Here is a 57,671-nt window from a genome sequence, read left to right as displayed (position 1 = left end):
ACCTTCCCCTTCAGAGGATGGACCGCCTTCCAAAGTACCTGTCTCAACCAAACGTTTGATTTGCTCCATTTCAAGCGTTTCTACACTAAGCAGCGTCTGAGCAATCAAATGCATTTCCTTGCTCTTCTCTGACAATAGCTTCTTCGCCCGGTCATAACAACCCGTAATAATGGATTGCATTTCTTGATCGATTTCGTAGGCAATCGCATCGGAATAGTTCTGTTCGTGACCGATATCACGGCCAAGGAATACTTGACCTTGCGAGCTGCCGAACTGCATTGGCCCGAGCTTATCACTCATACCGTATTCCATAATCATGGCACGCACAATGCTAGTTGCTTGTTTAAAGTCGCTGTATGCGCCTGTACCGATCTCGCCGATAAATAATTCTTCCGCAACGCGTCCCGCAAGCAAGCCTGTAATTTTGTCGAGAAGCTCTTGCTTAGTTACTAGCATCCGGTCTTCCTTCGGCAGCATAATGACATAACCGCCAGCACGGCCCCGAGGAATAATCGTAACCTTATGCACCATATCCGCATGTTCGAGGAAGAAGCCAGCAATGGTATGTCCTGCTTCGTGATAAGCGACAATCCGTTTCTCACGATCACTGACTACGCGGCTCTTCTTCTCCGTGCCCACAATAATCCGGTCAATCGCATCATCAACCTCAACCATAGCGATATCCTTCTTATTGCGCCGAGCAGCAAGAAGTGCTGCTTCATTCAACAAATTCTCAAGATCAGCACCGCTGAATCCTGTCGTACGCTTTGCAATAACCTCAAGCTTAACGTCCTTGGCAAGCGGCTTATTGCGCGCATGCACTTTAAGCACAGCTTCACGGCCTTTCACATCTGGACGGTCAACCGTAATTTGACGGTCGAAACGACCTGGACGAAGAAGCGCCGGATCCAGAATATCAGGACGGTTCGTAGCAGCAATAATGATAATGCCTTCGTTAGCGCCAAAGCCGTCCATTTCAACAAGCAATTGGTTGAGCGTTTGCTCACGCTCATCATGACCGCCGCCTAGACCAGCGCCACGTTGACGACCTACAGCATCAATTTCATCGATAAAAATGATACATGGTGCGTTTTTCTTGGCATTCTCGAACAAATCACGGACACGGGATGCGCCGACACCGACGAACATCTCAACGAAATCAGAACCGGAAATGCTGAAGAACGGCACGCCAGCTTCCCCTGCTACTGCACGGGCAAGCAAGGTTTTACCTGTACCTGGAGGACCAACAAGCAATACGCCCTTCGGTATGCGAGCGCCTACCAGGTTAAACTTGCGCGGATCTTTCAAGAAGTCAACGACCTCAACGAGCTCTTGCTTCTCCTCGTCTGCTCCGGCAACATCCTCAAACGTAATCCGTTTCTTCTCATTATCGTAAAGCCGCGCCTTGCTCTTGCCAAAGTTCATCACTTTGCCGCCGCCGCCCTGTGCTTGATTCATCAAGAAGAAGAACAAGACAAAGATAATAATGAACGGGATAATGGAAGTAAGGAATGTAAGCCAAATGCTTGGCTGATCCATTTCCTTGCTTTCAAGCTGGAACCCAAACTGCTCCTGCCAAGCGAGAATTTTCTCCTCCGCTTTGACGCTGACTCTGGACACGAACTGGTCGCTCTCCGAGCCTGCGGGCTTTGTATTATATTTACCAGACACAAAATAAGTTTGATTCTCGTACTTGACACTCAGTTCCTTGACATTGCCTGATTCAACTGCTGCACGAAGCTCGTCATATCGCAATCCCACTGTTGTGTCATTTTGGCTGCTGATAAATTGAAAGATCCCAACGGTCACCAAAAATATAATTAAATAAAAACCAGTATTACGGATGATCCGATTCATCCCCAACCTCCTCTCAGGCACTTAAAATATTTTACCATAGCATGACTTTCCATAACAATAGAGGTATACGGAGAAGGGCATGTACGGGTGAATCGCTATTATTTTTCATAGACCTGCGGTTTCAAAATACCGATATAAGGCAAATTCCGATATTTTTCCGCAAAATCCAGTCCATAACCTACAACAAACTCATCCGGCAGCGTGAAACCTGTGTAATCTGCCTCCAACTCAACCGTGCGGCGAGCGGGCTTATCAAACAAAGTCACGACAGTGACAGATTTGGAATTACGACGCTCCAGAACATCAATCAAGTAGCTAAGTGTTAGCCCGCTGTCGATAATATCCTCCACAATCAGAACGTCACGGCCTTCAACCGAAACATCAAGGTCTTTGATGATTTTGACAACGCCAGAGGATTTCGTGGATTGCCCATAACTAGACACAGCCATAAAATCAAGCTCAAGCGGTACCGTTATTTCCTTCACAAGGTCTGCCATAAAAATAAACGCGCCTTTGAGAACGCAAATAACAAGCGGATTACGTCCGCTAAAATCCTTGCTCAGCGTTGCGCCAAGCTCCTTTACCTTCTCGCTGATCTGCTGTGCGTCATACAATACTTCTTGAATATCGTTTTGCAAAGTAAAAATCCCCCTAGGCCTTAACTATGTTTATGAGTGTACCAGTGCCTCTTATTCGTTCTCCACCCTTATGAACAGCACGTCATTTGTGTTCAATTCCGTTAGCGCATGATTTGATCTGCGAATACCTGGAATCCAAAGCAAATTTCCCGCTGCATCGAACAGTAATGGATATAGCTCGCGTTTTAGCGGAGCGATTTTCTCATCAACGAACATATCTTGCACTTTTTTTGAGCCATTTAATCCTAAAACCTGAATTCTGTCACCCGGCCTGCGATTTCGCACGACGAGCGGATAGGTTAACTTCGAAGCATCAAAGCAGGCTTCATAGCGTGAAGCAGGCTTACGACTGTTAGGAGATGCTGAATAATCGAAGGTAAATGACCACCTACTTTGCTCCACATCCAAGCTTGCCGTATCCTCTCCAACCTCGTACGCGTAATCGTGCCCATGATCCGGTGAAAGGTTCGCTGTTTGAACCCACCTCATCACCTCATACTCACGCGCACAGCGTATTCCCGCACCGGCATCCATCCGCCATGTTGCTGGCGCAAGGGAGGAAGCGGCGAGCCGCATCGTCTCAATCTGCTCGAAGGATATCTTTTCCGTTTCTTTAGAAAGATAACTTAATATTAGTTTAATCAATCTCCTTTGTAAAGCGACGTGGAGACCATGCAAATCGATGCAGTTAATCGCGCATTCATTGGGGGATAACGTAACGAGCTGCACAAATAACGCTTCGGTTTGTTTCTCCATCCACTCGTCCTCCGCCCCCGCAACTTCAGCTAAGCGCTGAAGGGATTGTGACAACTGCGGATTATGACGGGATAAATACGGTAAAATATCTAGCCGAATGATATTTCGGAAATAATGGCGTTCCTTGTTGCTGCTATCCGTACAGTATGGAACTTGGTGCTCTTCGCAGTAACGCAGAAGGTCTGACTTGTTCATACGAAGCAGCGGCCGGATAAGTTCCACGTTTTTTTCAGATCTTTTGCTAAGCATTCCGGCAAGCCCGGTTAAGCCCGTTCCGCGGATCACGCGCATCAGAACGGTTTCCGCCTGATCATCCGCGTGATGAGCTAGCGCTATCTTAGTGGCACGATATTTAGCAGCTATTTCGTGCAAAAAAGCATACCTTTTCTCGCGAGAGGCAGCTTGACTATTCATACGCGTTTCTTCTATATAAGAGGGCATGTCCAAAGATATACTCTCAAAAACAACCCCTAGCCGCTCCGAAAAAGCCCGTACCACGGCCAGCTCATGCGCTGACTCTTCTACTCGAAAGCCATGATTCACATGAGCTGCTATAATTGATAGTTCGCCTTCCTTGGCAACAGAAGACAGCATATGCAGCAGTGCCATCGAATCCGGCCCACCGGATACTGCAATGACAATACAATCGCCAGCGAACCACAGCCTGCGCTCCTCTGCCGTTTTCTCTAGCTCGTATCGCAGATTCATATGTAGATCCTCACTTTCATTTCCTGCTTATGGCTGCTGCCTACAGCCCATTGCGCAGCAGCCAGTAAACCGATGTTCCAAGCAGCACCGCCGATGCTGCTGCCAGCCCTTTTAACCACCCAGGCGTCTTTGCAGTTCTTCGCGTATCACGCCTATGCATCAATAAGCGCCATGCAGACGATGCTTCTTCCGCATTCCTATATTGACCTGCAAATGCTTTGCTCAGCCAGCTGGCAATCGGTTTAAGAGCTTGACTGGATTCGGCGATTTGAATCAGCTCTCCTGTTGACCGATTCAAAGGAAGCAGCTCCATGGTCAGCTGATGCAGTCGTTTGGGCTCATGAAGCTGTATGCAAAGCACCCCAAACGAGAATAAATCATATTCCGGATCCGCAGACCGCGAGCCTCCGTTCCAGTAACCGCGATCATAAATTTCTGTAAATTGCCGTATTCCCTTACCGGATGCCGTCACTCCGCCGTAATCCACAAGCTCGACATGTCCGTAATCGGCGACAAGCACATTTTCTACTTTGAGATCACCGAATACCCAGCCCGCCTGATGCAGCTTGGCCAGCTTGCCGAGCAGGTTAAGACCTACGAGCGGAAACCATTCCATGCCCTGCTGCTTCAGGAAATCGCCAAGCGTTGTCCCGAGCACATAGCGCATAATATAAAAAGGATACTCCTTTCCATCGGGTCCATACAAGTCGTCCACGTCAAAGAGGAATGTTTCCTGCCCGTGCTGCTTCTGTTTCGCAAGCGACTGCAAGACGTTAATCTCCGATTGCAAATCTATAGCATCAACGCCAAGCTTCAGGGCATACCAGCTGCGATCGCGCTGTACGAGATATACTTTACCGTTTGCGCCCTCTCCAAGCAACCTGTCTACTTTATAGCGCCCTTGCTTCCATTTGCCGGTTACCACCATGCCGCGGCGAAGTTCAACCTTAAACGACGTAGTCACTCATCATCCCATCCGTTTCATCTCTGCTTTGTCTACCATAATCACCTTGGCGGTAAAATTCAATGACCTGCATGATCGCCGGACCTGTAGGTGTCGTACCCCCCATTTGCAGCCTCGGAAAAATTCCGTTAACACCATTCAAATGGCTGGTCCAACCTAAATCCATTACGCAATCATCGCCATGTCTTGAGCCCGGAAAATGAAAAACGGAAATCTCGCTTTTTCCCTGTCTAGCCTGCAGGCTAAGCATTAGATCGCGTATCGCCTCTTCTACTGCCGCGAGCTTCGGCTTCATACTGGCGCTCGCATCGATAAGAAGGGCGACCTGGAGGCTTGACGTCTCTCCAAGCTCATCAATTACACGAACGACATCCCCCCGCTTCTCTGGCGGCAGCGCCTCAATAGAACCGTTGCCAAGCACATGCTTCAGCTCCTTCTGGACTGCCAGCTGAATCGTTTGAACCACCGTCTTGCGCGTCATCATCTGCACCGTCTGCGAGAGCTGGCGTGTATTTACCATTCGGCTCAAACCACCGCCCGCACGCGCAATCTCGTCAATCTCTGCCGCACCAAGCTCACCTACATCACCGTGATCAAGCACGCCCACCACATTTACCGAAATACCGTCCGAATAAGCATGCGCGGCCGCCACCACCGGGCTAAGCCCCACATTCGAGCAGCCATCCGTAATCAATAAAATCTGTTTCATAATGATTTACCCTCCTTTAGTGTTTGTGTAACAAACACAGCTTCGTAAGCATAGGCTTTAGTGTTTGTGTAACAAACACAGCTTCGTAAGCATAGGCTTAGTGTTTGTGTAACAAACAGCTTTTCGAAAGCTATGGTCAGATTTGACCTTTCTATTAGCTTTGCCTTTTTTGAGAGGGTTAAACCGCTAGACTATTAAAAGATTGCTAACCGCGCGTCAAAATTTCGCGCATCGGCTGCAATGGTCATCAAAGTTGATAGCTTTATATCATTTATCGGTCTTTGTTTCAGTTAAATAAATGGATATCGAATGCACTCAACAAGCTAAGAAAGCAGCTCTAACGATTTAGCTGCCCTTTTCACTCGCTTTGAGCTTCTCTCCATTTGGATTAGCTGAAATTTCCACCGCTATTATCGACAATTAAGTATAATTCTGGAATTTAGATGGAATTCCTCCTTCTAATTCCGTAAATCCACTAGAAATCAACGGAAACCGTTAAATTAAAGGATCAAATTCCACCTAATTCATCATTTTCAAATGTTGTTTCAAATAGCAGACAATAGGGTATAAAAACTTTAACTAAAGTAATCTCACACATCATAACCGCATTCTGCAATCTAACTTAGGCTGCCTGACAGACAACACAGATAACACAAAAAGCCCCTTGTCCACCAACTCCGGCAAGCCGGCAGACAATAAGGGCATTAGCATATAGATCGGGAATCGAGTCCGCACCTGCTCACCGTTCAGATGCATCTCTCCCACAACCTGATCGACACTGCTCTTTAGCTCACCGTCCTTGGCCGCTCCATACGCGTTACGCCAGGGAAGCGGAAGGAGGCCCACTCCGGCAGATGCTTATCGATGCGTGCAACAAGCACGGTCATATCATCCACAATTTCACCATTATGATGGCGCACGACCTTATCCAGCAGCGCATCGGCCATCTCCTGCGGATCTTCCGTATCCAGTTCGCCAATAATCCGTTTCATCCATAATTCTTTATTTACTGCCAGTCCCGGAGCATCATAAATCCCGTCGCTCATCATGACGAGCGTATCCCCAGACTGCATTTGCATAGACACAAAATCAATATCAATATCTTGAATGATGCCGATGGGCAGGTTGTTCGCTGTAATCGGAATAACCTCATTTCCTCGTTTAATAAAGCTTGGGGTCGATCCTATCTTCATAAACGTCGTCTGCGCGGTATATAAATCCACAATCGCCAGATCCACAGTTGCAAATACTTCATCGGAGGATCGCAGCAAAAGCACCGAATTCACAGACTTCACAGCTAGCCTCTCATCCATGCCAGACTGCAGCAGCTGCTGCAAGATCGACAAAGCCGCACTGCTCTCCTGTCGCGCCCGTTCACCATTGCCCATACCATCGCTTATCGCAACAGCAAATTTCCCGTTGCCCAGCTCTACCATGCTAAAGCTGTCCCCTGACAGCAAATCGCCTCCTTTAGCCGCACCGGCTATCCCTGTCTCTACTTCATACTGCTTGGCCGAGCCAAAGGCCACAAGCGTCGGCTCACCGCTCCTTGTCGGAGGACGCTCGGACTTGACTGCAATATGCTCCCCCAAAATATCACTGAGGAGCGGAGCAATAATTTTACGGCACTCATCATATCCCTGCCCAAAGGCATGATAGACCTCGATATCAACGTTCCCCTCCTCCAAACTTACAATGTCTATGCCCTGAACGGACAAGCCGAGCCCCTCCACCGCCTCCCGAATTTGTTCTTCCTGCAAGTGCAGCGTCTGCCCTTCCCGTTTAATTTCCTTAGCCAAATCCTCCATTACCTGTGACACGCCTTGCAATTGATCAGCAACAAGTCCGCGAGAGTCGAATATTTGCTTCTTCCAGTGCATATTATTTTGGTAAAGCTCGTACTGCTGCGTCATGTCATTTAGTACCTGAGACGATTTTACGCAATGGGCCGACCACGCACGCGGGATTTCCTTTGCTGAAGGCACCCGCTGCTCTTCTACTACGGTTATCATATCCGTCATCATTTTGTATGTATGAAAAAACTTGTCCTCCCAGCAAGCATTCTGACGATGACAGCTCGCACAACTGCGCTCAGCAACCGCATTCATGAAATGACCGATCTCTTCCTCCTTATTAAGTGTAGTTACATTGTTGTTGAGTTGACCAAAGCTTCGGGATAGCTGGCGGAACACCTCCGAGTATTGGGATACACGATCTGCCGTCACCTCACGCACCCGCTTCGCGTATTCATGCTGCGATTTGGCATGCTCGTTCGTTCCCGGAACATACCGCGAAATCGTACGAATCATACTGCGCGGCGTAAGCATTAGCAGCATGGCTGCAGCTACGGATTCCCAGGTTGAGCTCATCACATCAGCCTGGCTTCCTACATATATGGATAAAATCGATGTTCCAAGCAACATCCCGAACGCCGCCGCCATTTTGCCGCCATCACGCAGCAAGCCAGCCAGCAACCCCGCAAACGCGAGTAAGCTCATTTGTACGACTGCCCCAAAGTCAGCCAAGCTTAGGATGAGTCCTGCAACAACACCGACCGAAGCGCCTAGCGGTGCGCCGCCTGCAAGAGCAAATAACAGCAGCATATAACGAGACATGACATGCTCTGCTGACATGCCGTAAAATACCCAGCCTACGGCGCCCGTCATGACAGATGCAAGAAGAATCATCAAACAAATAATTTCTTCGTTTTTGAGTGTAGCCGATTTCTTAGTCATCGTGAGCACCGGAATAGCCTGAATGAATACAAGCGTAAGCACAAAACCAAGTGCCGCCTCTACAACAACAAGCATAAAGTTATACCAGCTCAGCTCATCCCCTATAAACACGCTGAACATCTGAACTAATAAAGTGGAGGCAAACACCAGAATTGGGGCCGAGGAAAGCTCAGCCTTCTCATACGCCTCGAGCCCCTTCAGAAATAAGAACAACACCGCAATCTCCATAGCAATCCACATGGGCGCCGGATCGGCAGCCAGCCAACTGCCAACAACCAAGGATATCGCCACCCACGGATAAATATCCCTTCTCATGAAATAAATAACGGCGAAATAAGCAATCGCAAAAGGCATAAGTGATTCAAGTATGACTGCCCTGCCAAGTAAGAAAGCCACACCTACCAGCAGAAATGTCCACTTTTTGGCTAAAAGAACCTGAATGAAACGGCGTGCCACCACCCACTCCCGTCCTTTCTGCATCATCGCCTGAGCCAGACCTGTCCGTTTCATACCGGGAAGCACAACCACGTTTTCCTTTTCCATGACCAGACACCACCATTTCCGAATGTAATGTGTTTCCCATTATAGGAGGTTGTCCGTATGAAGTTTGTCAGTTAACGTAACACGTTTGTAAATTTTTTCCGACAAAAAGAAATCGCTCCGCGTGCATTGTCAGCGTCTTGTCAAAGGTATGCCCCGTAACGGTTTCCCCCCGTTTCACCGAATCAATAACCAAAACTCCGACAACAAAATATGTACTGTTTATTTTTGGAATGTTGGCGAAACAACGTGATAACCTGTCGGGAATGATGGAGGATCAGAGAAAAGTATTTTTTCGAGGCAGTCCTGCGACATTCAAACGACACTGACCGTGCCCCGATGCCTTCTGTCCTTTCATTCATCAGCATTTACGCAGGTTTATCAGCCTACTTCGACAGCATGTAGTATGCTTATACGATTAATTTGTATGGGCAGCCATAGGTGAAATGCAAAAAGAGCAGAACCGGATAGGTTCTGCTCCATGTATAATGTTATGACGATTCAGCTTATACTCGCTTGGCACCGCGTCCGCCGCGTTTGCCCTCCGTATTCTTCTTCAAAGAGGAGATGCGTTCTTCGCTGTCTTTCAGGAAACGTGACACTTTATCCTCGAATGACGGTTTTCCGTATGCCGGTCTGCCAGACGATTGCTTGTTGAAGGGACGACCACCGCCGCCACCACCACCGCCGCCACCGCGGTTGAAACGTTCGCCACCACCACCACTACCGCCAGTGCTTCCACCGCCGCCTCCGCTGTGACGCTCGCGTTGTTGTGGCGCTGGTTGGCCCTCTGGCCGGTCAATGGCTTGCTTAATGGAAAGTCCGATCTTTCCGTCTTTGTCCACGTTGATCACTTTAACTTTCACGACATCGTCGATTTTCAGGTGATCCTTCACGTCTTTGACGTAATTATCAGCAATTTCCGAAATGTGAACAAGACCCGTGACACCTCCCGACAAGTCGACAAATGCCCCAAAATGCGTAATGCCTGTCACTTTTCCTTCTAACTTAGCGCCCACTTCAATTGCCATAAAATAAAATGTTCCTCCCTAAAAGTTATGCGAAGCAAAACTGAATTCATAAGCATATGCTAAAAGTTTTGCGAAAACGCTATTAACGTGATTATAACCGAACCGTTCAAGTAAGGTCAACAGACGTTCACCCGATTTACAGCCCTATTTAGTCACTGAATATTTGCTGCTCGCCCTCTTTTACCATGCCCTGCTCTTTTGTTGCCAGTTGTTCGATATATTCCGGATCATTTAAACGTTCAATTTGACGTTTGAGCGCTTCTGTTTCTTTGGTTGAGGCATCCAGCTGCCCTTGGATCGTGGTGAGCTTAACGCCAGTGGCCGTTTTCTGCTGCATTTGGCCGAAGATCGTATACCCCGCCCAACCCATAAATAGCACGATGAACATCATCCATAGTTTAAACCGGCGTTTAGTGCCAGCATTCCCTGGCGTTTTATTTATAGCTGCTGTTGCCATGAGCGGTGTTACCTCCTAAACCATTTACTCCACATTCGAGCAATTAGTAGTCCAAATCTTTTCAACTTATTGATTAATTGCCATTTGGCCATGTAGGACGAGATCCAGCGCCAAAGGGGCCGGGTGACTGGTCGAACCATCCAAACAAGCAATTTCCAAAATGGACGAACCAATTGTAACACAATTTTCAAAACGAAAATAGTGAGTGCAGACCCAAATGCAAAGATAACCAAAACGAGCTTATAAAGCAATAAAATCGGCTTTACGACAAGGATTTCCAAGCATTTCAGCAAAATGGAGATCAGCTTGCGCACAGCTCCAATGAGCCATTTTACGATGACGATCACGATTCTGCTTAATAATAAATAATAGATTACGATACCGATAGCAAGTCCAATAAAAACGTACGCCCGCACCTCGCCATTATTGCTAGCGTACAGTACCCGAAAGACGACTAGTGCCGCCGCCATCCAGTAGATGACGTCAAGCACCGGCAGCCACCAGCGCGGAAACTTCAGCTCGTTCGAAACGACCCGATAGCCGTCGAATACGGTTCCCATGCCGAGTCCGGATAACAGCATGGCTGCCATCGTCATCCATTGCATGCTAAGCGTCACTTAAATAGCTTCCCGAACAGCCCTTTTGATTTTGAAGCAGCATTGTTCCCATCCACATAGGCGAGCGAATGGACGAGCCCTTCAATAGCTACCAATCCCTGTTCAAGGCTAAGATGCTTCATATGCAAATTTTGGCCCTTAACCGCCAAGAAGCCAAGCTCCGTCTCTAGTAAAAACTCCTCGCTGTCGAAGCTTTCCACGTTCACTACACCGGTAAGCTCAAGCAGCTTGCGATTCAGCATTTTGACTTCCTGATGCTTCTGCCCCTTGCCTTGGTCAACCATAGACTCGTCCTCCGCTTCATTTGCTTGTCTTTGACGCAAACGGCTAGCAGTCCAATGACGGCATCGCATACGTTTCACGTTCAAATATAAGAAGTGGGCAAGCGCAAGGCTTATCCTGTCTTATATGTTAAGACTAGCTTATGGGTGGTAGGCAAGAATTAGAACCTATTCTACTTGATTCTCAGACTTTAGCGCATCGTCATTCCACTCGGTGTTTACCTGCAGGAAGACGAACAGCAATATCTTATCGACTGCTTAAGTCCCACATTGCCACCAGTAAGCCGCCCCAGTATGTATTAAACCACCATAAGCGTTACGACGCTTAAAAAGATCAGCTGAATAATAGCATCCATTCCAGTGGTAGACGAAATAAAGCTTCTTGCATTCCAGCATGGCCTAACAAAGGAAATCCCTTTCGACGATACTCAGGAACGAGCAGTTGTAATTGATTCATAGAGTTGTCCTCCGAGTATATAAACCTTCTTTATAAAGTTGAAACAGGTAATATAGCGCAATTTAGAGGCTGCCTATTAAGCACAAAAAAAGACTGCCTGCAAGTGTTAAGCTTGTAGACAGTCTTGATGTTATTGCTGTTGTTCCCAGTCGAGCGTGTTCTCGCGCTGGCGTTGTTCTTCTTTCACCAAGGTATACAGCTCTCCGGCTTCATCCTTACGGGTCGTCTCCGCAATTCGCTCAACGCGTACGGTTACGATCTTCTGACCGTATTGGATTTGGAGCTCATCACCGACCTTTACGGCGCTGCTAGCTTTCGCTTCGCGGCCATTGATCCATACGCGCCCTTGCTCGGATACATCCTTCGCAACGGTACGGCGTTTAATCAGGCGGGATACCTTAAGAAATTTATCCAATCGCATATACTATTGGATAGCTTCTTTCAATTTGTTGCCTGCTTTGAATGCAGGAACTTTTGCTTCCGAAATTTCGATTGGAGCGCCTGTTTGCGGGTTGCGTCCAGTGCGTCCAGCACGTTTACGAGTTTCGAAAGTACCGAAGCCGATCAATTGTACTTTATCGCCACCAGCAAGCGCATCCGTTACTTCGCCCAAGAAGCCATTAAGTACTGCTTCTACGTCGCGTTTAGTCAAACCGCTTTTTTCTGCAATGTTGTTGATCAAGTCTGTTTTGTTCATTATAAAATCCTCCTAATTCGTTACCGTTATTTTTTGTGGTCGACGCTTAAAGCGCCGCCGTTGCTTTCAATGCTTACTCTCACGAAGAATACTTATTCTGCCTTCTAGCAAATAAATCCTGCCGCTTTTTTAAATTTTTTTGCGGTTGGTGTGGAATTAAGGCGATCCCTGACGAAATGGAAGCTACAATTGACGTTTAGCCTCTTCCCACCAGCGATCCATTTCTGTTAAATCAGTCTGGTCAAATTGCTTGCCGCTTATACGAAGCTGTTCCTCAATATACGCAAATCTACTGCGGAATTTTTTGTTCGTACGCGAGAGCGCCTCCTCGGGATCGGCATGTATGAACCGAGAGGCATTCACAACGGCAAACAACAAATCGCCAAGCTCCGAGGCCTGCTCTTCTTCGGATTGCGAGGCAATCGCCTCACGCAGCTCCGCAAGCTCCTCTTCGATCTTGTCCAGCACTGGTCCAAGCTCATCCCAGTCAAAGCCGACTTTAGCCGCTTTTTTCTGAAGCTTGAACGCCTTCATGAGAGCCGGCAGATCCGGAGGGATACCGTCAAGCACCGATTTGCGGCCCGCATCGGTTCCTTTCAGACGTTTCTCCTCTGCCTTCATCTGCTCCCAGTTGCCAAGCGCCTCCTCGGAATTGCTGGCATTCAGCTCCCCAAATACATGCGGATGGCGGAAGATAAGTTTCTCGTTTAGTGATTGTATCACATCATAGACCGAAAATGCGCCTGTCTCTTCTTCCATTTGGCTATGGAGCATCACTTGCAGGATAACATCCCCAAATTCTTCCTGCATGCCATCAGGATCATCATTATCGATCGCCTCAAGCGCTTCGTACAGCTCTTCGATGAAATTCTTGCGGATGGATTGATGCGTTTGCTCACGGTCCCACGGACAGCCCTCGGCACTGCGCAGGATAGAAACAATCTCATGCAGCCGCTCAAAAGAGCGATTGCGAAGCACCGCATCGTCTGAGCGAGGCACCCAAATCAGCGATAAGTTACCGTAGCCTGGCGTGCGGTCTAACTCATACAGCGGGACGCGAATAATCTGCTGCTCCGAAGCAACCCCTAGCGCATGGCCGACTACAACCTCATAATCGTCGGGATATCGCTCCATCAGCGCAAGCTTTACATCAGATGCCGTGAAAGCATCATACACTTGACCGATCAATGTATGCAACTGCGGCTGCAGGAGAGAAGGCTGCAATTCCGCTGCATCAAGCAGCGCAAAGCCTTCAATCGGGTCGATACCAAGACTGACGAACGCTTGGTCCAGAAAGCTTTCTCCGCCGATGATTTGAAGCTCAATTCCCGCTTCCAAGCATTGCTCACGAAGCAATTGGACGGTACGCTCAGCCACCATCGGGTGACCCGGTACCGCATAAATAAGCGAGCTAGAGCCAGCGTTTCCGGCAGAGCCCTGAGCTTCGGCGATTAGGGTTTCGGCAATCGCTTTGTAGACGTCAGGAAAGGAATCATGCTGCTCATAAAGAGTATCGAACGATGTAAAAGCAATGCCATTTTCCGCCAGCATCGACATCGCAGGATGCTGCGCGGTGCGTACAAAAACACGCTCCGACGCCTGCAATCTGCGCCAAACGCCAAGCGTCAATTGATCCGGATCGCCCGAGCCGAGCCCGACGACCGTAAGTTGTGGTGTGGACATATTACGAATCCTCCTTAGAGATGATTTGATATGCTGCTTCCAGCATTATGGAAAGGGCACAGCGCCAGGCGCAAGTCTCGAATGAAACAAATACGTTGACATAACAGACATTAATCAGCAAACAGCCAACTGAAGCCAAGGATATGTATTTGAGCTCAGCGCAATCAAAAATATTGGTCAATTTTGGGCTGTAAAAAGTAATCATGAACCAATTTAATCAAAACTTCAATAACGCAGATTAAATTTTTTTCATGAAGGATTAGTACCAGATAAGCTTAACTTAAGGATTAAAAACGATGATCAGAAAAAATAGAAATATTGTTGATCAACTTGATCGAAATAACGGAAACGAAATGGGTAGAGTAAACTGTGAAAACAGATCTTATATGGATCGGTCATTCAACGAAATCATGAGTTTTAATTTTTACTGATGTATAGTCGCATTACATAGTCATTCATCCTGTTAGAGCAGGCTTGAAAGGCTCCCTGTCTCAAAACATTTTTTTAAAGGCATCTAAAGCTTGAGCCAAGATGCTGCATTTGTAGGAGCTAACCGCTATTTCGCCGATTAGCTCTCATCTTTCGCTGGCGGAATAAGCCGCCAGCGCCGCAAGCGGGCGGCCAATACGCCGCCGCCCGGCAGCGCGCGCAATTCGCGCGCGCTCACAGCGCCACCGCGCAATGCCGCGGCGCCAAAGGCGCAAGCGCCGACGGCCACGCACGTCAGCGCAAGCGCAGCTGCTGCCGCCCTAGGCGGCAGCCCGCCGAGCGCGGCGTTCAGCGCTCGCTCGGCGACAAGAAGCGCCGCGGCCATGACCGCGAGCGCAAAGCCCGTGCCTGCGGCCGCGCGTCCAGGCGCCGGCCAACGTCCCCGCTTCGCCGCTCCACTCGCACCTTCCGCTCCACCGCTCGCCCCATCGCTCCCGCGTTCCGCCGCTCCACTCGCACCTTCGGCTCCACCTTCCGCTCCACTCACGCCTTCGGCTCCACCGCTCGCCCCATCGCTCCCGCTTTCCGCCGCTCCGCTCACGCCTTCCGCTCCACCGCTCGCCCCATCGCTCCCGCTTTCCGCCGCTCCGCTCACGCCTTCCGCTCCACCGCTCGCCCCATCGCTCCCGCGTTCCGCCGCATTCACACGCTCACTGATGTAAGACTCGCCGCGCATGGTTCCCCAAGTACCCGTCAATGACGCTCCCGCTGCTGCGGCATGATAGCGAACAGCAATCGTGCCAAGCAGCGCAGCAACACTTAAGGCAACGACCCCGCCAATCGCCGCGCCTTCAATGCCGTATGCAGGAACAAGCACAGCGTTAAGCACGCCTTTCAGCACAGCCGCCAATAGCAGCAGAAAAGCCGGAATTCGCACTGCGCCAAGGCTTTGCAGCACCGGTGCTGTTACCGCGTTCACGCTGCCAGCAAGCGCAGTGCAGCCAATTAATGCAAACGCTATGGTTCCTTTCGCGTCCTCATACAGCATAATATTGAGCGGCTCCGCAAGTAGTACAAGTCCCACGGCTGCTGCCGCTCCAATCCCCCATGCCGCCCGTTCGACAAGCGAGAGCTGCATACGCAACTGCCCGTAGGCACCCCGCATCCGCGCAAGCGCAAGCCCTGGTACCATCGCAGCCGCGGCAGCTCCAGCGACCATAACAACTAACTGGACTAGCGGCTGTGCCCTACTGTAAATGCCGAACATTCCCATCGCATGCGCCTCAGAGGCTCCGCTTACTTGCAGCAATCGCGGTACAGTAAAGGCATCCACAACGCCAAGTACCGGAACGACAACGGCCCCGAGCGCAACAGGCAGGGCTATGACAGCAAGCTTTTTAATTTCCTCTTTTAAAGCACCAACTTTGCGACTGAAACGCTCGCCCGTACGTTTGCTCCATGAATATACAACTAGGATCAGCAAAGCTGCTGCTCCTCCGAAAGCAGAACCGCTCATTACGCCCGAGGCTACAGATGCCTCCCCCCAGCCCGCTGACCAGCTTAATCCCAGCACAAGAAGCATTACACCAACCCGTATCATTTGCTCGGCAACCTGCGACGCAGCAGACAATCCCATCTTTCCAAGACCCTGCATATAACCACGCAATGCGGCGACGAAAGGAGCCAACAGCAGAGCAAAGGATACCGATCGTATCGCTCCCGCCGTTTCCGCATCACCAATCCATCGCGCCACTTGCTCCGATCCCGCCCACATGAAGCCAAAGGACACAATGCCTGTCATACCAAGTAGCAGCAACGCCGCATATAACGTTCTCCTTACGCCCTCCGTGTCATTTCCTCTGCGCAGCCTCTCCGCAATGAGCAATGAGACCGCCGTAGGCAACCCGGCTGTTGCCAGAGAAGCCGCCAGTTGGTAAAACGGATAAACCGCGTTATAGATACCAAATACCCGGTCTCCCGCCAAATTTTGCAGCGGTATTTTCTGAAAAACGCCGATTAGCTTAGACAGCAAAGCCGCGCCTGCCATCAGCACGACGCCATTCACAAGAAGCCGTTTAGAGCCGCGCCCCACTTGAACTCTACCTTCTTCGGACGGTTGATCCCCCACCTCAGCAGATGCTTCACCTTCCAAAGAAGGAAGCAATGCTCCAGCTCCGCTCTTGTCTCCCGCCCCTTTAACGGCGGCATCCCCCGTCTTCCGACCACTCGCCAGCTCCAGCTCATCCGCTGCAAGTCCACTTTTCCCCGGCTTGCGGTTCATCTGCCACACTCCTGCCTATCCCTCGATTGATATTGGTCTTTATTATACCTCACAATCGCAAACCTTGAAAAAGCTTCCCCAATCAAGATTTCTCTTGATCAAAGAAGCTGTCTCCACACTCTTTTATTCCCTTTTTCAAACATTTCGCAATTTATTGCTCCATTTGCTTGGCTAGAAAACCCGCCGCCGTCTCTGCCATCTTGGTTTCCATATTAGCCATTTTCACCGATTCATCCTTGCTTAACAGCACAACGGTACCAATTGGATCACCGCCCGCAATGATCGGAGCAATGACGAAGGAGCTGTAATTCTCCTGCGTATCCTTAATGATTTCGAATGCGCCGCCGTTAGCCTCTGCCATCGTTTTGCGGTTTTCCATACAGCTCTCCAGAGCAGCCCCGACTTGCTTGTCCAACAGCTCTTTCTTGGATGCTCCAGCGACAGCAATGATGTTGTCCCGGTCCGTAATTAAGGTTACATGGTTCGTGCCCTCAAATAACGACTCCGCATATTCCTTAGCGAAATCGCCCAGTTCACCGATAGGAGAATATTTTTTCAAAATAACTTCGCCATCGCGATCTACAAATATTTCTAGAGGGTCACCCTCGCGAATACGCAGTGTACGGCGGATCTCCTTCGGAATCACCACACGCCCGAGATCATCGATGCGACGTACAATTCCAGTTGCTTTCATTTCTTGTTGCCCCGCTTTCCTAGAGGATTTTGAATCGACTGGACTTTTGCTGCTCGTTTATAACGAAGAAGAAACATCCTTCAAAGATTTTGAATCTGACCATAGTATTCATCCGCTCCCAATATCTTATACACGGATGACATTTCCGACCAAACGTTCCATCTCCTTGTACAAAAACGGCCAATTGCACGGCTCGTTTTCGTGCTTCCACTTCCTTATCATCCCTTTTCAGCATGCCCCGTTTCCTGCTTTTGCTTGCATCCTAATCAGAATATTTTGGTTGAGTGGCCAGATGGCTTATTCGATCTATTTAAATCAACTTCCATCCTCATGCGTCACACATTTTCAGATTACCCTTTTACTTTTTTCGTGAAAATTCATTTTTTTATGGGGGTCATGCAGCAAAAATCATCCACATTTGAAAGGAAAAAGTGAAGAAAGCTTAAATAAATGGCAAAGCTAGTCCTGAGGGGATTATCTAAGTGACGCACACGCGAATGCACAACTGTTGGGATGAGTGGTTAAACGGCGACGACAGCTTTTATCATAGTCAGTGGTAGTTATAGACTTGATAAGCTGTCGAATGCCGGAGGAGTTGAAGAATTGAACACGGATGTGATAGAGGAACATATACGCTTTTTTATCCTGCCGTTGCCGTTTTGGAAAAAGCCTCCGGATGTCGGAAAAACAGAACGGTAGCGATCACGCCAAACACCGCAAGGACAGTACTACTCTTCTTTGATGTCACCAGGGGTATTAATTTCTGCCCCTTAGAAGCTTCTATTTCCTTCGCTCGCTCAATTGCCATCATTCTTATTTCCTCCCTTATGGTTTGGATAAGAACCATTTTAGTTGCTCTAACACTCTCCCACAGCAGCCTGCATACCGCTAAAAACCTTGATTTAATGCTTAAGAAGCTGACTCAATTCCCGCTTAAGCGCCAAAAAATCGGGATGCTCACGCACCTCAGGCGTTCTCCCCTCAGGCAGTTCGACGCAATATTCCTTCAAAATCCGGCCCGGTCCGGCTCCCATAACCACGATGCGTTGCGACAGAAATATCGCCTCATCAATATCATGAGTAATAAAGAGAACGGTCGTCTTCTCCCTCTCCCATACCTCAAGGAGCATCTCCTGCATCTCCAGCTTCGTCTGCGCATCCAGTGCCCCAAAAGGTTCATCCATCAGCAGCACCTTCGGCCGATTGGCAAGTGCCCGCGCAATGGCCACCCGCTGCTTCATGCCACCGGACAATTGCTTCGGGTAGGACTTGGCAAACGATTCAAGGCGAATGACCTTTAGAAAATAATTAGACAGCTTGCGGCGGTCCAAAATTGAAATTCCTTTCAGCTTCATGCCGTATTCAATGTTTTCCCGGACGGTTAACCAAGGAAACAACGTATAGCCTTGAAAAACCATGCCCCGATCAGCGCCCGGTCCGATAATTTCCTCACCATCCACGCGAAGCGACCCGCCGCTTGGCTCGTCCAAGCCTGCCACCATGCGAAGTAGCGTTGATTTGCCGCAGCCTGAAGGTCCTACAATCGTGAGAAACTCGTTTTCACCAATGGTCAGGTCGATGTCGCGAAGAGCCTCGAAACGGCTTTTCTTTGACTCATATACCTTTTGCAATCCGTGAATCTCAATGGTCCCGTTAGTCGATTTAGCTGTCAGCATAAGATCACTCCCCAGTAGATTTCATTAAATAAATGGCTTATTCAAACAATATTAATTAAAAAAAGCCCAGGAGAGTGTCTCCCATGCTTTTATCCTTCCGTGTTATACAGCCTCAGGTTAGAGCTAGTCATGGCCACCTGTTCGCTATACGCTATCTCTCGGACCAGAACTCAAACGTTTGCCACTTCTGCATGAAATATACAGAGGCTGCATGTCGTTTGAACGGAACCCTAGACAGCTTTTTTTGTTCCCACCCACATTACGGAGGAGAACCTATATTTAATTGTCATGAAACCTAACCTTAGTTTCAATTATAGCGTCTAGAATACACTTTCGTCAATAATTATGTAACGTTATCTAACATTATATACCCATAGATATTCAAGCTCTTATCCACCCTATCCATTTCCGATTAACCATCGATCGTCGATAAAGCCGTACCCATATTCAACGCAAAAATAGGCCGTGCAGAATGATTTCCGCACAGCCATTTCCTCTAACTCCTTTAACTACTTTCTTTCGGAACTCCACTTTTCCCCTTAACAGGATTAGTTTTCTTCCTTGGGCGGCTTCTTCAGCCGCCCTGCCTTGCCCAGCGCTTCTCTCAGCAAAAATTCAATGTGCCCATTGACGCTCCGGAATTCATCCGCCGCCCACTGCTCCAACGCGCGGTGAAGTTCAGGATCCAATCGAAGCGGAAATGCTTTCTTTTCTTTTGCCATTTCAATCAGCCTCTAGCCGTACAGCGTTCCTGTATTAATCACAGGAGTAGCGGCACGATCGGACACAATCGAAACCATTAAGTTGTTCACCATAGCAGCCCGACGCTCATCATCCAGAGTGATACCGTTTGCTTCAAGCTGCCGAAGCGCCATATCCACCATGCCGACGGCTCCTTCAACGATTTTGGAGCGTGCTGCCACAATCGCGATCGCTTGCTGCCGCTGGAGCATTGCACTTGCAATCTCCTGCGCATAAGCCAAATGCGTAAGACGAGTCTCAATCACCTTAACGCCAGCGACCGAAAGGCGATTTTGCAATTCCCGATTAAGCTCTGCCGCCACTTCGTCCGCATTGCCTCTTAAGGACAAAGCCACGTCTTCGGAGAACACATCATAAGGATATTGCGCCGCAATATGCCTGACCGCCGTTTCGCTTTGAATTTCAACAAAACGTTCGTAATTATCGACATCAAAGCTTGCTCTTGCGGTATCCATGACTTTAAATACGACTACTGCCCCAATCTCAACCGGATTCCCCTCGGCATCGTTTACCTTGAGCGTCTGGCTATTAAAGTTACGCACCTTTAGCGAGATTTTAGCTTTGCTCGTCAGCGGCAGCACCATCCATAGGCCACTCTCCAGAACGGAACCCATATAGGTACCAAACAACGTTACAACCTTCGCCTCGTTCGGCTGTACGATCATAAGCGAGGATAGGCATAAGGCTGATAGCAACACCAAAAATATGCCAACTCCTATCATTAAGCCGGAAGGTTGATTCTGCGACGTTTGAGATATGAATAGATATATCCCCCCTGCTCCAGCGACAATGGCAAATAACAGAGCCATATAACCACTCACATACCAAGCCTTTTTCTCCTTCATGACACCCACTCCTTCAACGGAATATATATATTGTTTTGATATAAAAATGATATCACTTTTTACAAATATAAGCAATCGATATAGCCGCCCTTTTCTAAAAAAAGATTTGACCCTTACACTGATGTCAGGGTTTATACTACAATTAAACCATTTCATAACCCCGGGGGTACCACATGAAAATCGGTGAATTGTCACAACAAACAGGCGTCAGTGTTCGCTCACTTCGCCATTATGAACATTGCGGATTACTCACATCCGTCCGCCAAGCGAACGGTTATCGAGAATACTCACCTCTTGCAGTTGAGACGGTAGAGAGCATCAAGCTGTATTTGAATCTGGGCTTAACAACGGAGCAAATTGCCGGTTTTCTTACCTGCGTGCTTCAAAATAAAGAAGCATTTTGCTCCGAGGTGCTGCCGGTGTACCACAAAAAGCTGGCGGATATCGATCGGCAAATCATAGAACTTAGCCAGATCAGAATCAATTTGCTCGATCGAATCGCTTCGCTTACGAAGACGGAACCTGAACCTAATATATAGGAGGAGAAATAAAAATGGCTATGATTAATGCAGATTCAGAGCACACACTCGACTCAGCCCTAAGCCAAGGAGTCGTTCTTGTCGATTACGCTGCGCCTTATTGCCCGCCCTGCAAAACCTTGCTAGGCGTCTTGGAGGAATTAGAGGAAGAAATGAACGGTGCGGCCCGTTTCGTTAAAGTGAACTGCGAGGACTTGCCAGCAGCCGCTTCCAAAGCTGGCATTCTCGGCACACCTACCGTGATTGTGTATAAAGATGGCGTACCGATGGATAAGCTCGTAGGTCTTCGTCCAAAATCAAACTATCAAGCAGTCCTCCAAAAATATTTATAAATCTAACTGCAATCGGTGGCTATGAAATGATTATGTTTGGACTGGAATTTCTCCCGTTATTCTAACGGTTTCAAGCCATTTTCGGCATTTAATCCGGAATTAGAGGGAGAAATCCCATCTAACTCAAGTGAGAAGAAAACATCTATAATTTTAAACTTCAACAAAAAAAGCGCCTCCTCCTAAATCAGGAGGGGGCGTACTTTCTTGCTGTTTCCTCAAACAGTTAAATACTTGCGAATAACCTCGTCGTCCAGCGACTCCAATCCGCCCTCCCAAGCAATCGCACCTTTCTCCAGCACATAGAAATAGTCACCGACGCTCTTCACGAATTCCAGGCTCTGCTCCACCAGCAGGATGGCCGTCTTGCCATCCGCCTTTATTGAGCGGATAACGTCCCTGATGTCGTCTACAATCGAAGGCTGAATCCCCTCACATGGCTCATCTAGCAGCAGTACCTCCGGTTTAGAAGCAAGCGCCCTTGCGAACGCAAGCTGCTGCTGCTGTCCGCCGCTCAGATCACCCCCGCGGCGCGTATACATCGTCGGCAGAACAGGAAACTTTGCTATCGCTTCATCCGGGACAGCTGTCAGCTTCGTCCGCGAAGCCTCCAAGCCCAGCAGTAAATTCTCATAAACCGACAGCTGCGCAAATATTTCACGCCCCTGCGGCACATAGCCAATGCCGCTTTTTGCCCTTATTCCTGGCGCTTTCTTCGTAAGGTCAGAGCCATTGTAGGAAACCGTCCCCACGCGGGCCTTCAACAGCCCCATAATGCTCTTCATTAGCGTCGTCTTCCCAACGCCGTTACGTCCCAGTAAACAGACGACCTGCCCCTGCTTTACCTTTAGCGACACCTCGCGCAATATTACACTCTCGCCATACCCGGCCTCAAGCTGTTGAACGGCTAACATCGGCATCCCGCCTTTTCCCCAGATACACTTCCGCTACGCGATCATCCCGTTGAACCTCATCCATCGAGCCTTCCTTAAGGAGCCTTCCTTCATGCATGACCGTTACCTTGCTCGCAAAATTTCGGACAAATTCCATATCATGCTCCACGACAACAACCGAACGCTTGCGCGCAATCTGATGGAGCAGCTCGCCCGTCTTATCCGTTTCCTTATCCGTCATTCCCGCAACCGGCTCATCCAGCAGCAAAATTTCCGGTTCCTGCAGCAGCATCATCCCAATTTCAAGCCACTGCTTCTCCCCATGCGACAGCCCTCCGGCGCGCCATTCCGCTTTTTGCTGCAGACCAATCATCGCCAGCTGTCCATCAATGCGCGAGCGTTCCTCCTCGGCCATCTTTGCGAACAGCGTCGCAAACACCGACCGTTTCTGACGCATCGCGATCTCCAAATTTTCAATGACCGTCATGGAAGGAAAGATCGAAGGCGCCTGGAACTTCCGGCCGATGCCAAGCTCGGCAATCTGATGCTCTTTCTTTTTCGTAATATCCACCTTGCCATGAAAGGTAACCCTCCCCATCGATGGCCGCACTTTGCCGCAAATCACATCCAGCATCGTTGTCTTTCCCGCACCATTGGGACCGATAAGAAAACGAAGCTCGCCTTTCTCCAGCTTTAAATTCATCCCTTGAACCGCCTTAAACCCGTCAAATTCAACCGTTACATCATCACACAGCAGGATTGCGGACTCCTTCATGCTTCGGTTCCCTCCTCTTTTTGCGGAACTTGATTTGACTGACCAGACCAGCTACGCCCTTAGGCATAAAGACGACAACGACAACAAACAACAGCCCCATAAAGAAAAGCCAGCCTTGCGGATACGCCGTGCTGAATTCACTTTTGGCCCAGTTCATGAGAATCGCACCCAGCGCCGCGCCAACGAGCGTTCCTCGCCCTCCAATGGCTACCCATAGCACCATTTCAATCGACGGCACAATGCCCAGCATGGACGGCGATATAATGCCGACATGCAGCACGAACAGCATACCTGCTATACCCGCGATAGCAGCAGAGATCGTAAAAACAACCATTTGATAAATTGCTGGATTGTATCCGATAAAACGAACACGGTTCTCGCCATCCCGAATAGCCCGAAGCACCTTGCCGAAGCGACTGCCGATGATATAACGACAGAACACGAATATGCCGATTAGAGCTACAACCGTTATATAATAGAGCACCCGCTTCGTTTCTGGTGAACCAATTGAGAACCCTAGAACAGTAGAATAACCGGTTAACCCGTTCGTTCCGCCCGTAAATGCCTGCTGACCTATAAGAAGCGTCGTAGTAATGATAACCAGAGCCTGCGTCAAAATGGTGAAGTAAACGCCGCGTATCCGGTTGCGGAACGTCACGTAACCAAGAATTAAAGCAAGCAGCGCAGGAATGGCTATTCCCATGGCGACGGCAAACCAGAAGCTTTGGAATGGCTGCCAAAACAAAGGAAGCTCCTTCAAGCCGCTCCAGCCCATGAAATCCGGTGGCTTCCCTCCACTCGCCTCCAGCTTCAAATACATGGCCATCGCATAAGCGCCTAGCCCGAAGAAAATACCGTGACCGAGACTCAGAATACCGGTATAACCCCATATCAGATCAAGCCCGAGCGCCACAATGGCAAAGGCCAGAAATTTCGCCAGCAAGTTAAGCCTGAAATCACTCACAAAGAGCGGTGCCGAGAAAAGCGCCGCGGCCGTGGCCGCATATCCAATCAGTATCCATATTCGCTGCGGAGTAAACTTTTGCAATCGCATGAGCCTCACACCTTTCTTATCCTAATCAAGCGACCGCGAGCGCATGGCTACAAGTCCCATTGGCCTCCATTGAAGGAATGCAACGATACAAACGAACACGAGCACCTTGCCAAGCGATGCATTCGTCCAATATTCGAATAAGGTATTAAACATACCGATCCCCATCGCTCCAAGCACCGTTCCAACCAGCTTGCCTACACCGCCAAGGACGACGACCATGAACGCATCAACGATATAATAGGTGCCAAGCGAAGGTCCGATCGGTCCGAGCAGTGTCAGTGCGCACCCGGCAATTCCCGCAATACCAGAGCCAATGGCAAAGGTCATGGCATCAACACGTCTCGTCGATACCCCAAGACAAGCTGCCATATCGCGATTTTGCATAACTGCGCGCATCCTCCGTCCCTCATGGCTTCTGTAAATATAGAAGTACATCGCTACTAGACAGGCAATAACGAGCGCGATAATAAAAATCCGTTTATAAGGAAGCAAAGTACCATCCATAATCTTCAGCCCGCCATTGAGCCAAGCTGGACTTGTAACCGCCACGTTCGGAGCGCCGAAGATTGATCTTGCCAGCTGCTGGAGAACCAGCCCGACTCCCCAGGTTGCCAGCAAGCTATCGAGCGGACGGCCATATAAGAAACGGATCAAGGACATTTCAAGAATAAGGCCAAATACGAAAGCAATAGCGAAGCTCACAGGAACCGCCAATACGAAATACCAATCGAACATTGATTTGGGTAAATAATCATGGAACAGGTTTTGCGTTAAATAGGTTGAATAAGCGCCAATCATAATGAGCTCGCCATGTGCCATGTTGATGACCTTCATTAATCCAAACGTGATCGCAAGCCCCAAGGCAACTAGTAGGAGAATAGAGCTGATACTTAAACCGTTGAACAGCTGCAGCAGAAATAATTCCATGTGACCGCTCCTTTCATGCGTAAATGGCTTACGCCTATCTCTGTCGCAAAAAAACAGAAGGGAAGCATTCGAAGCGATCGAATACTCCCCCATGTATTGCTGCGTATTAGACCATAGCTTGCTTATGAATTATTCCGTCGGCTGAATGCTAGCTGCCCATTCATAGCCTTTCAAGTAGGGATCCGGCTTCACTGCTTCACCCGAATTCCACAATTCCTTGAATTGGCCATTGGCCTGCACTTCGCCAATACGTACGGTTTTGTAAATGTGCTGCGTTGCTCCATCAATTTTCACTTTTCCTTCTGGAGCATCCCACTCCAGCTCTTTTGCCGCTTCTTTCACCTTATCCACTTCCGTCGAGCCTGCTTTCTCTACAGCTGCTGCCCATAAGTACACTGCTGTGTAACCAGCCTCGATTGGATCAGCCGTAACACGTTCATCGCCGTATTTCTTTTTGTAATTTTCAACGAAAGTTTTGTTAGCCGGCGTATCCGTCGTTTGGTAGTAATTCCATGCCGCCAAATGACCTTCCAGCACATCAACGCCAATACCGCGAATCTCTTCCTCTGCAACAGAAACTGATAATGTCGTTAGATCCTTTGCCGTAATACCCGCATCCTTCAATTGCTTGAAGAAGGCTACGTTGCTGTCGCCGTTTAAGGTGTTGTATACCACATCCGGTTTAGCCGCCTTAATCTTGCTGATCAGCGTACTATAATCGGTATGGCCGAGCGGAGTATACTCTTCGCCCACCAGTTCGCCGCCTTCCGCTTTCAACTGTTCTTTAATGACGAGGTTTGCCGTGCGGGGGAAGACATAATCCGATCCGAGCAAATAAAATTTCTTGCCGCGGTTTTCGAGCAGCCAGGAGACCGAAGGTACGATCTGTTGATTGGTCGTTGCACCTGTGTAGAAAATATTAGGGGATGATTCCAAGCCTTCATACTGGACGGGATACCAGAGCAAGCCGTTCAGCTCCTCGAATACCGGCTTCATCGCCTTCCGGCTTGCGGAAGTCCAGCCGCCGAATACCGTAGCTACCTTATCTTCGGAGATCAGCTTGCGCGCTTTCTCTGCAAAGGTCGGCCAATCCGACGCTCCATCCTCAAGCACAGGTACGATTTTTTTGCCTAACACACCGCCAGCTGCATTAATCTCGTCGATAGCCATCATTTCCGCATCGATAACCGACACCTCGCTAATGGCCATCGTGCCGCTCTGCGAGTGAAGAATGCCGACTTTAATTTCCCCCTCCGCGCTTCCACCTGTATTTGCTGCATTGGTCGGTTTATCCGTTTCTGAGTTCGTAGATGCCGGTTTGTTGTTTCCTCCGCAGCCTGCCAATACAATCGTTAAAGCCACAAGCAACAAGCCGCATTGATAAAACATTCTCTTTTTCATCTTCCCACTCCCCAATTCTATGTATTTATCTGTTTTTTCCGAACGATCAAGCCTTTTGCAACTCCATCGTTCGTGCTTTCATTATAGATTGACCATTATATGGATGTCAATATACTTTACACCAAAATTTTCAGGGGGTAGATTTTTTATAAAAAATAGGAATTTAGGGGTATTTTTATTCGATTTACGTTAGGTATTTTGACCTTACTGACGTATGGATCTCTTCTTATATGTTCGATTTAGATTATTTATGACAGATATCATTACATATATAAAAGAAATAAAAAACCCATCTCAAGGCATGTGCCTTAAGATGGGTTTACTTGTTACATATCCGTATTATTTCTTATTCTCGTCCGCTCTTGCGATAAGCATATCTACGATTAGATCGACCTGTCCGCTTATAGCGAGTGGGTCATAACGATAGAAGGTATCAAAATCGTTTTCAAAATACTGATTGTTTTTTACTGCGTCCAAACCTTTCCATACGGCCAGGTCTGTCAATTGTTTTATCGCCTCGCCCTTTTTCTCCGGATCATAAACGGTCATGAACATGTAGTCCGCCGCATATTCAGGCAATGCTTCTTTGGACAGCTGGAAGAATCCGCCGTTTGCATCTACTTGTTTTTTGATGGAATCGGGAATTTTTAATCCCAATGCGTTATATACCGCTTGACCCGAGCGCCCCGAATTTTCTCCGAACATCCAGATTTCGCCTTTGTCGGTCAACTCAAAAATACCAACCGTCGTATTCTCATCTACGATACCTTTCAGCTTCTCGCGGCCTTCCTTGGCCTTTTGGTCATAGGCTGTGATGAATTGTTCTGCCTTCTCTTTGTCTCCGACAATATCGCCAAACAACCGTACGCTCTCATAGATATCCGATGCCGTGCCGTAAGGCAGATATAGTGTAGGAGCGATTTTGGACAAGGATTCATAGCTCTCGTCATACATCACCACGATTAAATCAGGCTTTAGTTCCAATACTTTCTCCACATTAATTGGAGCTCCTACATCCGCAACGTCCTTCAACTGCTCAGCAATAAACGGATTGTCGAAAGCGCTTGGCTCCACGCCAACCACATTTGCCCCTACCGACAACAGTTCCCCGCCGTAATAGTCGGTAACAACACGGAGTGGTTTAACCGGAATCTGAACAGCGCCCTTCGTTGTATCGAAGCTGCGGTACTCAGCCACAGGTGCTTCCGTTGGCGCTGGCGCTTCCGTTTCTGCCGGTGTATTCGTCGAAGTTTTGCTATTTGTTGTATTATTCGCTCCCCCGCAGGCAGATACGAGTACAGACAGCATAAGAATTAACGCACTAATGAATAACAACGATTTTCTCTTTAACATGATGAGCCTCCCTAGTTACGTTCAACAACAATTTCGCATTTGTGATAATGCGAATCATTATCGTTAGAAGCATATCAGATGGCTTCATTCATCGTCCATAGATAAAAGTCACCATGTCATATGGATTATTGTCACCTGCTTATTGGGACAAAAACAACTGGGCCAACAGTACTGTAAGCTTCTGCAAGGAAACGCCATCGTTAGAGAACCATTTATTTACCGGAATGGAATACATTCGATTCTTCCTAACAGCGGGTAGCTGCTGCCACATTTCGCTCGCCAATAAACGGTTCGTATTTTCCATTCCAGCCTCGTCATATATACTAACCACCATATGATCAGCCGCGTAGCCAGGAAGCTCCTCCAGCGATATAATTTTGCTTTTCCCCACATCCAGCACATTTTGCTTGAGCGCAGCAGGCGGCGTACATCCTAGTGCGTCATATAAAGCATAAGCCCCACGGTCCTGCCTGCTAAGCGCATACACATTACCGTCTGCAATTTCATAGGCAGCAACCGTTTCTCCCGCTTCAATCACATGCTCAAGCTTGCGTCTTAACTGGCCAGCCATATGGTTAAACTGATAAATCCAATTTTCCGCCTCACGCTGCTTTCCAACAATTTGCCCAATCATTCGCATTCGTTCCAGCGGGCTTATTTCTTCCCACGATTGTGTAATAACTGGCGCGATTTCACGAAGTTGGCGAAGCTGGTCTGCTCTGAAATAATTAGGCGCAACGATAATATCCGGCTGCAGCATGCGCACCTTATGACTCTCCCATTCTTCGAAAGACGGGATGTCGGCCAACTCGCTCCTCAGCAGCTGTGAGTGTCGAACCAAACGTGCATCTACGCCAACCGGCGTAATGCCTAAGGCCAACAAAGTGCCGATATATTGAAAAGCCACGATGCGCTTAGGACTTTGACGAAATTCAGTTGGATAACCGCCCGTCGCTTGCTTGAATTTCCGGCTAAAATACAAGGCATCCGCATATCCCACTTCCGATGCGATCTCATTAATATGGCTGCTGGTAATCGACAGGAGCTCTTTTGCCTTATCTATACGAATTTGCAAAATATAATCCGACAAGCTTTTTCCCGTCTCCTTATGAAATTGCTTAGATAAATAATGCGGATGGTAGCCGGTTAAATGCGCCAGAAAGGGGCGTTCCAGCTTCGTATTGTAATTTTCCTTTATGTAGTGAATGGCCTTTTGTATCGGTGTTGCGTGATTATATTGAGGGATTTGCCGATTTGTAATCAGTACCTCTTGCAGCAGCTCAAGCAGCAATCTCTGACCCTCCAAAGGGTTTTCGGTGGCCTCAGATTCATAATCTTCAATAATGGCCTTGAATAGGCCAATCAAAACGCCAAAGCGGTTAGTCGCAATCAAACCGTTGCTTGGGAGCCCTTCGCCATCCTGTTGATAAAAAAGCCGATCTTGCGTATCTTCCATCAGCTTGTAAGGCGTGAATTGAATCATATAAAGATGCAGATCAGACTGGCCAGAGCTGGATATAACAACATTGGCTCCCCCGTGAGCAAACAGGAGACAGCCAAAACTTAGCTCATATTGTTGGTCATTCATCTCCATTACGCCGTGGCCCTCGCCAAGGAGAAATAGGGCAGGAGCCTGTATCACCATTTCCTTGGATGGATCAGGGAACTTCAAAACAACGCTTCTCGCTTCTCGCAGCACATATTGATTCGTCTTCACCCGTCAATCAGCCCTTGCTTCGCATATTTTTCAGAAAAAGACCCCTTAACCAGCTTGCGGTTAAAGGGTCTGAATCGAGTATCTTCAAGCTTATTTTGTCGCAGGTGCATCCGTTGCTGGTGTTTCCTCACCAGCTGGAGCATCGCTTGCCGGTGTGTCGCCAGCAGGGGCGTCACTCGCAGGAGCCTCTTCTTCCGCTTTAGGAAGCTTAATGACGATCTCTTGCTTCGGAAGCTCGTCCGTCATGAATTTACTCATTTTCTCGTTAGCAAGCACGCTTCTTACCGGCTCTTTTCCTTCATCAGTAAGATCAGCGTAAGCTGGCGTATCACGTTTCTCAACAAGAATAACATGGTAGCCAAACTCTGTTTCCACAGGGTCGCCAACAACGCCTATCTCTTGTTTAAATGCCGCCTGTTTGAACTCTTCTACCCAATTGCCGTTTTGTTGGTCAACGTATTGTCCACCTTTGTCTTTCGAGCCTGTGTCATCGGAGTATTCTTTAGACAATTCTGCCCAGTCTCCGCCAGCCACAAGCTTTTCTTTCACTTCTTTGGCACGAGCCAAAGCTTCTGCATCCGTACGAAGCTCTTTTTTCTCCTGCGTTGTTGGGTCGGTTGTTGATGTAGCAACCAAGATATGACGAACGGTAACCTTCGCATAATTGACTAGGTTTTTCTCGTATTCTGCTTTCATTTCATCGTCTGTTACTTGAGCATTCATATGTGCGGACACTTTAGAAGTCAGCAGCAGAAAGTTTTCCATATCTTTGTTTTTCAATTTCTTCTCGTCTACCGATGCTTTTAGATCAGCGTTTTGCTTCAGAGCGTCTTTATATTGTGTCATTTGCTCTTTGACATCCGCTTCAGCTTTCTTCACGGACTCGTCAGAAGCTTGGCTTCCCAGAATTTTGTACGAGATATACTGCTGGAGCAACTGCTCCTTAAATTGCGGAATTTCAATAATTTGCGCATAAGTTGGCTGCATGATCGTGAATACGTCCAGATACTTGTTGAACTCCTTATCGGTTACGCTGCCGCCCTTATAAGTTGCAACCTCTGTCTCTTTCGCGCCGCATGCCGCCATCGTCAAGACCAGCACGACTGCCACGATAAGCAGCGCGCCTTTGCGCCATGCCGATTTGCGTGAACTGTGTAACATGTTGAATCCCCTTTCATCTTATGAACTTGTTAGTATTGTATCAGAAAAGGGACGCAGAAAGCGAATATTGTCTATGGCGACACATTTTGCAATTTGTCCGTTTGGACAAGAACATCTTTATAGCCTTGCAAAAATTGTTCGATCATATGAATCTTTTGCTCCATATTCAATCCCTTGCCCCGCAGCAATATACTAGGGTTTGGCTCCTGATCGCTGCTCTGTTTAAATCGGTTCTCATGCTTCAAGCAAAGCTGGTCCACTTTCTTCCGGTCAATTCTTCGCTTCTCGTTGACCGCGAAGCGAAGAAGCAAGTCATCGCCTTTCCCGCCAAACTGCTCGATGCCATACAAGGTGCCGTACACTTTAAGTCTGGCTACAGCAAGCAAATTGCTAACCGCCTGCGGCAAATCTCCAAAGCGGTCAACCAGCTCGTCGATCACGTCATCCGATTCTTCAAACGTACGAATAGCGGCGACTTTTTTGTAGATTTCGATTTTTTGAATGCTGTCGTAAATATAATCCGATGGCAAATATGCGTCTATGCTCACGTCGATAAGTGTGCTCACCGGCTTCTCTTCCTTAACTTCTTCCCCACTCATCTCGGCTTTGCGCTTAGCGATCTCGTCAGCCAGCATTTGGGAGTACATATCAAAGCCGACAGAGGCGATGAAGCCATGCTGCTCTGCCCCAAGCAAATTGCCCGCTCCGCGAATCGATAAATCACGCATTGCTATTTTGAAGCCGGACCCGAGCTCCGTAAATTCCTTAATGGATTGCAGACGCTTCTCCGCAACCTCCGTCAGCACCTTATCCCGCTGGTACGTAAAATACGCATAGGCAATCCGGTTTGACCGGCCTACGCGCCCACGCAGCTGATAGAGCTGCGAGAGGCCCATCTTGTCCGCGTCATGCACAATCAACGTGTTGACGTTCGGAATATCGACGCCTGTCTCAATGATGCTCGTGCTGACAAGCACATCGGACTCCCCGTCCAGAAAGTCGAGAATCGTCTTCTCAAGCTCCTGTTCCGACATCTGTCCGTGCCCGACAGCGACTCTAGCACCGGGGACGAGCGCGTTAATCTGCTCGGCCATTTGATAGATGCCCTGTACACGATTATAGAGATAATAGACTTGGCCGCCGCGGGCAAGCTCGCGCTCAATCGCTTCACGCACCAAGGATGGACTGTACTCCACCACGTACGTTTGTACAGGAAAGCGATTTTCCGGCGGTGTCTCAATAACCGACAAATCACGCACGCCGAGCATCGACATATGCAAGGTCCGCGGAATCGGAGTCGCTGTAAGCGTAAGCACATCGACATTGGTTTTCAGCTTCTTCAGCTTCTCCTTGTGGGATACGCCAAAGCGCTGCTCCTCGTCGACAATCAGCAGACCTAATGATTTGAAAATAATATCCTGGGACAGCAGACGATGAGTGCCAATGACTACATCAACAGTTCCCGCCTTCAGCCCCTTCATTGTCTCATTCTGCTCCTTGCGGGAGCGGAACCGGCTAAGCACCTGCACGTTGATCGGATATCCCGCGAAGCGCTCGCGGAATGTCTCATAATGCTGCTGCGCCAAAATCGTCGTCGGCACCAGCACCGCTACCTGCTTGCTGTCCATAGCCGACTTAAAGGCTGCGCGGATCGCGACCTCCGTCTTGCCGTAACCTACGTCACCGCAGAGCAAACGGTCCATCGGCTGGGTTTTCTCCATGTCCTTCTTGATCTCTTCGATCGCACGGAGCTGGTCACGCGTCTCGTCATAAGGGAACATAGCCTCGAATTCATTCTGATACGAGGTGTCTTGTCCAAAGGCATAGCCCGGTGCCGTCTGGCGCTCGGCATACAGCTTGATCAAGTCGTCTGCAATATCCTGTACAGATGCTTTTACTTTGCTCTTCGCACGCGTCCATTCACTGCCGCCAAGCTTGTTGACCTTCGGCTCCTTCTCCTCGTTGCCGACATATTTCTGAATCATATCTACTTGCTCTATCGGAACCGACAGCTTATCGCCGCCAGCGTAGAGGATATGGAGGTAATCTTTATGGATACCGGCAATTTCAAGCGTACCGATACCTACATACTTGCCGATTCCGTGATTATGGTGAACGACGTAATCGCCAACCTTAAGCTCGGTATAGCTTTTGATTCTCTCGGCATTATCGACTTTTTTGTCCAGCTTGCGCGCTTTGCGCTGCTTCTGCGAGAACATCTCGCCTTCAGTAATAATAACCAAATGGGAGGATGGCAGCTCGAACCCGGACTGCAAATTACCTTCCAGCAGAGTAGGCGTCTCTATGCTGTAATCGTCGAGTACACGGCGCATTCTCTCCATGCGCTCCGAGTTTCCGGCCAGCATCATCACTGTAGCGCCTGTCTTGCGCCAACGCTCCATTTCCGATTTCAGCACATTCATTTGCCCATGGAAATTTTGCATCGACCGGCTAGTCATATTCAAAATGTTTTGCGGCTGAGAATGTGGGATTTGTCTAAGGAATAAGGACAGAAACAGCGTCGGGAACGGACGATGATGCAAAATCTCATCAGTGTCGCGCGCAAGTGCAAAGCCCGGCAAAGACTTGCCGTTTTGAAGCAAATGCATCGACCACTCGGCTTCGTCCCGTTCGAGCTGCTTAGCTGTCTCTATTAATCGCGTTGGCTCATCTAGTATAAGCAGCGTATCGCTTGGCATATAGTCGAGTATCGTTTGCCGCTCTGGATAGAGCAGTGAAATATATTTATAAATCTCTGGAAAATAGACATGCTCACGCAGCCGCTCCAGTTCCCCGCCCAGCTCCGTCCGTAGACGATCCTTTGCCGTGCGGTCTGTCATCTTATCAAGCTGCTGCTCGAGAAGCTTCTGCGCATGATTGGCCGCAATCTCCATACGGCTGCCTTCTGCCATAAGCTCCTGACAAGGAAGAACCACATAAGAATCCAATCGGTCGGATGAACGCTGGTCAGCAGGATCGAAAGCGCGGATGGAATCAACGTCATCCCCAAACCACTCAATCCGGTAGGCTTGCGATGCTGTCAACGGATAAAAGTCGACAATCCCGCCCCGCACGCTCATTTCACCTCTCAGCTCCACACGATCGGCTCTTGTATATCCAAGAGCTGTCATTTGGCGCAGGAAGGTGTCAATCGGCAGCGAGTCGCCAACCTTGACTTCGATTTGCGCCTCCGCCATCACACTGCTTATAGGCAAATAACGCCGTACCCCTGAGAAAGGCACGACAACAATCCCACGGTAGCCTTTGGACAGCTTGATCAGCACATCCATGCGCTGCGCCAGCGTCTCAGGACTTGAGATCGCCGCTTCAGCAGCAACCAGCTCATTGGCGGGATATAACAACACCATTTCTGACGATAGACATTCCTGCAAATCCTCTGCAATCTTCTGCGCAGAGAACATATTATGCGTCACAACGAGCATCGGACGCTCTACATCCTCCTGCAGCGCTGCAATGAGCACTTGCCTGGAAGAGCCTGCGAGACCAGAAATCATCTGCTCGCGCATGCCTTTACGAATACCGGATATAACGGACTGTACGTCCGAATCCGCGGCAAAAGCTTTAATTAACGCTTTCAACGTTTGCGACACCCCGTTTCTTTACACAATCGGAGAGTGATACGATCGCTCCCTGTACATTGAAAATAAGCCTCAGCCGTCCGCTAAGGCTCATACTATTCACTTTCCGTCATTGAAGAGGATTAGCTACCAAATGGAGCTCCGGGTTCGCGTCAATCGCCTCTCGGCAATAATCGCAGACCACTTTGACCGTTACATCTCCATTTGGGTCATACGCTATTATATCGCTGCGCTCTTCGGGGGTCAAGAAATGGAAACCAAGCTGATGCTCTGTTATATCGGACCCGTGTAAAGATCCCATTGAAGTTTTGCAATGCCGACAAATATAGTTTACAGCCATATGTATGCCTCCTGAACGGTCGTTATACCCTTCAGTATGCCCGCAATATCATAAACTAACAGATTATCGGTTAAACTTTGCCATCGTTTCTTCAAATGGCGCCTTTAGTCTGAACTCAATAGCGTCACATGCATCCGCGATCATGGTTTCGAGCTTGTCCTTTTCACTTTTTGGAAAAGAGGACAGAACATAATCCGCAATATTCATGCCCGGCTGTGGACGCGAGACCCCCATCCGAACACGGTCGAATGTCTGCGTCCCCAAATGCTGAATCAGCGACTTGATTCCGTTATGGCCGCCCGCGCTCCCTTGGTAACGCAGTCTCAGCTTGCCGATCTCCGTGTCAAGATCATCATAGACAATGACCCCATCCTCCAAATCGGCTTTAAAATAATCCATAAACGACCGGACGGACTCTCCGGATAAATTCATATATGTCATCGGTTTAATCAAGATCACCTTTGTGCCCTGCACATTGCCTTCCCCGATTAAAGCTTTGCATTTGCTTTGGGTTACGCTGATTCCCCAACGTTTGGCCAACTCATCAATCACCATAAAACCGACATTATGCCGGGTTCCTTGATAAGCGGTGCCGGGATTTCCTAGTCCAACAATCCACTTCATGGCTTACTCCACTCCTTCTTTACGGTCAAATGTATCATAATCTATTGTAAGCGTAAACGGCTGGAGTCGCCAGTGGCTGCACAATCAACAAACAGCGCCGTCCTGAGAGGAACGGCGCCGGGATTTATTTAATATGACGAGCCGATTACAGGCTCTTAACGCCTTCAAGCTGCTCTTCTTTGGAACGAGACTCCGCCTCGGCAAGCTCCACGGCAGCATCCTCCGCTTCTTCCTCCGTAAGCTCCTTCTGCGGCGCAAGAATGGTCAGCACCACTTGCTCCGGGTCAGCACTTAATTCTACGCCCTTAGGCAGCTTCAAATCGCCCACCAGAACGCTCTCTCCAACCGCTAGGGAAGAAATGTCTACCGTAACTGCATCCGGGATGTTGTTAGGTAAGCACTGCACCTCCAGCTCATGCATAACCACTTGCAGAACGCCGCCTTCTCTCACGCCTTGGGAATCCCCCTCGGCCTGAATGCGGACATTGGCTTTTACGTTTTCGTTCATATTGATTTGATGGAAATCGACGTGAAGCACTTGGCGGTTTAGAGAGTCACGTTGAATCTCTGAAATCATAACCGAAGTTTTTCCGTGTGATGGCACATTTATTTCAAGCACCGCATTGGGATGGGAACGAAGCAGCGATTGCAGCTCCTTGCCGTCCACCGTCACCTGTGCGGCATTACTCAACTGTTTTCCATAGATAACGCCGGGAACTTTACCTTGGAGCCGCAATTGGCGCAATTCACCTTTCGTCGTACCAGTTCGTTGATCCGCATTCATAGCTATCGCCATATTGATTACCTCCTAAAAGTTTTGTGAAGCAAAACTTACTTCGTAAGCATACGCCTAGTTTTGTGAAGCAAAACTTACTTCGTAAGCATACGCCTAGTTTTGTGAAGCAAAACTTACTTCGTTTTTTGAATTCCCTATAACTTACCCACTTTGGCGAAAGGTTAAACTTTGCTCCATTAAAAAATTGAAAAGTAACATTAACAATCAATTTTTGATCGAGTCTACTCAGCACAAAAAAAAAGCAGAAGCAAATTCATGGTTTCGAATTTGCTTCTGCTTCTCGTATATCATTGCCGATTGTCTATTGCTGCTTCTTCTCTTTTTTGGCTTTCGCCCGTCCGCGAATCTTATCCGCATAACCTGCTTTATTCACTTGACGCTCACGTGCGATCGCAAGATCGCCGGCAGGCACGTCATGCGTAACGGTTGACCCTGCAACAACATAGGCGCCATCGCCAATTTTTACAGGAGCGATCAAGTTGACGTTGCTTCCGACAAAGGCGTTGTCGCCAATCTCCGTCACAAACTTATTGTAGCCGTCATAATTGACGGTTATAGCTCCGCAGCCGATATTGACATCCTTGCCTACTTTAGCGTCGCCAACATAGCTCAGATGCGATACTTTGCTTCCATCGTCCAGCGTAGCGTTTTTCAGCTCGACGAAATCGCCGATTTTGCAGCCCTTGCCAAGCTTTGAGCCTGGACGCAGATTTGCGTAAGGACCAACTGTGCTTTCATCGCCAACAACCGATTCCGCCACAACGGAATATTTAATCGATGCACCATTTCCAATCGTGCTGTCCGAAATATCTGCTTGCGGTCCGATCACGCAGTCTTCTCCAATTACCGTTGAACCGCGCAATACCGTACCAGGATAAATAACCGTATCCGCTCCGATTTGAACTCCCGCTTCAATGTACGTCGATGAAGCGTCAATAAGAGTGACCCCGCCGAGCAAATGGTTGCGGTTTATGCGTTCACGCATGAAACGCTCCGCTTCAGCCAGGGCAACGCGGTCATTCACGCCAATGGCTTCAGCCAGGTCAGAGGTGCAATAACCCTGAACAGACTCTCCAGATTCGCGGAATAGGCCTATCACATCTGTCAAATAAAATTCACCTTGCGCATTGTTGCTCGTCACGTTTGCGAGCGCGGCAAATAGTTTCTTGTTATCGAAGCAATACGTACCTGTATTGATTTCGTTTACAGCCGCCTCTTCCGGCGAGCAATCCTTCTGCTCTACGATACGTTGTACCGTGCCGTCCGCGCTCCGAATCACCCGTCCATATCCCGTAGGATCTGCAAATGCCGCTGTAAGCACGGTTCCAGCCGCACCACTTTCTACGTGCAGCTCAAGCATCGCGCTTATCGTCGACGCTTGTACCAGTGGTGTATCGCCGCAAATGACGATGGTCGTGCCTTCCTCGCCGCCTAGCAAAGCTTCCGCCTGACGGACCGCATGCCCCGTACCGAGCTGCTGTTCCTGCAAGACGTATTCCGCGCCATCTCCCAAATAGGACTTAACCATTTCCGCGCCGTAGCCAACGATAACCACTGACCGCTCCGCTTTTGCTTCCTTCACTACATCCAGCACATGAGAAACCATCGGCTTACCGCATACCGGATGCAGCACTTTATATAATTTCGACTTCATTCGCTTGCCCTGTCCCGCAGCAAGCACAATAGCCATAACTTTCAAATCCAAGACCTCCTAAACATACTATGAATGATAGTTTAAGCAATACACGCTACTAATAGCAAACTATTAATTTTATGAAGATGAAACGGCTATCGCCATTCTTTGGCGGCGCGGCGCATTTCATTCGAGCAATATAGAGAATGTATGACCTAAGGATATACTCTCCTATATTTTTAAAAAAGAAACAAGTTTACTTCATAACAAATCGGTTTAACTATACTATATTCCATTATACGAATGTGTGACTTAATTTCCAAGCGCGTTACGCCTAATCCAGTCTTTGAATCGGGCCGCTTCTCTGCTCAAAAAAAAGAAAAGAGAGCCATAGCCCTCTTTTCCTACAACCCCAAAAACAAGAAATGCTTTGTTAAGCTCCTTCTTCAATCGCAACTTCTTCTGCTGCACGCTCATATTCAGCGAGAACAGCAGCCTGGATTTTCTCCCGGGTGGTTGAAGAGATCGGATGAGCGATATCCCGAAATTCTCCATCCGGAGTACGTTTGCTTGGCATTGCAACGAACATACCATTGTTTCCGTCGATGACACGAATATCGTGAACAACGAATTCATTATCAATAGTAATGGATGCGATCGCCTTCATACGCCCTTCGGAATTTACACGGCGGAGTCTGACATCAGTAATTTGCACTTGTGTTCACCACCTTTGTCTATCAGAGACTTGGTGTATACTTCCACGTTTTTGTGCCAATTCCTTCTACATTTTTGGTAAAATCATGCTCTATTTAAAATATTTTTTTGTATTTGAATCTTTTTCGTTTTCATTCGACAATTGTCGATGCAATGACCTCTATTTCGACAAGAACATCCTTTGGCAGCCTCGCAACCTCAACGGCTGAACGGGCTGGTTTATGCTCTCCGAAATAAGAAGAATAGATGCCGTTTACTGTCGCAAATTGATTCATGTCTTTCATAAAGACCGTTGCTTTTACAACATCCTGAAAGCTGGCACCAGCAGCCTCAAGCACGGCATCCAAATTGCGAAACACTTGATGGGTTTGCTCCTCAATACCGCCTTCGACAAGCTGCCCTGCCGCATCGAGCGGAATTTGTCCCGAAGTAAATAATAATCCTCCAAGCTTGATTGCTTGCGAATATGGTCCAATTGCTGCAGGAGCTTTGTCCGTAGCAATTACTTGAAGCTGCTGCTTCGTTGTCATTATGGTCCCAGCCTCTCTTAACAAGATGTGGTCGGCCTCAGATACGACCCACTATGCTTTAAAATAATTGCCCGGTACGACGGTCGTTTGCTTCGTCTTCATATCAACAGCCGTAAGCTTGGCAAGCGACACATAATCCTCAAGAAGCCGCTCCTCCAGCTCTACTTCGCCAGATTCAACAAAAACGCCTACGCCTGCTACCGTGGCCTTGAATTCAAACAGCAAATCCATCATGCCCTGAATCGTTCCGCCAGCCTTCATGAAGTCGTCAATAATTAAAACACGCGATTGCTCCTTAAGCGCCCTGCGAGCCAATGACATTGTCTGAATGCGTTTCGTTGAGCCAGACACATAGTTGATGCTTACTGCCGAGCCCTCGGTCACTTTATTATCCCGACGTACAATGACTACCGGTATATTCAAACAAGAAGCCGTTGCATACGCAAGCGGTATCCCCTTCGTTTCTACCGTCATAATGACGTCGATCTTCCGATCTGCGAACGCGGTCGCAAACATTCTGCCGACATCCGCCAGCAGCTCCGGTTGTCCTAGCATATCCGTTATATACAAATAACCGCCGGGAAGAACCCTCTCAGGCTGCTCTAACTGGCGGCATATGCTCGTCATAATGGTAAGAGCCGTCGTTTCTTGCATCTTGGGCGTATACTTGACTCCGCCTGCAGCTCCCGCATGTGTATGAAGCTCACCAATGCCTTCTTCCTCAAACACTTCTTTAATAATCGCTAGGTCCTCACTAATTGAAGACTTTGCCGATTGATATCGATCAGCAAATGCTGTAAGTGAAATTAACGTGTGGGGTCGACTTAACAGGTATTGGGTCATTTCTACCAACCGCGAGCTCCGTTTCAACTTCTTCAAACACATCTCCCCCCACTAAATCCGAATAATATAATGTCAATATAACATTTTTATACGGATTTAATCAAGAAGAACGTCAGTCTTATGTTAGCATTCTTACCACATAGACTTCTTTACAGAAGCCCCGGAGCCCATTATAAATGCGGGGGAGCTTGGCTTCCTTCGATACGAGACCGAATACGGTTGGTCCGCTTCCGGACATGAGAACCCCGTCGGCTCCTAGACGGATCATGCTTTCCTTCAACTGCATAACTTCCGGGTATACGTCGAGCGTAACCTTCTCCAGCACGTTGCCAAGCCCATCACAAATATCTGTAAATGAACCTCGCTCAAGTGCGCTGACCATATTAGAGATCGATGGATGCTCTTTGAGCTCGTTTGCCCGGAATCTCCCGTACACATCAGCCGTCGATACGTTAATTGGCGGCTTCGCTAGAACCACCCAACATTGAGGCGGATTGGCGATATGCTCAAGCTTCTCTCCACGGCCGCGGGCGATAGCTGTGCCTCCTGTCACACAGAAAGGAACATCAGAGCCTAGCTCAGCTCCAAGCGTGCACAACTCGTCCTCAGGGATCTGCAGCTTCCAAAGCCGATTAAGGCCTCTCAGCGCAGCCGCAGCATCGCTGCTGCCGCCAGCAAGTCCTGCTGCGACCGGAATTTTCTTGTCCAAGTGAATATAAACGCCTTGCTTCACATGATAACGCTCTTTAATAAGCCTGGCCGCTTGGAATGCCAGGTTCTTCTCGTCTAACGGTATGTAACCAACCTGACTTGAAATAATAATCGTATCTCTAGGGAGCTCTTCCATTTCAAGACGGTCGGCAAGGTCAACCATAGTCATAATCATTTCCACCTCATGGTAGCCATCATCACGCTTGCGGAGTACGTCGAGCAATAAATTAATTTTGGCAGGAGCTTTTTCATAAATTTTCATCCGATAAGTTCACCCGTTCGTTCGTAAGCTTAAGCATCATTATATCAAACCAACGCAATAAAAGCTAAGAGATGACAAACCGATCATTTTCGGCTGTCATCTTCTTAGCTTTTATGTACTGAACATGGCATGACTATTACGGCTGATTTGATTTAGCTGCAGCCTGTTCCGCCAGCTGTATCGCGCGTTTCACCATATTGCCAGCATCCTTCGCGCGTATACCGCCCCAGCCTTCCTGCTGCACCGTATCATAAAATCCAAGATCCTTGGCCAGCTCGTATTTCAACTGCTCTGACATGATCCCCCGTCTTCTGCGTCCCATCTTCATGACCTCCGAATCCAATTTTACATTGATTAAGCATATACGGCTGTTACTATTGCATAGATAGTATGCTTCAACCGGTATTGGACCATACATCAAACGAACGCCAGAGCAAATACATAAGCAGCCACTTCATCTCTATATATGCAAAAACAAAAAAAGAGCGCAGAAATCTCTGCGCTCACATGCCTGACTAGGCTATATATCATCTAATGTTGCAAATGGGCGATACGGACTTGACCTTCATCATTGCATACGGTCACTTCTACCGACTCAGTCAGTATATCCGCATAGCTGTATGAAACGCGCTTGAAAGCGTGTTGCTCTTCATCCAGCTTGACAATGAAAACAGAAGGGTAGGTTTCTTCCAACGTACCGGTTCGTTCGATGGTCTTTCGTCGGCCACCGTTCGCTCGAAGACGGATTTTGGAGCCAACATGAGCTTCCAAACTGCGTTTAATATCCAATAGCGCATTTTTTGCCATTGTCCACTACCACCTCTTTCCTTGTCCATTATAACCAAAAAGAGGAGGTTTGTCAAACAAAGCAAAATATTATATCAGCCGGAATATTTACTTGTCAACGGTGAATTCACCCATTTTTTAAAAAACCATGCATAAGCGAGCAAATTATATACATATTAAGAAGTTGCTTCAAAATAAAAGCACAAATTGAAGCTGAAAAAGCAATTTTTTATGTCTTTTCATTTTTACTTCTTATCATCCAGTCAGCTCTAAAATGGCTTATTGCTTCAATACGGAGGAGGATGAAGTTATCTTGGGCTTAGGCAAACCTACCCTGAAGCGGCCCATCGTCTCAATGCCTCCTACGCCGTCTATACCGCTTATTGTGCCGTGTATAACATCAGCCAAGTTAATCGTATCCTTGATCGACGTATAGCTTGCTTTGATGGCTATATAAACAGGATCGAGCGCATGAATCAATATGCGGCCAGGTGAGCTTGCAAAGTTGGACCCTACCTGCAGCAGCGCTTCAAAATGGGACTGGCAGGCTCCGGCTATGACGATCAGGCCGTCGCGATTTTTTTCGTAATCACGGGCAACGCGAACCGCATTAACGAAATGCTGCGAGTTTTTGTAGCTGCTGAGACTGTAGAGATCCATTTGCGCACGATTCTTCAAGACACCGTCATGACCGGTAATGACGACAATATCTGGTTGAATCTGCGGAAGCAGTCGGTAGAGCACATCAGCCATTTGGGATTCATGTACATGAAGTCCATGAGAAGGAACATGCATCGTGTTATACAATTGCATGCTCTTTTTCAAATAATTACCATCCCCATCAAGATGAAGTACCTTTCCGGGCACCTCAAAAAATGGCTGGCTCTGCTGCAACGCATGCCGAATACTATCCTCATTTTCCATGGCTTGACGTTCGCGCTCCGAATGCATGCGTTTCAATGAATCATTCACTTTAATTCGAACTTGCTGCACCGCTCTTGTCGATTCTGGGTCGCTTACAACCGACAGATCAGGAATCGGAGCATCCGCAAGCAATCGGTAGTCCGTGCCCTTCAGAACGGCAGTATGTGTACGAACATCTTCAACCTTGAATAGCACGTCACCGCCATACGATTTGCGGACGACCAGGTCCCCTTGCTTCATGGGTAAATCACCTCTTCGTCTATCCTATGGGCATGAGGCGAGAAAGGTGAGTATTTTATGCCGGAACCGCCTAAGCGCCCCAGCCTGCTTCTAGCATGCTGCGGCTAATGCGCGCGAATTCCTCAAGCGAAAGTGTCTCCCCCCGCCTGATTGGGTCTATGTCGTTCTTATGAAGCATCTCTGTTAATGCTTCACGACGCTCCTTACCTACGAAAGCAGTAAGATTGTTCGCTAATGTTTTCCGACGCTGTGCGAAGCTCGCTTGCACGACACGGAAAAAATGATCCTCGTCCGGCACATCAACCGCCGGCTTATCACGCAAGGATAACTTAATAACAGCTGAATCCACATTCGGTTGTGGAATAAATACCGTATGAGGCACCATACAGACCAGCTTAGGCACGCAATAGTACTGAACGGCAACGCTAAGACTGCCGTACTCCTTGCCGCCTGGCTTCGCTGCCATACGCTCGGCTACTTCCTTCTGGATCATAACAACAATATGCTCAAGCGGCAGACGCTCCTCAAGCAGCTTCATTAGAATCGGCGTCGTAACATAATAAGGCAGGTTAGCAACGACACTCACGCCAGACACCCCGGCAAATTGCTCCTCCAACAGCTGTTTCAGGTCCAGCTTAAGTACGTCGCCATGAATGACCGTCGTCTGCTCCTGATCAGCCAGAACCTCTTTGAGTATTGGAATTAAGCGATTATCGATTTCTACAGCCGTAACCTTGCCAGCTGCCTGTGCAAGCCGCTGTGTGAGCGCACCGATGCCTGGTCCAATCTCCAGCGCTCCCTTTGTCTCATCAAGTTCCGCAGCTGCAACGATATTATTAAGTATGTTCTGATCGATCAGAAAATTTTGACCTAAACTTTTCTTGAAAGAGAAGCCATACTTCGCAATAATCTCTTTGGTACGCTTGGGCGTACCCACTTCTATTTTAGCCGGCTTATCCTTGCTTTGCTGCTCTATATGCTCTTGACTGCTCATTAAGCTATCCCTCCAGTTCCTTTTCCATCTGCCGATAAGCCTCAGTAAATTCAGCCTTGCTAATACGGAAGCTTGTACAACGCTTATAGAACTGCTTGCCGTTCGCATACCCGATACCGAGCAGCTTCCCCATGACAAGTCTTCGATTTGATGCTTCCGGATGTACAATCAGGCCAGCACCCATTAAGTCTTCCCAGCTGATCTCTCCCGCTTCATCCGCCGTTTCCGTCCGAAGCTCCGAGAGCGCTGTGCGTATGGCTTCGGGACTAGCATTCTCAATCCCGATGTCCCCTTTATACAAAGCTTTCTCTTGAGGCAAAAAAGCATGCTTGCAGCCAGGCGCGTGACGCGCCACGATTTTACGAATGCGTTCCCCCGCATGGTCAGGATCGGTAAAGATGATTACGCCCCGGCGTTCATTCGCCAGCGCAATTCTCCTTAGCACATCCTCGCCGATGGCCGAGCCATTCGTCTCTATGGTGTCCGCGGCTACCGCCCGTTTTATCGCTACCGTATCATCTTTTCCTTCTACGACAATGATCTCTTTGATCATCAAGACCATTCCCTTCATCTTATGAACTATTATCCCCGCAAACATGCAAAAAGAAGAGGCGTTGCCTCTCCTTATGATGGCATATTTAATTAAAAATTACGATAAGATGATGGTAACCCCATTCATCAGCTGGCCGTTGGCTTATTAGGCCCTAACACATATACCGTAAAGCCTTTCTTGCGGCCAAACTTATTTGCAGTTTTGTTGCTATCAAAGTAAACATCGATTTTATTTCCCTTTATCGCACTGCCTGTATCTTCAGCACGACGGAAACCGATTCCTTCAATATAAACCCACCAGCCTATCGGGATAATCTTGGGATCAACCGCTATGGTTCGTCCCTCTTTCACCCTGACACCTGATGCGGTAATACCATAATCCGGATGATCTTCATCTTTGCCAGTCGAAGCGACACCTGCCGAATAAGCCGTCAGCGTGACGTTCTTAAGTACGGACTTCGCCTTAAACGATACACCGCTCTTCGTGAGCGTTGAAACGCTTGGGCTTTTGCTCGAGAGCACAGTTACTTTAGGCTCAGCCTTCTTCGTTCCGATCGCAACGACCTGATCAACCGCGGCTGTCTCGACCACTTTGCTGACCATCTTCTTCGAAATAAGAATTCCGTCCTCATACTGCTTCTCGATATGTTCGACAATGAGTCCTTCTTTACCGGTTTGCACGAGCTTTTCCTTGCCCGCTTCCAAATTAGGATCTTGTTTCTTCACGATAGAGTACGGCATGGTACGCTCGGTTTCAGACACTTTGGTGTCTACGCGCACGACCGTTACCGTTACTTCCGTATCAACTACCGTTTCAAGCGGAGGCATTACTTTATCTTGTTTACGAACTGGAATATTTAATTCCTCGATCGCTGCCTGCACTGTTCTCTCTGTCGTGTACACAGTAGAGGTCTTGCCATCAGCTTTCACAATTACCGGTACCGCATGAGTGACCTCAATACGATCTCCGTCCTTTATTGCCGCATTAAGCGGTATGGACACCTCATCATGTGGTCCAATTGCGATAGCTTGTTCATCCAGTAGGCGTTGCAGGACCCATTGTTTTGTTTCAACAACGGTTTCTTGTCCGTTCACTACTACGGAGACGCTTTTGACAGCCGTTCCGTACAACAACACCAAAAACATGAAAGTCATAGCGATTGAGATAGTAGCACTCAAAAGAATCAAACGCAAGTTTTCACGCTTCCATCGCAATGCGAAAGACATGCTGGATGATCGTTTCCCATGGGTGTCCTTAACCTGGAGTATTCCCACTTCATCGGTCCTCCTTCATAGCCCCGCCGCCAAGTGTTACGCATGATACAACTGACGCGACTATAGTATATTGGCGTGCAAGCACGCAATCCAGTACTGCTATCGATCCTCCCACCTCCATCTTTTATCCCTATGTCGACAAATTCCCGATTATTCGAAAATAAAAAGAAGCCGTCGACAGAGGATCTGTTTCGTGGCTTCCCGGTCATTAACTACACTGGGATACAGAAAAATGGATGCACGAGGTTGATCACTCTCTATAAACGCTTACGAGGTTAGCTGACGGATTCGGGCAAGAGAGTCGCCCTATTCGAAATGCAATGCTCATGGCAAAGCTTCCGAAATTCACCCCTGAAGAATTTCAAAATACGGTGCGAAAACCCGTATTCGGTTCCCCCGCTCTCCAACTGGAGATTAAGCGTAAACTGGAAATCCAATACAAAAATTTAATGCTCTGAGATGAATCATACCCTCATACGAGGTCAATTGTAAAGATACGATAAAAGACGATTTAAGCGAAAAAGGTGGATAAAGACGGAAAAAATAAGCGATATTCGCTATAAAAATTAGTTTTTACGCGATAAAGGTCTGCCATTCTCTTCATTTCTCTCGATTTCAGACAATACCAAAACATTTTTTTCCGTTTTCGGTCGTAATTGCGCCTATTTCTTCGACGGTTTTGCCTAATAATTCGGCTGCTGTCTCTGCAACCCGAAGCACATAAGCGGACTCATTTCGCTTCCCTCGGAATGGATGAGGAGCCAAATATGGGGCATCGGTTTCGATCAAAATTCGGTCCAGCGGAACCTGCTTGAGAACCTCTTTGGAAACCCTTGCATTTTGGAAAGTGACCGGCCCTCCAAATGAGATATAGAAGTTCATATCCAAACATTGCTTGGCGGTTTCGTAACTGCCCGAGAAGCAGTGCATAACCCCTCCAACCTCTGCTGCATTTTCCTCCTGAAGAATTCGGATAACATCCTCATGCGCTTCTCGATTATGGATAACAATGGGTTTTCCTACCTTGCGTGCAAGTCGGATTTGCTCCCGGAATACTCGCTGCTGAACATCCTTTGGGGAAGTGTCCCAGTGGTAGTCCAACCCAATCTCGCCTATGGCCACCACTTTTTCATGCGCGCAAAGCCGCTCAATCCACGCCAAATCCTCCGGCAGCATGTCGATGCTGTCCACCGGATGCCAGCCAACTGCTGCATAGATAAAATCATACTTCTCGGCTAGCTCCATTGTCGTCGGAATCGTCTCACGATTAAAACCTATATTCACGAGCATGTGAACGCCTGCATCTTTTGCACGCTGAATTACTGCTTCCCGGTCTTCGTCAAACTTGTATGAATCTAAATGGGTGTGTGTATCAAATAGTAATGTCATATTGATGTAAGGCTCCTTTAGTTCAATTTGAATATTTTTTTTATTTTTTCGGATAACAGATGAATATTTTTTTTGAGCGGCTCTTCCGGATAATACAAGTGATATTCCCCTTGATGGAGGCCCGTAATCGAGCGAACAATGTCGGATTTGGCAGATATTTCGCTTACTTCGTCCTGCCCGTCTAACAACAAAATCGGCGCTTTTTCTTGCTTTTCTCCCTCTTTTTTGTCGGGACGGTACACGTCATATGGCAGATCAAACGGGAAATCGATTTCCATATGATACTCCGGTTCCATTCCTATAGAAGAAAAGCAATCACTGATCTCATTTAACTGTGCTTCGTCGGGGTTATCGATTGTTATGTACTTATATAAACGACGGTTTAGAAAACGGTCGCAAAGATCGCTTAGCAGCATATCCTTCTCGTCCGCCCATTGCATGAAAGCCGTCTGTACAAGCGCTTCATCCAGCTTCAAATAATCCTTCACCGTCATCGTATTATGAAGCAGCCCTTTAACGGAAGCCGGCATCCACTCGAAAACATAGCCACCCACATAAAGCTCCTGCGCTCTACGAAATATTTGACGTAGAATGATTTCCGAGCTTCTCGTAACCGGATGGAAGTAAATCTGCCAATACATCTGATAACGGGACATCAAATAATGCTCAACGGCATGCATCCCGCTCTCTTTGACTACAATTTGCCCTTTATAAGGACGCAATACACGCAATATGCGTTCTAAATCAAAGGTTCCATAGTTTACGCCTGTAAAATAAGCGTCTCTTAGCAAATAATCCATGCGGTCTGCATCCATTTGGCTTGAAATAAGGCTTACGACGATCGGTTTCGGATAGTTTTTCTGAATAACTGCAGCTACCTGTGCAGGGAACTGCTCGGAAACATTGCGCAATACCTGGTTGATTTCCGTATCCTCTAAAATGATTTTACAGGTCCACTCTTCATGATCCGTGTCGAATACTTCTTCTAAGGAATGGGAGAATGGTCCGTGACCGACATCATGCAGGAGCGCTGCGCAAAGCGAAACCAGCCTTTCTTCCGCTGGCCAATCCGGATAGCCGTTGCGTTCGAATTGGGATATGATTTTACGCGTGATTTCGTACACGCCTAGCGAGTGGGAAAACCGGCTGTGCTCTGCCCCATGGAAGGTCAAATAGGAGGTCCCTAATTGACGTATTCTGCGCAAACGCTGAAACTCTTTCGTATTAATTAAATCCCAAATGGTCTGGTCCTGCACATAAATGTAATGATGGACAGGGTCCTTAAAAACTTTCTCTTCGGTCAGCTGCTGCTTCATTGTCTCTCATCTCCTTTGTTCATATTTTCGACACATTAAGTGAATCTATTGTCGAATAGTGTCGTAATTTAGTTTCCAAAATGTCGAAGCTGTTGTATTCTATTACAGAGTAATATGACCCTTGTAACTAGTCAAATACTTATCCCAACGGCTATTATGAGCAATTTTCTTAGTTGACTATTATGGTAATCGTTGGTATTATAGTAATACTAAAAGTAAAAAGTATGTCGAACGATGACGAAACACATTTTGAGAGGGGCAATAATAGATTATGATGAAATCTACTGGTATTGTTCGTAAGGTTGATGAGCTGGGACGCGTCGTTATACCAATCGAATTGCGCCGTACACTAGGTATTGGCGAAAAAGATGCTCTTGAGATCTACGTAGACGGCGAGCGCATTATGCTCAAAAAATACGAGCCTGCATGTATCTTCTGCGGCAACGCAGAGAACGTATCTTACTTCAAAGGTAAAATTGTTTGCCACATTTGTTTATCAGAAATGCCAACACCTGTGACAAAATAAAAAAAATCGGTTATACTATATTTATCAACTTGTTAATTCTAACCTTTTTTATACTCCTTGATGCCTTCCTGCGCTTGAACCCGGCCAGGAAGGTCTTTTTTTGTCCATTTTTTGGGGTCCAAGCGACTTGATTATCTATTTACTTCATTATATACATCCCGCTTCGGCAGTCCGCGATCTACCGCAACCAATTTGATTGCTTCCTTCCGGTCATATTGCTCTTCGTAATGGGCCACATGTGCGGCGAGGTCAAGCTCAGACCACCATATCGCTGCAGTTGGCTGCTCACTTGCCCCGATTCCGTCCGAACCTTCCACAACGATACAAAATTCACCCTGCGGCGGATGCTCTCCAAACCATTCCATGCATTCCGATACCCGCCCACGAATTGCTTCTTCATGGCGCTTTGTCAGCTCTCTTACACAAGCAATCGAACGGTCTCCCAGACACTCCTGCAATGCTTCAAGCGTTTTGGTTATACGATGAGGAGATTCATAAAAGAGAAGCGTCCCTTTTTGCGCTTGCAGTTCCTTTAGCCACTTCGTTAATGATTTTCGCTCACGGGGCGGAAAACCTGCAAATAAGAATCTCTCCGTCGGCAAACCTGACATAATGAGGGCGGATAATGCGGCATTCGCACCGGGAATCGGAATAACGGGGATATTCTGCTCGACGGCATCTCTTACGAGATCAGCTCCGGGATCAGATATAGCAGGAAGACCAGCATCGCTGACAAGTGCAATCGATTGCCCTTCAAGCAGCAGACGAATCAGCTCAGGACCGCTGGCGCGCTTGTTGTGCTCATGATAGCTGACAATACGGGTCCCAATTTCAAAATGGGTAAGCAGCTTGCGCGTCTGCCTTGTATCCTCAGCCGCGATGAGCTGGACTTCCTTTAGCGTTCGTATCGCACGAAAGGTCATATCCTCCAAATTTCCGATAGGCGTGGCAACTAGATAAAGGCTGCCAGAGTTTTCTTTGGCAGCTTCGGAGAAGCTTTTTTGTATATTCAAACGATCTGCACCCCATTCTCATACACCATAATAGGCGGAAGAAGCTTAATATCAGGCTTTCCATCCCGCATGGCTTCTATTAGTACCATATTTGCCTCTGCGTTCGCATGAGGATGAACAAATTGAATTCGCTTTGGCTCCAGCCTCCATTTTCGCATCGTTTCCACGATATCAAGCAAGCGTGACGGCCGATGAACCATGGACACCTTGCCTCCTGGCCGGACAAGCCGTGAGCAAGCCTCTGCTACATCCTCCAGCGTGCAATGAATTTCATGTCTAGCTATCGCATAATGCTCATTTTCATTCTGCTCTCCTGCCGTGACTGGCATATAAGGCGGATTAACGGTTATTGCATCATAAACACCATTACCCGCTTGCTTCGGGTACAATTTTAAATCCTGCTCTATAATCGTAATCTGATCCTCAAGCTGATTAAGAGCCACGCTTCTTCTAGCCATATCTGCCAATCGCGGCTGAATTTCAACGGCATCTATTTTTGCGTTAGTTCGAGTAGTAAGCAGCATCGGAATGACCCCGTTGCCTGTACATAAATCTGCAATCCGCCCGTGCTTGGGCACACTGGCAAACCTCGAGAGCAGAACAGCATCAAGCGAGAAGCTGAATACCTCCCGGCTTTGTATAATTTTTAAGCCTGATTCCGTCATTAAATCATCAAGCCGTTCATTCGCTGCTAAAATGGTTTGTTCAGACACGTTTTAAGCCGCTCCTTTATTCTTGTTCAGTATTCATTGCTTATGATAGTATGGCGAAATGATATACTTTTCTATTTTTCCAGAAAGGGCTGTTGCCATAAGAGGACGTTAGCAGCCTTTTACGCTTATATGCTGGGCTAATAAAAATACCGCCCTTTGCGGCAAGGACGGCATGTCGATACGGATTCCACTATTTATTTAGAAAGGATAGACAGAATAAACAGTCGCCCTCCGTCCGCAAATGCCCGTAATATACGTTGCAAATGTGGAATCCTTCATGGTACAGCCGGGTCAGATTATCATGGCCTTCCCCGATAGCAACGCCCGAATCTACAAAGGCGTTGTCCGTAAGAACCGGAACCTCTTGACTGGCTTCCGACTTCTTGTTCTTGGCTGGTGTTTTGACTGCTGCACGCTCCAGCTCTGCTTCTCTCTTAAACAACTGACGCAGCTGGTTGTTCTCTTCAGTTAGTCGCTTATTATCCTCTAGCAGCTCTTTTACCTTCTGCTTCAAGTCCGTAAGCTCTTTATGAAAGACACCTACTTGATTGTCCAGCTCGTCCATTTTCGCGAAAATATTGTTCTTCTCCAAGTTCCCACCCCAGAGCTTCAAGCGTGAGTGTAACCTCACCCGTGAGAATCGCACTCTGCCGCTTATTTGATGACGACATCATCCATCGACAGTTCTTTCGGTTTACCTGGTGTATCAAATAATTGCACATACACACTCTTGGTGGATGTGTTAATACCCGTAACTTTACCTTCTCCGTAGGAGGTGACAACGAATTTGCCGATCGCCGGCAATTCTTCACGAATGCTTTCGTAGTTGTCATGCTCGTACTTCAGGCAGCACATGAGACGGCCGCATAATCCGGATATCTTCGTCGGATTAAGCGATAGGTTCTGATCCTTGGCCATTTTAATAGATACAGGCTCGAAGTCACCCAGCCAGGAGGAACAGCACAACACTCTGCCGCAGGGGCCAATGCCGCCCAGCATCTTCGCTTCGTCTCGAACGCCAATTTGTCTGAGCTCGATTCTAGTGCGAAACACGCTAGCGAGATCCTTAACAAGCTCCCGGAAATCGACACGTCCTTCTGCGGTAAAGTAAAAAATAATTTTATTGCGGTCAAACGTAAATTCAACGTCAACCAGCTTCATGCGGAGCTGATGACCCTTAATTTTTTCAAGACAAGTGGAGAACGCGTTTTTGGCTGCTGCACGATTCTCGTCGACGACTTTCGCGTCGACATCGCTTGCAATGCGAATCACTTTCTTAAGAGGAAGAACGACATCCGATTCACCGACTTGCTTCTGTCCCACCACCACTTTACCGTATTCGATCCCACGGGCGGTTTCAACAATAACATGTTGCTCCTTATCCACGGGGTGCTCGACCGGATCAAAGTAATAGATCTTGCCCGCTTTCTTGAAGCGGACACCGATGACATTATACAAGAATTAGCCCTCCTGTAAGTTTACCAATAGTTGCTCAAATGCGAGCTGAGGCGTAACGTTTGCGCGCATACGTTTACTTGCTTCGAGCGTATGCTCTATGCAGGACACCCAGCCTGCGATCGATCGATTAAACGCATGCTTGCTTATCCATTCCAACTGATCTATAAAAACGATGTTGTCCTGCCTTCCGGCCTGGAACTGTATCAAATCTTTAAACCATATAACTAATAACGACAACAGCAATTGAATATGCTCCACTAAATCTGTTTTAAAAAGCTGTTGTCCAGCAGTGATCATCGCCGCGGTGAATCGGGTCAAACTCTCCTTGCCTAATTGTATCACTAGGGTTCTGATTTCTGCAAACTGATTCTGCTGGAGAAATTGTCTTGCACCATCCAGTCCGGATGTTAATTGCACAACCGTCCTCGCTAATGTAGAGGGCGCACCCTCATTAATCAAGACCTGCAGCATACTTTCTGGTGACATTGGCAAGAAAGGAACCCACTGCGTTCGAGAACGGATAGTGGGCAACACGGCTTGTCCATTATCCGTAATCAATATGGCCACAACTGGCGATAACGGCTCTTCCAGAAATTTAAGCAGGCTGTTTGCCGCTTGCAGCGTCATTTTGTCTGCTTTTTCAATCATGTAGACCTTGCGCTTGGTGCCGCTGTTCCGATATGAAAAATCCTTTTGGAGTTCGCGAATTTGGTCGATTTTGATCGATTGGCCATCTGGAACAATCACGGTCAAATCCGTTTGATTGCCATGCTCAAACTTTCTGCACTCCAGACACTCGCCACAAGCTTCAGAACCGTCTGCCGTACAGAACAATGCCTTCGCAAATTCACGTGCCATTGCCATGCGCCCTGTTCCTGATGGGCCGTTAAACAAATACGCGTGAGATACTTTGCCGCTCTCCAGCGCATGCTTCAATATCCGTTGTGCTTTCCATTGCCCTGTAATCTGTTCAAGGCTCATAGCCAATCCTAACCTTTCCCTGCCTGCTTCTTATTAAAATAACAGATTAATAAGAAGTCCCCTTATCTCGCCGATCTTGTTAAGCAAGTCAATTCTGCCCTGCTCACTGTCCAGCAAATCCTCGGCCATCGAGACGAGAGTCGCATCAATCTCATCTAGCAGTTTATATCTTTTAATACGTCCCCTACGGTCAAAGCCTTTGACTTCCTTCAGCACTACCCCGCGCCTGATTGTATCTTCCAGAAATTTCTTAATCATCTGGCGATAAATCTTCAGCTCGCGCACCGTCATCACTTTCGCCAAACGGTCACCTTGCCTATGAATATCCTGTAGCTTCTGCTGCAGTTGCTCCTGCGTGCGGTCAGCATCCTGTTGTACCATTACATCGGCGAAGCTTCTCGGCTGAATCTGTTTGGATTGGGTGTCATTGTTAGCCCGATTTTGTCCGAGAGGACGAAAGTTTTGGTCAATTTTCATCGTATGTCACGCCCATTCAGAAATGCTCAAATCGTTCGACTGGTATGACGAATACGGCTGCGCCGCCCACCTGCACTTCAACGGGGAACGGAATATAGGAATCCGTTGAGCCGCCCATCGGTGATACCGGGGTAACAAGCTGGTCTCGCACCTTGCAGTTTGCATTGATAACCTGTAGCACTTCGTGAACACGCTCATCTTCAATACCGATCATAAAAGTGGTATTTCCTGCTCTTAGAAATCCACCCGTACTTGCCAGCTTTGTTGCCCTGAAGCCTTCGCGTACAAGCGAATTTGACAATCTGTTGCTATCCTTATCTTGAATAACCGCGATTACTAATTTCATCTTCATTCCCCCTTGACTACTATTAGAATAGGTTATTGACTGAGTTCTCCTTGCATCATATCCATGGATGCTGTCTGTAGAGGTTCATCTTAGACAGCTGTGCAATCATGTATATCTTAAAGTTTGACATCGGTTGCAAAAAATCCTGCAAAACGCTCTTCAATAGCTGTTAAAACGTCAAGAAACACCAAATCTGGGCTTTGTTCCGCATTAACTAACACGATTCGCTCCGGATATTGCTTAAGCAGCAGTTGATAGCCTTCTCTTACTTTTTCATGAAAAGAATGCTTCTCAAGATCCAGCCGGTTAATTTCCCTATCCGATGCCTGCGCGATCCTGCTTAGGCCAACCTCAGGCGAAACATCCATATAAATCGTTAAATCAGGCATCAGCTCTTGAATGGCAAATTGGTTGATGGCCCACACTTCCTCCATGCCAAGCCCTCGTGCATGCCCCTGATAAGCTAAGCTGCTATCGACAAAACGATCACAAATAACAATTCGTCCTTGCTCTAAAGCTGGTACAACCTTTTCCACTAAATGCTGTCTTCTGGCAGCTGCATATAACAGTGCTTCAGTTCTAGCGTCCATGGCGATATGTTGACGATCTAATATGACGGAACGGATCTGTTCTGCAATCAGGATGCCTCCAGGCTCCCTCGTGGTCATGACCGATTTGCCCCTTTGATGCATCTTATTCGAAAGCAGCTCAATCAGTGTTGATTTGCCGGCTCCTTCGCCACCTTCTATTGTAATGAAAATGCCTTTATTCAAGCTGAAACTGCCCCTAACGTTTATGTTAACTATACTTTCTTCTATATTAACAAAGCGCTACCCCTTGTACAATGAAGATTTGCAGGAATAACTAAATCATGTCGGAAGATCCGCCTTTTCAGCAAATATAGATATTGTGGCTAAAGAAGGATCGATTGCACCTTGAAATTTAGCGCCTGCATCAGATAAATATTGAATATAATTAACCATGACAGCTGTGATTTTCTCTCCAGGGTATAGGATAGCGATTCCCGGCGGGTAAGGAGTTATCATTTCTGCTGACAGCCGGCCCTCAGCTAACTGTATAGGTATGCGTTGAATTGCTTTATTCTTAAACGCCGTCTTCTTAAATGAAACAGGCTGGACACTCGTCCATTCGAAGCCATCCGTCATGCTGTGTTGATCCAAACCTTTTGGCCATTGCTCCGTCCCTCGGCTGCTGTTGCTAATCGTTTCAATAGCTTGCTGAAGTTTATTGATATCCTGCATAGAGGTTTGGATGCCGAACACTAGAACGACATAAATCGGATCGGCCATCTCGGCAAAGCATCCATGCTGCTCCAGCAGCTTCTGGAGCTCGAATCCCGATCGTTGACCGCTGCTATCGTATAAGACAACTCGCAAAGGATCTACCTGCAGGACGGACGCAGTATCGGCATCGTATTGAGCTTCACACAAGGTTGTCCCCTGATTGCGCAGCCAGCTGCGGAAAGAACCAACCGCTCGCAAACTCTGATCGAACAGCGTTGGTCCTAAGGTGTCAATCATTGCTCGGGAAATATCAATTGAGGCAAGAATCGGAAACGAAGGACTTGAGCTTTGAATCATCGCTAACGATTCCCGTAAGCTATTAAGAGGAATTCGGTTTCCTTGCACGTGAAGAAGTGCTCCCATCGTCAAAGTGGGAAGTGTTTTATGAGCAGATTGTACAACAGCATCTACGCCTTCAGACAATGAAGAATTCGGAAACGCTTCATGAAACCCATAGTGCGCCCCATGAGCCTCATCGACTAAAATAGGCACGTTATAGCGGTGCGCTGCTTCAACATAAGAGCTTAAACTTACACCCATTCCGTAATAATTAGGATTGCTTAAAAAAACAGCCTTCGCCTCCGGATACGAAGCGAGCGCATCCTCTACCTGCCCTAAAGTAGGAACTAACGCCAAACCTGTTTCTTTATCTATACGAGGAGACAAGAACACCGCTTTAGCTCCTGAAAGCCTTAATCCGTTCAAAACTGATTTATGTACATTGCGCTGCACAATTACGATATCATCTGGCTCGCAGAGTGTTAGCAGCAGAGCAAGGTTGCCTGAGGTACTGCCTCCTACCAAAAAATAAGTCTCATCTGCACCAAATGTTTTGGCAGCTAGCTGCTGCGCTTCCTGTATAGACGCTTCAGGATGATGCAAATCATCTGTAGTGGAAAGCTCGGTGACATCTAGCTGCATTATTTTATGGAAATATTCAGAAGGATGCGCAGTTTGCTCATTTACGGGCAAGTCTAAGTTCATGGCTTGTCCGCTGTGATGCCCAGGCACATGAAATCCTACAGGCGCCTCAGCCACATGTTTCAACAGGGCTTCAAAAAGCGGCGCATAAAATGGCTCCATTAGAAAGTTCATTCCTTTCAAGTCTTCATCCAATCAATATTTCTATTGTAACCGAAACAAGCATAAAAAAAGAGCAACCTCTAAAGTCAGAAGCTGCTCAAGCGTTTTCTCCTAAAAAAATTTGCTTCATCTGATGAATGAAAAAAGGATATTTGGCGTCTTTCACATCGGTTCTTACCATTTCCTCTTCACAGGTCTCACAAATAAAACCGGATACAACGCGAATACCTTGCCCCTCGGCTTTTTGCTCGTTACAGATATTGCATTTATGCTCGTGATTATCGTTCATGACAATCCCCGCTTTCTGCTTTGATCCTATATAGCTATTATTATGACACATAGTCTATCTATTTATACTTGTTTCATAGCGTATTTCAAATATTTATATATCCTATGCGTCTTCTGGGCTTATGGTTACAACAGATACAAAATGTTTCACTGAAACTATGGACAGATAGCATACAAAAACCGATATAGTTAGGAAGAGCACCTGTATTCAATACGGAAGGACGTTCCAATATGCGCAACAAGTTGTCCGAACAACAAAATGCAACGATCTATCAATATCAATTAGTTAAACGAAAAATCATTCGTCCAGAGCTTATCCAAAGCCATTTGCTCATTGCAGCCATTTTGCTTGCATTTCAAGTGCTTATGTATCAAATCGACGGCTTGTTCTCCTGGCTCTTCGGTTTTGCGGTCGTTCAAATCATACATATTGCTATTATATTACTAACCTTTATCCGTGTAGATGAAGCAGCAGACCGAAAATGGATATGGCGAATTACACCTCCTTGGATTGGTTTTAAACCAGCCAACGACATTAAGCTCCAACTCTTCCGCCGCGTGCATCGCCATATGTTCTGGTTGGGCTTATGCTCTATCGCCTTACTGTACCCATGGATTAAAGAATCATTAATGATCAGTATTGTAAGCTGGCATCTATGGCTGCTGATTCCACGGTTGCTGCTCTCCTTCTCCTTCCGTAAAGAGCAGAAGGATGGCGTGTTACGGCTCCAATCCAGCGAAGCCTCTTATTACCGGCGCTAACAGAAAGGCCTTAGATGCTCTTTATGAGCTTCTAAGGCCTTTGGTATGACTTCATTGAATATAACAGCAATACATACAAAAAATAGCTTTAATATAAACAAAAAACCTATCGCATCACATGCGATAGGTCTCTCGTGCTTGGCGACGTCCTACTCTCCCAAGACCCTGCGGTCTAAGTACCATTGGCGCTGGAGGGCTTAACGGTCGTGTTCGGTATGGGAACGCG

Annotated in this window: 59 protein-coding genes, 1 rRNA gene and 1 riboswitch (1 of these 61 running past the window's edge); of the genes, 4 read left to right on the top strand and 56 right to left on the bottom strand. The window is 47.7% G+C overall.

Annotated features, from left to right (window positions below):
* The 20 genes from ftsH to E0496_RS20745 form a co-directional block, all read right to left on the bottom strand.
* Nucleotides 1-1,857: the 5' portion of an ATP-dependent zinc metalloprotease FtsH gene (gene ftsH, locus E0496_RS20830; protein ID WP_141503744.1), read on the bottom strand. 147 nt of this gene lie to the left of the window's left edge; the window shows 1,857 of its 2,004 coding nt (coding positions 1-1,857); the start codon lies at nt 1,855-1,857; the stop codon falls past the left edge of the window.
* A gap of 98 nt (nt 1,858-1,955) precedes the next feature.
* Nucleotides 1,956-2,495 (bottom strand): hypoxanthine phosphoribosyltransferase, encoded by a 540-nt coding sequence (gene hpt / locus E0496_RS20825; protein WP_141503743.1) that lies wholly within the window; start codon nt 2,493-2,495, stop codon nt 1,956-1,958.
* Between the two features lie 51 nt (nt 2,496-2,546).
* Nucleotides 2,547-3,959 carry a tRNA lysidine(34) synthetase TilS gene (gene tilS / locus E0496_RS20820; protein WP_141503742.1) on the bottom strand — a complete coding sequence of 471 codons (1,413 nt, stop codon included), beginning with the start codon at nt 3,957-3,959 and terminating at the stop codon, nt 2,547-2,549.
* 40 nt (nt 3,960-3,999) lie between these two features.
* Nucleotides 4,000-4,923, bottom strand: coding sequence for a protein kinase domain-containing protein (locus E0496_RS20815; RefSeq protein ID WP_141503741.1), 924 nt, complete (start codon nt 4,921-4,923; stop codon nt 4,000-4,002).
* A complete protein-coding gene (locus tag E0496_RS20810) occupies nt 4,907-5,632 on the bottom strand; it encodes a vWA domain-containing protein (protein WP_141503740.1) in 726 nt (241 codons plus the stop codon). The genes E0496_RS20815 and E0496_RS20810 overlap by 17 nt, the downstream gene beginning before the upstream one ends.
* Before the next feature lie 785 nt (nt 5,633-6,417).
* Entirely contained in the window at nt 6,418-8,910 is a 2,493-nt protein-coding gene (spoIIE, locus tag E0496_RS20805; RefSeq protein ID WP_141503739.1) for a stage II sporulation protein E, read from the bottom strand.
* Nucleotides 8,911-9,413: 503 nt separating this feature from the next.
* The gene (locus E0496_RS20800) at nt 9,414-9,938 is read right to left on the bottom strand and encodes a S1 domain-containing RNA-binding protein (protein ID WP_139991410.1); all 525 of its coding nucleotides are present in this window, start codon (nt 9,936-9,938) and stop codon (nt 9,414-9,416) included.
* 148 nt (nt 9,939-10,086) lie between these two features.
* Nucleotides 10,087-10,395 carry an FtsB family cell division protein gene (locus tag E0496_RS20795; protein ID WP_141503738.1) on the bottom strand — a complete coding sequence of 103 codons (309 nt, stop codon included), beginning with the start codon at nt 10,393-10,395 and terminating at the stop codon, nt 10,087-10,089.
* Nucleotides 10,396-10,403: 8 nt separating this feature from the next.
* Complete coding sequence (gene yabQ, locus E0496_RS20790) at nt 10,404-11,012, bottom strand: spore cortex biosynthesis protein YabQ (protein WP_241674914.1); 609 nt, start codon at nt 11,010-11,012, stop codon at nt 10,404-10,406.
* Complete coding sequence (gene yabP / locus E0496_RS20785) at nt 11,009-11,296, bottom strand: sporulation protein YabP (RefSeq protein ID WP_141503737.1); 288 nt, start codon at nt 11,294-11,296, stop codon at nt 11,009-11,011. Before yabP ends, yabQ begins: the two co-directional genes overlap by 4 nt.
* Before the next feature lie 331 nt (nt 11,297-11,627).
* A complete protein-coding gene (locus tag E0496_RS36935) occupies nt 11,628-11,750 on the bottom strand; it encodes a hypothetical protein (protein ID WP_277755872.1) in 123 nt (40 codons plus the stop codon).
* Between the two features lie 130 nt (nt 11,751-11,880).
* A complete protein-coding gene (locus E0496_RS20780) occupies nt 11,881-12,171 on the bottom strand; it encodes an RNA-binding S4 domain-containing protein (protein WP_076338521.1) in 291 nt (96 codons plus the stop codon).
* A 3-nt stretch (nt 12,172-12,174) separates the two neighbouring features.
* Entirely contained in the window at nt 12,175-12,447 is a 273-nt protein-coding gene (locus tag E0496_RS20775; protein ID WP_053373361.1) for an HU family DNA-binding protein, read from the bottom strand.
* A gap of 183 nt (nt 12,448-12,630) precedes the next feature.
* The gene (gene yabN / locus E0496_RS20770) at nt 12,631-14,130 is read right to left on the bottom strand and encodes a bifunctional methyltransferase/pyrophosphohydrolase YabN (protein ID WP_141503736.1); all 1,500 of its coding nucleotides are present in this window, start codon (nt 14,128-14,130) and stop codon (nt 12,631-12,633) included.
* Between the two features lie 568 nt (nt 14,131-14,698).
* The gene (locus E0496_RS20765; protein ID WP_141503735.1) at nt 14,699-16,840 is read right to left on the bottom strand and encodes a polysaccharide biosynthesis protein; all 2,142 of its coding nucleotides are present in this window, start codon (nt 16,838-16,840) and stop codon (nt 14,699-14,701) included.
* Between the two features lie 151 nt (nt 16,841-16,991).
* Nucleotides 16,992-17,534 carry a stage V sporulation protein T gene (gene spoVT, locus E0496_RS20760; protein WP_141503734.1) on the bottom strand — a complete coding sequence of 181 codons (543 nt, stop codon included), beginning with the start codon at nt 17,532-17,534 and terminating at the stop codon, nt 16,992-16,994.
* A 640-nt stretch (nt 17,535-18,174) separates the two neighbouring features.
* Nucleotides 18,175-18,345: a hypothetical protein gene (locus E0496_RS35660; RefSeq protein WP_161601508.1), complete on the bottom strand. Its 171-nt coding sequence runs from the start codon at nt 18,343-18,345 to the stop codon at nt 18,175-18,177.
* Between the two features lie 91 nt (nt 18,346-18,436).
* Nucleotides 18,437-19,210 carry an ABC transporter ATP-binding protein gene (locus tag E0496_RS20755; RefSeq protein WP_141503733.1) on the bottom strand — a complete coding sequence of 258 codons (774 nt, stop codon included), beginning with the start codon at nt 19,208-19,210 and terminating at the stop codon, nt 18,437-18,439.
* A gap of 548 nt (nt 19,211-19,758) precedes the next feature.
* Nucleotides 19,759-19,932, bottom strand: a complete 174-nt coding sequence (locus tag E0496_RS20750) for a type II toxin-antitoxin system antitoxin (RefSeq protein WP_141503732.1) — start codon at nt 19,930-19,932, stop codon at nt 19,759-19,761.
* 12 nt (nt 19,933-19,944) lie between these two features.
* The gene (locus E0496_RS20745; protein ID WP_141503731.1) at nt 19,945-20,817 is read right to left on the bottom strand and encodes an SPFH domain-containing protein; all 873 of its coding nucleotides are present in this window, start codon (nt 20,815-20,817) and stop codon (nt 19,945-19,947) included.
* A gap of 173 nt (nt 20,818-20,990) precedes the next feature.
* Here E0496_RS20745 and E0496_RS20740 point away from each other — a divergent pair, with 173 nt between their 5' ends.
* Nucleotides 20,991-21,356, top strand: coding sequence for a MerR family transcriptional regulator (locus E0496_RS20740; protein WP_141503730.1), 366 nt, complete (start codon nt 20,991-20,993; stop codon nt 21,354-21,356).
* Between the two features lie 14 nt (nt 21,357-21,370).
* The gene (locus E0496_RS20735; protein ID WP_141503729.1) at nt 21,371-21,688 is read left to right on the top strand and encodes a thioredoxin family protein; all 318 of its coding nucleotides are present in this window, start codon (nt 21,371-21,373) and stop codon (nt 21,686-21,688) included.
* Nucleotides 21,689-21,903: 215 nt separating this feature from the next.
* On the opposite strand, the gene urtE is transcribed toward E0496_RS20735, so the two are convergent.
* The 25 genes from urtE to E0496_RS20610 all read right to left on the bottom strand — a co-directional run bounded on the left by urtE (nt 21,904) and on the right by E0496_RS20610 (nt 48,494).
* Nucleotides 21,904-22,599, bottom strand: a complete 696-nt coding sequence (gene urtE, locus E0496_RS20730) for an urea ABC transporter ATP-binding subunit UrtE (RefSeq protein ID WP_141503728.1) — start codon at nt 22,597-22,599, stop codon at nt 21,904-21,906.
* Nucleotides 22,577-23,353, bottom strand: a complete 777-nt coding sequence (urtD, locus tag E0496_RS20725) for an urea ABC transporter ATP-binding protein UrtD (protein ID WP_141503727.1) — start codon at nt 23,351-23,353, stop codon at nt 22,577-22,579. The genes urtE and urtD overlap by 23 nt, the downstream gene beginning before the upstream one ends.
* Nucleotides 23,325-24,407 (bottom strand): urea ABC transporter permease subunit UrtC, encoded by a 1,083-nt coding sequence (urtC, locus tag E0496_RS20720; protein ID WP_141503726.1) that lies wholly within the window; start codon nt 24,405-24,407, stop codon nt 23,325-23,327. Before urtC ends, urtD begins: the two co-directional genes overlap by 29 nt.
* Nucleotides 24,408-24,428: 21 nt before the next feature.
* Entirely contained in the window at nt 24,429-25,334 is a 906-nt protein-coding gene (gene urtB / locus E0496_RS20715; protein ID WP_141503725.1) for an urea ABC transporter permease subunit UrtB, read from the bottom strand.
* Nucleotides 25,335-25,463: 129 nt separating this feature from the next.
* The gene (gene urtA, locus E0496_RS20710) at nt 25,464-26,735 is read right to left on the bottom strand and encodes an urea ABC transporter substrate-binding protein (RefSeq protein ID WP_175598099.1); all 1,272 of its coding nucleotides are present in this window, start codon (nt 26,733-26,735) and stop codon (nt 25,464-25,466) included.
* 339 nt (nt 26,736-27,074) lie between these two features.
* Nucleotides 27,075-28,088, bottom strand: coding sequence for an iron-hydroxamate ABC transporter substrate-binding protein (locus tag E0496_RS20705; RefSeq protein WP_141503724.1), 1,014 nt, complete (start codon nt 28,086-28,088; stop codon nt 27,075-27,077).
* 139 nt (nt 28,089-28,227) lie between these two features.
* Nucleotides 28,228-29,805: an ABC transporter substrate-binding protein gene (locus E0496_RS20700; RefSeq protein ID WP_141503723.1), complete on the bottom strand. Its 1,578-nt coding sequence runs from the start codon at nt 29,803-29,805 to the stop codon at nt 28,228-28,230.
* Nucleotides 29,806-29,895: 90 nt separating this feature from the next.
* Nucleotides 29,896-30,966, bottom strand: coding sequence for a peptidylprolyl isomerase (locus E0496_RS20695; protein ID WP_141503722.1), 1,071 nt, complete (start codon nt 30,964-30,966; stop codon nt 29,896-29,898).
* A gap of 71 nt (nt 30,967-31,037) precedes the next feature.
* Nucleotides 31,038-34,565 carry a transcription-repair coupling factor gene (mfd, locus tag E0496_RS20690; protein WP_141503721.1) on the bottom strand — a complete coding sequence of 1,176 codons (3,528 nt, stop codon included), beginning with the start codon at nt 34,563-34,565 and terminating at the stop codon, nt 31,038-31,040.
* 109 nt (nt 34,566-34,674) lie between these two features.
* Nucleotides 34,675-34,905 (bottom strand): anti-sigma-F factor Fin, encoded by a 231-nt coding sequence (locus E0496_RS20685; RefSeq protein WP_141503720.1) that lies wholly within the window; start codon nt 34,903-34,905, stop codon nt 34,675-34,677.
* Nucleotides 34,906-34,968: 63 nt separating this feature from the next.
* Nucleotides 34,969-35,529, bottom strand: a complete 561-nt coding sequence (gene pth / locus E0496_RS20680; protein ID WP_141503719.1) for an aminoacyl-tRNA hydrolase — start codon at nt 35,527-35,529, stop codon at nt 34,969-34,971.
* Between the two features lie 145 nt (nt 35,530-35,674).
* Nucleotides 35,675-36,325 carry a 50S ribosomal protein L25/general stress protein Ctc gene (locus E0496_RS20675; RefSeq protein ID WP_141503718.1) on the bottom strand — a complete coding sequence of 217 codons (651 nt, stop codon included), beginning with the start codon at nt 36,323-36,325 and terminating at the stop codon, nt 35,675-35,677.
* A 301-nt stretch (nt 36,326-36,626) separates the two neighbouring features.
* Nucleotides 36,627-38,024, bottom strand: a complete 1,398-nt coding sequence (gene glmU / locus E0496_RS20670) for a bifunctional UDP-N-acetylglucosamine diphosphorylase/glucosamine-1-phosphate N-acetyltransferase GlmU (RefSeq protein WP_141503717.1) — start codon at nt 38,022-38,024, stop codon at nt 36,627-36,629.
* A gap of 367 nt (nt 38,025-38,391) precedes the next feature.
* Nucleotides 38,392-38,673: a septation regulator SpoVG gene (gene spoVG / locus E0496_RS20665; protein ID WP_028609566.1), complete on the bottom strand. Its 282-nt coding sequence runs from the start codon at nt 38,671-38,673 to the stop codon at nt 38,392-38,394.
* 130 nt (nt 38,674-38,803) lie between these two features.
* Nucleotides 38,804-39,202, bottom strand: a complete 399-nt coding sequence (locus E0496_RS20660; protein WP_141503716.1) for a RidA family protein — start codon at nt 39,200-39,202, stop codon at nt 38,804-38,806.
* A gap of 51 nt (nt 39,203-39,253) precedes the next feature.
* Nucleotides 39,254-40,081, bottom strand: coding sequence for a pur operon repressor (gene purR / locus E0496_RS20655; protein WP_139991435.1), 828 nt, complete (start codon nt 40,079-40,081; stop codon nt 39,254-39,256).
* 82 nt (nt 40,082-40,163) lie between these two features.
* Entirely contained in the window at nt 40,164-41,018 is an 855-nt protein-coding gene (ispE, locus tag E0496_RS20650; protein WP_141503715.1) for a 4-(cytidine 5'-diphospho)-2-C-methyl-D-erythritol kinase, read from the bottom strand.
* A gap of 136 nt (nt 41,019-41,154) precedes the next feature.
* Entirely contained in the window at nt 41,155-41,340 is a 186-nt protein-coding gene (locus E0496_RS20645; protein ID WP_139991437.1) for a small, acid-soluble spore protein, alpha/beta type, read from the bottom strand.
* A gap of 209 nt (nt 41,341-41,549) precedes the next feature.
* Nucleotides 41,550-41,825 carry a biofilm formation stimulator Veg gene (gene veg / locus E0496_RS20640; RefSeq protein ID WP_076338501.1) on the bottom strand — a complete coding sequence of 92 codons (276 nt, stop codon included), beginning with the start codon at nt 41,823-41,825 and terminating at the stop codon, nt 41,550-41,552.
* Nucleotides 41,826-42,083: 258 nt separating this feature from the next.
* Nucleotides 42,084-42,968, bottom strand: coding sequence for a sporulation peptidase YabG (gene yabG, locus E0496_RS20635; RefSeq protein WP_139991438.1), 885 nt, complete (start codon nt 42,966-42,968; stop codon nt 42,084-42,086).
* A gap of 70 nt (nt 42,969-43,038) precedes the next feature.
* A complete protein-coding gene (rsmA, locus tag E0496_RS20630) occupies nt 43,039-43,962 on the bottom strand; it encodes a 16S rRNA (adenine(1518)-N(6)/adenine(1519)-N(6))-dimethyltransferase RsmA (RefSeq protein WP_141503714.1) in 924 nt (307 codons plus the stop codon).
* Nucleotides 43,963-43,966: 4 nt separating this feature from the next.
* Nucleotides 43,967-44,515, bottom strand: coding sequence for a ribonuclease M5 (gene rnmV / locus E0496_RS20625; RefSeq protein WP_141503766.1), 549 nt, complete (start codon nt 44,513-44,515; stop codon nt 43,967-43,969).
* 125 nt (nt 44,516-44,640) lie between these two features.
* Nucleotides 44,641-45,789, bottom strand: a complete 1,149-nt coding sequence (locus E0496_RS20620; protein WP_238403827.1) for a 3D domain-containing protein — start codon at nt 45,787-45,789, stop codon at nt 44,641-44,643.
* A 248-nt stretch (nt 45,790-46,037) separates the two neighbouring features.
* A riboswitch (cyclic di-AMP (ydaO/yuaA leader) is annotated at nt 46,038-46,220 on the bottom strand.
* A gap of 184 nt (nt 46,221-46,404) precedes the next feature.
* Nucleotides 46,405-47,178: a TatD family hydrolase gene (locus tag E0496_RS20615; RefSeq protein ID WP_141503713.1), complete on the bottom strand. Its 774-nt coding sequence runs from the start codon at nt 47,176-47,178 to the stop codon at nt 46,405-46,407.
* Between the two features lie 17 nt (nt 47,179-47,195).
* The gene (locus E0496_RS20610) at nt 47,196-48,494 is read right to left on the bottom strand and encodes an HD domain-containing protein (protein ID WP_141503712.1); all 1,299 of its coding nucleotides are present in this window, start codon (nt 48,492-48,494) and stop codon (nt 47,196-47,198) included.
* 271 nt (nt 48,495-48,765) lie between these two features.
* Here E0496_RS20610 and E0496_RS20605 point away from each other — a divergent pair, with 271 nt between their 5' ends.
* Nucleotides 48,766-49,020, top strand: coding sequence for an AbrB/MazE/SpoVT family DNA-binding domain-containing protein (locus tag E0496_RS20605; protein WP_028609554.1), 255 nt, complete (start codon nt 48,766-48,768; stop codon nt 49,018-49,020).
* A 131-nt stretch (nt 49,021-49,151) separates the two neighbouring features.
* On the opposite strand, the gene rsmI is transcribed toward E0496_RS20605, so the two are convergent.
* The 10 genes from rsmI to E0496_RS20555 all read right to left on the bottom strand — a co-directional run bounded on the left by rsmI (nt 49,152) and on the right by E0496_RS20555 (nt 56,684).
* Nucleotides 49,152-50,033 (bottom strand): 16S rRNA (cytidine(1402)-2'-O)-methyltransferase, encoded by an 882-nt coding sequence (gene rsmI, locus E0496_RS20600; protein WP_141503711.1) that lies wholly within the window; start codon nt 50,031-50,033, stop codon nt 49,152-49,154.
* On the bottom strand, nt 50,030-50,698 hold the full coding sequence (locus E0496_RS20595; RefSeq protein ID WP_141503765.1) for a tRNA1(Val) (adenine(37)-N6)-methyltransferase: 669 nt from the start codon (nt 50,696-50,698) through the stop codon (nt 50,030-50,032). Before E0496_RS20595 ends, rsmI begins: the two co-directional genes overlap by 4 nt.
* Nucleotides 50,699-50,936: 238 nt before the next feature.
* Nucleotides 50,937-51,338 (bottom strand): initiation-control protein YabA, encoded by a 402-nt coding sequence (locus E0496_RS20590; RefSeq protein WP_141503710.1) that lies wholly within the window; start codon nt 51,336-51,338, stop codon nt 50,937-50,939.
* Between the two features lie 62 nt (nt 51,339-51,400).
* The gene (locus E0496_RS20585; RefSeq protein WP_139991444.1) at nt 51,401-52,204 is read right to left on the bottom strand and encodes a PSP1 domain-containing protein; all 804 of its coding nucleotides are present in this window, start codon (nt 52,202-52,204) and stop codon (nt 51,401-51,403) included.
* Nucleotides 52,205-52,207: 3 nt separating this feature from the next.
* Nucleotides 52,208-53,185 (bottom strand): DNA polymerase III subunit delta', encoded by a 978-nt coding sequence (gene holB / locus E0496_RS20580; protein WP_141503764.1) that lies wholly within the window; start codon nt 53,183-53,185, stop codon nt 52,208-52,210.
* Nucleotides 53,186-53,218: 33 nt separating this feature from the next.
* On the bottom strand, nt 53,219-53,662 hold the full coding sequence (locus E0496_RS20575; protein WP_141503709.1) for a YaaR family protein: 444 nt from the start codon (nt 53,660-53,662) through the stop codon (nt 53,219-53,221).
* Between the two features lie 16 nt (nt 53,663-53,678).
* Nucleotides 53,679-54,008 carry a cyclic-di-AMP receptor gene (locus E0496_RS20570; protein WP_141503708.1) on the bottom strand — a complete coding sequence of 110 codons (330 nt, stop codon included), beginning with the start codon at nt 54,006-54,008 and terminating at the stop codon, nt 53,679-53,681.
* 116 nt (nt 54,009-54,124) lie between these two features.
* Nucleotides 54,125-54,781, bottom strand: a complete 657-nt coding sequence (gene tmk, locus E0496_RS20565) for a dTMP kinase (RefSeq protein WP_141503707.1) — start codon at nt 54,779-54,781, stop codon at nt 54,125-54,127.
* A 96-nt stretch (nt 54,782-54,877) separates the two neighbouring features.
* Nucleotides 54,878-56,428 (bottom strand): aminotransferase class I/II-fold pyridoxal phosphate-dependent enzyme, encoded by a 1,551-nt coding sequence (locus tag E0496_RS20560; RefSeq protein WP_206669827.1) that lies wholly within the window; start codon nt 56,426-56,428, stop codon nt 54,878-54,880.
* A gap of 64 nt (nt 56,429-56,492) precedes the next feature.
* The gene (locus tag E0496_RS20555) at nt 56,493-56,684 is read right to left on the bottom strand and encodes a sigma factor G inhibitor Gin (RefSeq protein WP_141503705.1); all 192 of its coding nucleotides are present in this window, start codon (nt 56,682-56,684) and stop codon (nt 56,493-56,495) included.
* Between the two features lie 230 nt (nt 56,685-56,914).
* Here E0496_RS20555 and E0496_RS20550 point away from each other — a divergent pair, with 230 nt between their 5' ends.
* Entirely contained in the window at nt 56,915-57,445 is a 531-nt protein-coding gene (locus tag E0496_RS20550; RefSeq protein WP_141503704.1) for a transposase, read from the top strand.
* 136 nt (nt 57,446-57,581) lie between these two features.
* On the opposite strand, the gene rrf is transcribed toward E0496_RS20550, so the two are convergent.
* Nucleotides 57,582-57,671: ribosomal RNA gene (rrf, locus tag E0496_RS20545) — 5S ribosomal RNA — on the bottom strand; the annotation flags it as partial.

The sequence above is a fragment of the Paenibacillus luteus genome, assembly GCF_006542765.1.
Classification (GTDB): Bacteria; Bacillota; Bacilli; order Paenibacillales; family Paenibacillaceae; genus Pristimantibacillus; species Pristimantibacillus luteus.
Note: the sequence above shows the minus strand (reverse complement) of the source record. Positions and strands in the feature narration are given on the sequence as shown.

Coding starts and splice junctions, on each gene's coding strand:
- tilS (WP_141503742.1), bottom strand. CDS start 3,959: ATGAATCTGCGATACGAGCTAGAGAAAACGGCAGAGGAGCGCAGGCTG.
- E0496_RS20810 (WP_141503740.1), bottom strand. CDS start 5,632: ATGAAACAGATTTTATTGATTACGGATGGCTGCTCGAATGTGGGGCTT.
- spoIIE (WP_141503739.1), bottom strand. CDS start 8,910: ATGGAAAAGGAAAACGTGGTTGTGCTTCCCGGTATGAAACGGACAGGT.
- E0496_RS20800 (WP_139991410.1), bottom strand. CDS start 9,938: ATGGCAATTGAAGTGGGCGCTAAGTTAGAAGGAAAAGTGACAGGCATT.
- E0496_RS20795 (WP_141503738.1), bottom strand. CDS start 10,395: ATGGCAACAGCAGCTATAAATAAAACGCCAGGGAATGCTGGCACTAAA.
- yabP (WP_141503737.1), bottom strand. CDS start 11,296: ATGGTTGACCAAGGCAAGGGGCAGAAGCATCAGGAAGTCAAAATGCTG.
- E0496_RS36935 (WP_277755872.1), bottom strand. CDS start 11,750: ATGAATCAATTACAACTGCTCGTTCCTGAGTATCGTCGAAAGGGATTT.
- E0496_RS20780 (WP_076338521.1), bottom strand. CDS start 12,171: ATGCGATTGGATAAATTTCTTAAGGTATCCCGCCTGATTAAACGCCGT.
- E0496_RS20775 (WP_053373361.1), bottom strand. CDS start 12,447: ATGAACAAAACAGACTTGATCAACAACATTGCAGAAAAAAGCGGTTTG.
- yabN (WP_141503736.1), bottom strand. CDS start 14,130: ATGTCCACACCACAACTTACGGTCGTCGGGCTCGGCTCGGGCGATCCG.
- E0496_RS20765 (WP_141503735.1), bottom strand. CDS start 16,840: ATGAACCGCAAGCCGGGGAAAAGTGGACTTGCAGCGGATGAGCTGGAG.
- spoVT (WP_141503734.1), bottom strand. CDS start 17,534: ATGAAAGCAACTGGAATTGTACGTCGCATCGATGATCTCGGGCGTGTG.
- E0496_RS35660 (WP_161601508.1), bottom strand. CDS start 18,345: ATGATGGCAATTGAGCGAGCGAAGGAAATAGAAGCTTCTAAGGGGCAG.
- E0496_RS20755 (WP_141503733.1), bottom strand. CDS start 19,210: ATGCTGACAGCTAAATCGACTAACGGGACCATTGAGATTCACGGATTG.
- E0496_RS20750 (WP_141503732.1), bottom strand. CDS start 19,932: ATGGCAAAAGAAAAGAAAGCATTTCCGCTTCGATTGGATCCTGAACTT.
- E0496_RS20745 (WP_141503731.1), bottom strand. CDS start 20,817: ATGAAGGAGAAAAAGGCTTGGTATGTGAGTGGTTATATGGCTCTGTTA.
- E0496_RS20740 (WP_141503730.1), top strand. CDS start 20,991: ATGAAAATCGGTGAATTGTCACAACAAACAGGCGTCAGTGTTCGCTCA.
- E0496_RS20735 (WP_141503729.1), top strand. CDS start 21,371: ATGGCTATGATTAATGCAGATTCAGAGCACACACTCGACTCAGCCCTA.
- urtE (WP_141503728.1), bottom strand. CDS start 22,599: ATGTTAGCCGTTCAACAGCTTGAGGCCGGGTATGGCGAGAGTGTAATA.
- urtD (WP_141503727.1), bottom strand. CDS start 23,353: ATGAAGGAGTCCGCAATCCTGCTGTGTGATGATGTAACGGTTGAATTT.
- urtC (WP_141503726.1), bottom strand. CDS start 24,407: ATGCGATTGCAAAAGTTTACTCCGCAGCGAATATGGATACTGATTGGA.
- urtB (WP_141503725.1), bottom strand. CDS start 25,334: ATGGAATTATTTCTGCTGCAGCTGTTCAACGGTTTAAGTATCAGCTCT.
- urtA (WP_175598099.1), bottom strand. CDS start 26,735: ATGAAAAAGAGAATGTTTTATCAATGCGGCTTGTTGCTTGTGGCTTTA.
- E0496_RS20705 (WP_141503724.1), bottom strand. CDS start 28,088: ATGTTAAAGAGAAAATCGTTGTTATTCATTAGTGCGTTAATTCTTATG.
- E0496_RS20695 (WP_141503722.1), bottom strand. CDS start 30,966: ATGTTACACAGTTCACGCAAATCGGCATGGCGCAAAGGCGCGCTGCTT.
- E0496_RS20685 (WP_141503720.1), bottom strand. CDS start 34,905: ATGGCTGTAAACTATATTTGTCGGCATTGCAAAACTTCAATGGGATCT.
- pth (WP_141503719.1), bottom strand. CDS start 35,529: ATGAAGTGGATTGTTGGACTAGGAAATCCCGGCACCGCTTATCAAGGA.
- E0496_RS20675 (WP_141503718.1), bottom strand. CDS start 36,325: ATGGCGATAGCTATGAATGCGGATCAACGAACTGGTACGACGAAAGGT.
- E0496_RS20660 (WP_141503716.1), bottom strand. CDS start 39,202: ATGACAACGAAGCAGCAGCTTCAAGTAATTGCTACGGACAAAGCTCCT.
- ispE (WP_141503715.1), bottom strand. CDS start 41,018: ATGAAAATTTATGAAAAAGCTCCTGCCAAAATTAATTTATTGCTCGAC.
- E0496_RS20645 (WP_139991437.1), bottom strand. CDS start 41,340: ATGGGACGCAGAAGACGGGGGATCATGTCAGAGCAGTTGAAATACGAG.
- veg (WP_076338501.1), bottom strand. CDS start 41,825: ATGGCAAAAAATGCGCTATTGGATATTAAACGCAGTTTGGAAGCTCAT.
- yabG (WP_139991438.1), bottom strand. CDS start 42,968: ATGAAGCAAGGGGACCTGGTCGTCCGCAAATCGTATGGCGGTGACGTG.
- rsmA (WP_141503714.1), bottom strand. CDS start 43,962: ATGAGCAGTCAAGAGCATATAGAGCAGCAAAGCAAGGATAAGCCGGCT.
- rnmV (WP_141503766.1), bottom strand. CDS start 44,515: ATGATCAAAGAGATCATTGTCGTAGAAGGAAAAGATGATACGGTAGCG.
- E0496_RS20615 (WP_141503713.1), bottom strand. CDS start 47,178: ATGACATTACTATTTGATACACACACCCATTTAGATTCATACAAGTTT.
- E0496_RS20610 (WP_141503712.1), bottom strand. CDS start 48,494: ATGAAGCAGCAGCTGACCGAAGAGAAAGTTTTTAAGGACCCTGTCCAT.
- E0496_RS20605 (WP_028609554.1), top strand. CDS start 48,766: ATGATGAAATCTACTGGTATTGTTCGTAAGGTTGATGAGCTGGGACGC.
- E0496_RS20595 (WP_141503765.1), bottom strand. CDS start 50,698: ATGACGGAATCAGGCTTAAAAATTATACAAAGCCGGGAGGTATTCAGC.
- holB (WP_141503764.1), bottom strand. CDS start 53,185: ATGAGCCTTGAACAGATTACAGGGCAATGGAAAGCACAACGGATATTG.
- E0496_RS20575 (WP_141503709.1), bottom strand. CDS start 53,662: ATGAAAATTGACCAAAACTTTCGTCCTCTCGGACAAAATCGGGCTAAC.
- E0496_RS20570 (WP_141503708.1), bottom strand. CDS start 54,008: ATGAAATTAGTAATCGCGGTTATTCAAGATAAGGATAGCAACAGATTG.
- E0496_RS20555 (WP_141503705.1), bottom strand. CDS start 56,684: ATGAACGATAATCACGAGCATAAATGCAATATCTGTAACGAGCAAAAA.
- E0496_RS20550 (WP_141503704.1), top strand. CDS start 56,915: ATGCGCAACAAGTTGTCCGAACAACAAAATGCAACGATCTATCAATAT.